This window comes from Streptomyces sp. NPDC042201 (assembly GCF_055582185.1).
This window is the reverse complement of sequence record NZ_JBVJDS010000009.1, coordinates 280,930-336,046: the sequence shown is the minus strand read 5'-3', so window position 1 is coordinate 336,046 and position 55,117 is coordinate 280,930. Positions and strand designations below refer to the sequence as shown.

General features: G+C 71.0%; 52 protein-coding genes, 7 tRNA genes and 1 pseudogene. 23 read left to right on the top strand and 37 right to left on the bottom strand.

The window, feature by feature from the left end; all coding sequences use genetic code 11:
- Positions 1-141: 141 nt before the first annotated feature.
- On the top strand, positions 142-1,797 hold the full coding sequence (locus tag ACZ6MZ_RS23590; RefSeq protein ID WP_469354066.1) for a hypothetical protein: 1,656 nt from the start codon (positions 142-144) through the stop codon (positions 1,795-1,797).
- Between the two features lie 215 nt (positions 1,798-2,012).
- Here the strand turns inward: ACZ6MZ_RS23590 and ACZ6MZ_RS23585 are convergent, their stop codons facing one another.
- Complete coding sequence (locus ACZ6MZ_RS23585) at positions 2,013-2,576, bottom strand: HIT family protein (protein ID WP_384193729.1); 564 nt, start codon at positions 2,574-2,576, stop codon at positions 2,013-2,015.
- A 65-nt stretch (positions 2,577-2,641) separates the two neighbouring features.
- Between ACZ6MZ_RS23585 and ACZ6MZ_RS23580 the strand changes: the two genes are divergently transcribed.
- The gene (locus ACZ6MZ_RS23580; RefSeq protein WP_469354064.1) at positions 2,642-3,307 is read left to right on the top strand and encodes a potassium channel family protein; all 666 of its coding nucleotides are present in this window, start codon (positions 2,642-2,644) and stop codon (positions 3,305-3,307) included.
- A 52-nt stretch (positions 3,308-3,359) separates the two neighbouring features.
- Here the strand turns inward: ACZ6MZ_RS23580 and thrS are convergent, their stop codons facing one another.
- The 3 genes from thrS to ACZ6MZ_RS23565 form a co-directional block, all read right to left on the bottom strand.
- Entirely contained in the window at positions 3,360-5,336 is a 1,977-nt protein-coding gene (thrS, locus tag ACZ6MZ_RS23575; protein ID WP_384330165.1) for a threonine--tRNA ligase, read from the bottom strand.
- Between the two features lie 112 nt (positions 5,337-5,448).
- A complete protein-coding gene (locus tag ACZ6MZ_RS23570) occupies positions 5,449-6,702 on the bottom strand; it encodes a hypothetical protein (RefSeq protein WP_469354062.1) in 1,254 nt (417 codons plus the stop codon).
- Positions 6,702-7,268, bottom strand: coding sequence for a DUF4365 domain-containing protein (locus ACZ6MZ_RS23565; RefSeq protein WP_384193741.1), 567 nt, complete (start codon positions 7,266-7,268; stop codon positions 6,702-6,704). Before ACZ6MZ_RS23565 ends, ACZ6MZ_RS23570 begins: the two co-directional genes overlap by 1 nt.
- Positions 7,269-7,457: 189 nt before the next feature.
- On the opposite strand from ACZ6MZ_RS23565, the gene ACZ6MZ_RS23560 reads away from it, so the two are divergent.
- Positions 7,458-8,183: an exonuclease domain-containing protein gene (locus ACZ6MZ_RS23560; protein WP_469354061.1), complete on the top strand. Its 726-nt coding sequence runs from the start codon at positions 7,458-7,460 to the stop codon at positions 8,181-8,183.
- Positions 8,184-8,282: 99 nt separating this feature from the next.
- Here ACZ6MZ_RS23560 and ACZ6MZ_RS23555 read toward each other — a convergent pair.
- A tRNA-Val gene (locus tag ACZ6MZ_RS23555) sits at positions 8,283-8,354 on the bottom strand.
- 124 nt (positions 8,355-8,478) lie between these two features.
- Between ACZ6MZ_RS23555 and ACZ6MZ_RS23550 the strand changes: the two genes are divergently transcribed.
- Positions 8,479-10,974: an SCO7613 C-terminal domain-containing membrane protein gene (locus tag ACZ6MZ_RS23550; protein ID WP_469354059.1), complete on the top strand. Its 2,496-nt coding sequence runs from the start codon at positions 8,479-8,481 to the stop codon at positions 10,972-10,974.
- A gap of 70 nt (positions 10,975-11,044) precedes the next feature.
- Here the strand turns inward: ACZ6MZ_RS23550 and ACZ6MZ_RS23545 are convergent.
- Positions 11,045-11,116: transfer RNA gene (locus ACZ6MZ_RS23545), tRNA-Val, on the bottom strand.
- Positions 11,117-11,170: 54 nt separating this feature from the next.
- Positions 11,171-11,641, bottom strand: coding sequence for a TIGR02611 family protein (locus ACZ6MZ_RS23540; RefSeq protein ID WP_389783608.1), 471 nt, complete (start codon positions 11,639-11,641; stop codon positions 11,171-11,173).
- 190 nt (positions 11,642-11,831) lie between these two features.
- Here ACZ6MZ_RS23540 and ACZ6MZ_RS23535 point away from each other — a divergent pair, with 190 nt between their 5' ends.
- Both ACZ6MZ_RS23535 and ACZ6MZ_RS23530 read left to right on the top strand, forming a co-directional pair.
- Positions 11,832-12,245, top strand: a complete 414-nt coding sequence (locus ACZ6MZ_RS23535) for an SsgA family sporulation/cell division regulator (RefSeq protein WP_003959770.1) — start codon at positions 11,832-11,834, stop codon at positions 12,243-12,245.
- 204 nt (positions 12,246-12,449) lie between these two features.
- On the top strand, positions 12,450-13,019 hold the full coding sequence (locus tag ACZ6MZ_RS23530) for a CGNR zinc finger domain-containing protein (RefSeq protein ID WP_469354057.1): 570 nt from the start codon (positions 12,450-12,452) through the stop codon (positions 13,017-13,019).
- A 3-nt stretch (positions 13,020-13,022) separates the two neighbouring features.
- Here the strand turns inward: ACZ6MZ_RS23530 and ACZ6MZ_RS23525 are convergent, their stop codons facing one another.
- Together ACZ6MZ_RS23525 and ACZ6MZ_RS23520 are read right to left on the bottom strand one after the other, a co-directional pair.
- Complete coding sequence (locus tag ACZ6MZ_RS23525; protein WP_384185581.1) at positions 13,023-13,175, bottom strand: hypothetical protein; 153 nt, start codon at positions 13,173-13,175, stop codon at positions 13,023-13,025.
- Between the two features lie 220 nt (positions 13,176-13,395).
- Positions 13,396-13,842, bottom strand: coding sequence for a hypothetical protein (locus tag ACZ6MZ_RS23520; RefSeq protein ID WP_469354055.1), 447 nt, complete (start codon positions 13,840-13,842; stop codon positions 13,396-13,398).
- 170 nt (positions 13,843-14,012) lie between these two features.
- Between ACZ6MZ_RS23520 and ACZ6MZ_RS23515 the strand changes: the two genes are divergently transcribed.
- Positions 14,013-14,528, top strand: coding sequence for a DsbA family protein (locus tag ACZ6MZ_RS23515; RefSeq protein WP_469354053.1), 516 nt, complete (start codon positions 14,013-14,015; stop codon positions 14,526-14,528).
- Positions 14,529-14,535: 7 nt separating this feature from the next.
- On the opposite strand, the gene ACZ6MZ_RS23510 is transcribed toward ACZ6MZ_RS23515, so the two are convergent.
- The 3 genes from ACZ6MZ_RS23510 to ACZ6MZ_RS23500 all read right to left on the bottom strand — a co-directional run bounded on the left by ACZ6MZ_RS23510 (position 14,536) and on the right by ACZ6MZ_RS23500 (position 17,386).
- A complete protein-coding gene (locus ACZ6MZ_RS23510; RefSeq protein ID WP_469354052.1) occupies positions 14,536-15,375 on the bottom strand; it encodes a GNAT family N-acetyltransferase in 840 nt (279 codons plus the stop codon).
- 134 nt (positions 15,376-15,509) lie between these two features.
- Positions 15,510-16,331, bottom strand: coding sequence for an aminotransferase class IV (locus ACZ6MZ_RS23505; RefSeq protein ID WP_469354050.1), 822 nt, complete (start codon positions 16,329-16,331; stop codon positions 15,510-15,512).
- Positions 16,328-17,386 carry a chorismate-binding protein gene (locus ACZ6MZ_RS23500; protein WP_469354049.1) on the bottom strand — a complete coding sequence of 353 codons (1,059 nt, stop codon included), beginning with the start codon at positions 17,384-17,386 and terminating at the stop codon, positions 16,328-16,330. The genes ACZ6MZ_RS23505 and ACZ6MZ_RS23500 overlap by 4 nt, the downstream gene beginning before the upstream one ends.
- Before the next feature lie 157 nt (positions 17,387-17,543).
- Between ACZ6MZ_RS23500 and ACZ6MZ_RS23495 the strand changes: the two genes are divergently transcribed.
- The 5 genes from ACZ6MZ_RS23495 (at position 17,544) to ACZ6MZ_RS23475 (ending at position 17,998) form a co-directional block, all read left to right on the top strand.
- A tRNA-Gly gene (locus tag ACZ6MZ_RS23495) sits at positions 17,544-17,616 on the top strand.
- 37 nt (positions 17,617-17,653) lie between these two features.
- Positions 17,654-17,727, top strand: a tRNA-Cys gene (locus ACZ6MZ_RS23490).
- A gap of 1 nt (position 17,728) precedes the next feature.
- Positions 17,729-17,800 (top strand) — tRNA-Val (locus ACZ6MZ_RS23485).
- 20 nt (positions 17,801-17,820) lie between these two features.
- Positions 17,821-17,892: transfer RNA gene (locus tag ACZ6MZ_RS23480), tRNA-Val, on the top strand.
- 34 nt (positions 17,893-17,926) lie between these two features.
- Positions 17,927-17,998: transfer RNA gene (locus ACZ6MZ_RS23475), tRNA-Val, on the top strand.
- 77 nt (positions 17,999-18,075) lie between these two features.
- Here ACZ6MZ_RS23475 and ACZ6MZ_RS23470 read toward each other — a convergent pair.
- The 4 genes from ACZ6MZ_RS23470 to ACZ6MZ_RS23455 form a co-directional block, all read right to left on the bottom strand.
- Positions 18,076-18,372: a TFIIB-type zinc ribbon-containing protein gene (locus tag ACZ6MZ_RS23470; protein WP_386878768.1), complete on the bottom strand. Its 297-nt coding sequence runs from the start codon at positions 18,370-18,372 to the stop codon at positions 18,076-18,078.
- Positions 18,373-18,440: 68 nt separating this feature from the next.
- Positions 18,441-19,409 (bottom strand): phosphotransferase, encoded by a 969-nt coding sequence (locus ACZ6MZ_RS23465; protein ID WP_469354046.1) that lies wholly within the window; start codon positions 19,407-19,409, stop codon positions 18,441-18,443.
- Between the two features lie 253 nt (positions 19,410-19,662).
- Entirely contained in the window at positions 19,663-19,869 is a 207-nt protein-coding gene (locus ACZ6MZ_RS23460) for a hypothetical protein (protein ID WP_389783590.1), read from the bottom strand.
- A gap of 187 nt (positions 19,870-20,056) precedes the next feature.
- The gene (locus ACZ6MZ_RS23455; RefSeq protein WP_384185558.1) at positions 20,057-20,314 is read right to left on the bottom strand and encodes a hypothetical protein; all 258 of its coding nucleotides are present in this window, start codon (positions 20,312-20,314) and stop codon (positions 20,057-20,059) included.
- Between the two features lie 204 nt (positions 20,315-20,518).
- Here ACZ6MZ_RS23455 and ACZ6MZ_RS23450 point away from each other — a divergent pair, with 204 nt between their 5' ends.
- The gene (locus tag ACZ6MZ_RS23450; RefSeq protein ID WP_469354093.1) at positions 20,519-21,748 is read left to right on the top strand and encodes a serine/threonine-protein kinase; all 1,230 of its coding nucleotides are present in this window, start codon (positions 20,519-20,521) and stop codon (positions 21,746-21,748) included.
- A 37-nt stretch (positions 21,749-21,785) separates the two neighbouring features.
- Here ACZ6MZ_RS23450 and ACZ6MZ_RS23445 read toward each other — a convergent pair whose 3' ends face one another.
- The 8 genes from ACZ6MZ_RS23445 to ACZ6MZ_RS23410 all read right to left on the bottom strand — a co-directional run bounded on the left by ACZ6MZ_RS23445 (position 21,786) and on the right by ACZ6MZ_RS23410 (position 32,817).
- Entirely contained in the window at positions 21,786-22,604 is an 819-nt protein-coding gene (locus ACZ6MZ_RS23445; protein WP_469354044.1) for a TrmH family RNA methyltransferase, read from the bottom strand.
- A gap of 54 nt (positions 22,605-22,658) precedes the next feature.
- Entirely contained in the window at positions 22,659-23,882 is a 1,224-nt protein-coding gene (gene cobA, locus ACZ6MZ_RS23440) for a uroporphyrinogen-III C-methyltransferase (protein ID WP_469354043.1), read from the bottom strand.
- 314 nt (positions 23,883-24,196) lie between these two features.
- Positions 24,197-27,643, bottom strand: coding sequence for a nicotinate-nucleotide--dimethylbenzimidazole phosphoribosyltransferase (gene cobT / locus ACZ6MZ_RS23435; RefSeq protein WP_469354041.1), 3,447 nt, complete (start codon positions 27,641-27,643; stop codon positions 24,197-24,199).
- A 334-nt stretch (positions 27,644-27,977) separates the two neighbouring features.
- Positions 27,978-29,198 carry a precorrin-6y C5,15-methyltransferase (decarboxylating) subunit CbiE gene (cbiE, locus tag ACZ6MZ_RS23430; RefSeq protein ID WP_389783583.1) on the bottom strand — a complete coding sequence of 407 codons (1,221 nt, stop codon included), beginning with the start codon at positions 29,196-29,198 and terminating at the stop codon, positions 27,978-27,980.
- A gap of 96 nt (positions 29,199-29,294) precedes the next feature.
- Complete coding sequence (locus tag ACZ6MZ_RS23425) at positions 29,295-29,933, bottom strand: GNAT family N-acetyltransferase (protein WP_389783581.1); 639 nt, start codon at positions 29,931-29,933, stop codon at positions 29,295-29,297.
- 172 nt (positions 29,934-30,105) lie between these two features.
- On the bottom strand, positions 30,106-30,963 hold the full coding sequence (locus ACZ6MZ_RS23420; RefSeq protein ID WP_469354039.1) for a MetQ/NlpA family ABC transporter substrate-binding protein: 858 nt from the start codon (positions 30,961-30,963) through the stop codon (positions 30,106-30,108).
- Positions 30,964-31,054: 91 nt separating this feature from the next.
- Positions 31,055-31,726: a methionine ABC transporter permease gene (locus ACZ6MZ_RS23415; RefSeq protein ID WP_389783577.1), complete on the bottom strand. Its 672-nt coding sequence runs from the start codon at positions 31,724-31,726 to the stop codon at positions 31,055-31,057.
- The gene (locus ACZ6MZ_RS23410; RefSeq protein WP_469354036.1) at positions 31,723-32,817 is read right to left on the bottom strand and encodes a methionine ABC transporter ATP-binding protein; all 1,095 of its coding nucleotides are present in this window, start codon (positions 32,815-32,817) and stop codon (positions 31,723-31,725) included. Before ACZ6MZ_RS23410 ends, ACZ6MZ_RS23415 begins: the two co-directional genes overlap by 4 nt.
- Positions 32,818-33,364: 547 nt before the next feature.
- Here ACZ6MZ_RS23410 and ACZ6MZ_RS23405 point away from each other — a divergent pair.
- Positions 33,365-33,724 carry a hypothetical protein gene (locus tag ACZ6MZ_RS23405; RefSeq protein WP_389783572.1) on the top strand — a complete coding sequence of 120 codons (360 nt, stop codon included), beginning with the start codon at positions 33,365-33,367 and terminating at the stop codon, positions 33,722-33,724.
- A 2-nt stretch (positions 33,725-33,726) separates the two neighbouring features.
- Positions 33,727-34,206, top strand: coding sequence for a hypothetical protein (locus ACZ6MZ_RS23400; protein WP_469354033.1), 480 nt, complete (start codon positions 33,727-33,729; stop codon positions 34,204-34,206).
- Between the two features lie 69 nt (positions 34,207-34,275).
- On the opposite strand, the gene ACZ6MZ_RS23395 is transcribed toward ACZ6MZ_RS23400, so the two are convergent.
- From ACZ6MZ_RS23395 to ACZ6MZ_RS23385, 3 genes are all read right to left on the bottom strand, one after another.
- Positions 34,276-34,779, bottom strand: a complete 504-nt coding sequence (locus ACZ6MZ_RS23395; RefSeq protein ID WP_469354031.1) for a GNAT family N-acetyltransferase — start codon at positions 34,777-34,779, stop codon at positions 34,276-34,278.
- 36 nt (positions 34,780-34,815) lie between these two features.
- The gene (locus ACZ6MZ_RS23390) at positions 34,816-35,481 is read right to left on the bottom strand and encodes a sigma-70 family RNA polymerase sigma factor (RefSeq protein WP_469354029.1); all 666 of its coding nucleotides are present in this window, start codon (positions 35,479-35,481) and stop codon (positions 34,816-34,818) included.
- A gap of 74 nt (positions 35,482-35,555) precedes the next feature.
- Positions 35,556-36,710, bottom strand: coding sequence for a glycerophosphodiester phosphodiesterase (locus tag ACZ6MZ_RS23385; protein ID WP_469354027.1), 1,155 nt, complete (start codon positions 36,708-36,710; stop codon positions 35,556-35,558).
- Positions 36,711-36,890: 180 nt separating this feature from the next.
- Here ACZ6MZ_RS23385 and ACZ6MZ_RS23380 point away from each other — a divergent pair, with 180 nt between their 5' ends.
- Positions 36,891-37,607 carry a lysophospholipid acyltransferase family protein gene (locus ACZ6MZ_RS23380; RefSeq protein ID WP_389783625.1) on the top strand — a complete coding sequence of 239 codons (717 nt, stop codon included), beginning with the start codon at positions 36,891-36,893 and terminating at the stop codon, positions 37,605-37,607.
- 106 nt (positions 37,608-37,713) lie between these two features.
- Here the strand turns inward: ACZ6MZ_RS23380 and ACZ6MZ_RS23375 are convergent, their stop codons facing one another.
- Positions 37,714-39,255 carry an MFS transporter gene (locus ACZ6MZ_RS23375; protein WP_384185519.1) on the bottom strand — a complete coding sequence of 514 codons (1,542 nt, stop codon included), beginning with the start codon at positions 39,253-39,255 and terminating at the stop codon, positions 37,714-37,716.
- Positions 39,252-39,800, bottom strand: coding sequence for a TetR/AcrR family transcriptional regulator (locus ACZ6MZ_RS23370; protein ID WP_384185517.1), 549 nt, complete (start codon positions 39,798-39,800; stop codon positions 39,252-39,254). Before ACZ6MZ_RS23370 ends, ACZ6MZ_RS23375 begins: the two co-directional genes overlap by 4 nt.
- Before the next feature lie 128 nt (positions 39,801-39,928).
- Here ACZ6MZ_RS23370 and ACZ6MZ_RS23365 point away from each other — a divergent pair, with 128 nt between their 5' ends.
- Complete coding sequence (locus ACZ6MZ_RS23365; protein WP_389783558.1) at positions 39,929-40,438, top strand: HAD domain-containing protein; 510 nt, start codon at positions 39,929-39,931, stop codon at positions 40,436-40,438.
- 19 nt (positions 40,439-40,457) lie between these two features.
- Here the strand turns inward: ACZ6MZ_RS23365 and argH are convergent, their stop codons facing one another.
- From argH to ACZ6MZ_RS23350, 3 genes are all read right to left on the bottom strand, one after another.
- Entirely contained in the window at positions 40,458-41,885 is a 1,428-nt protein-coding gene (argH, locus tag ACZ6MZ_RS23360; RefSeq protein WP_469354024.1) for an argininosuccinate lyase, read from the bottom strand.
- 172 nt (positions 41,886-42,057) lie between these two features.
- Positions 42,058-43,251, bottom strand: coding sequence for an argininosuccinate synthase (locus ACZ6MZ_RS23355; protein ID WP_469354023.1), 1,194 nt, complete (start codon positions 43,249-43,251; stop codon positions 42,058-42,060).
- 62 nt (positions 43,252-43,313) lie between these two features.
- Positions 43,314-43,751: a DUF488 domain-containing protein gene (locus tag ACZ6MZ_RS23350; RefSeq protein ID WP_469354021.1), complete on the bottom strand. Its 438-nt coding sequence runs from the start codon at positions 43,749-43,751 to the stop codon at positions 43,314-43,316.
- Positions 43,752-43,834: 83 nt separating this feature from the next.
- Here ACZ6MZ_RS23350 and ACZ6MZ_RS23345 point away from each other — a divergent pair, with 83 nt between their 5' ends.
- The gene (locus ACZ6MZ_RS23345) at positions 43,835-44,437 is read left to right on the top strand and encodes a pyridoxamine 5'-phosphate oxidase family protein (protein WP_469354020.1); all 603 of its coding nucleotides are present in this window, start codon (positions 43,835-43,837) and stop codon (positions 44,435-44,437) included.
- 14 nt (positions 44,438-44,451) lie between these two features.
- Here ACZ6MZ_RS23345 and ACZ6MZ_RS23340 read toward each other — a convergent pair whose 3' ends face one another.
- The 5 genes from ACZ6MZ_RS23340 to argC are packed head-to-tail and all read right to left on the bottom strand — an operon-like array spanning position 44,452 to position 49,333.
- Entirely contained in the window at positions 44,452-44,988 is a 537-nt protein-coding gene (locus ACZ6MZ_RS23340) for an arginine repressor (protein ID WP_384185500.1), read from the bottom strand.
- A gap of 7 nt (positions 44,989-44,995) precedes the next feature.
- Entirely contained in the window at positions 44,996-46,195 is a 1,200-nt protein-coding gene (locus tag ACZ6MZ_RS23335) for an acetylornithine transaminase (protein ID WP_469354017.1), read from the bottom strand.
- A complete protein-coding gene (gene argB / locus ACZ6MZ_RS23330; protein WP_469354016.1) occupies positions 46,192-47,142 on the bottom strand; it encodes an acetylglutamate kinase in 951 nt (316 codons plus the stop codon). Before argB ends, ACZ6MZ_RS23335 begins: the two co-directional genes overlap by 4 nt.
- Positions 47,139-48,308, bottom strand: a complete 1,170-nt coding sequence (argJ, locus tag ACZ6MZ_RS23325) for a bifunctional glutamate N-acetyltransferase/amino-acid acetyltransferase ArgJ (RefSeq protein ID WP_469354014.1) — start codon at positions 48,306-48,308, stop codon at positions 47,139-47,141. The genes argB and argJ overlap by 4 nt, the downstream gene beginning before the upstream one ends.
- On the bottom strand, positions 48,305-49,333 hold the full coding sequence (argC, locus tag ACZ6MZ_RS23320) for an N-acetyl-gamma-glutamyl-phosphate reductase (RefSeq protein WP_389783546.1): 1,029 nt from the start codon (positions 49,331-49,333) through the stop codon (positions 48,305-48,307). The genes argJ and argC overlap by 4 nt, the downstream gene beginning before the upstream one ends.
- A gap of 208 nt (positions 49,334-49,541) precedes the next feature.
- On the opposite strand from argC, the pseudogene ACZ6MZ_RS23315 reads away from it, so the two are divergent.
- From ACZ6MZ_RS23315 to ACZ6MZ_RS23295, 5 genes and pseudogenes are all read left to right on the top strand, one after another.
- Positions 49,542-50,771 (top strand): annotated as a pseudogene (locus ACZ6MZ_RS23315) (TnsA-like heteromeric transposase endonuclease subunit); the annotation flags it as partial.
- Between the two features lie 16 nt (positions 50,772-50,787).
- Positions 50,788-51,384 (top strand): Tn3 family transposase, encoded by a 597-nt coding sequence (locus ACZ6MZ_RS23310; protein ID WP_469354091.1) that lies wholly within the window; start codon positions 50,788-50,790, stop codon positions 51,382-51,384.
- A 90-nt stretch (positions 51,385-51,474) separates the two neighbouring features.
- On the top strand, positions 51,475-51,891 hold the full coding sequence (locus tag ACZ6MZ_RS23305; RefSeq protein WP_469354012.1) for a hypothetical protein: 417 nt from the start codon (positions 51,475-51,477) through the stop codon (positions 51,889-51,891).
- The gene (locus tag ACZ6MZ_RS23300; RefSeq protein WP_469354010.1) at positions 51,888-54,419 is read left to right on the top strand and encodes an ATP-binding protein; all 2,532 of its coding nucleotides are present in this window, start codon (positions 51,888-51,890) and stop codon (positions 54,417-54,419) included. The genes ACZ6MZ_RS23305 and ACZ6MZ_RS23300 overlap by 4 nt, the downstream gene beginning before the upstream one ends.
- 123 nt (positions 54,420-54,542) lie before the next feature.
- A complete protein-coding gene (locus ACZ6MZ_RS23295) occupies positions 54,543-54,884 on the top strand; it encodes a recombinase family protein (RefSeq protein ID WP_389783539.1) in 342 nt (113 codons plus the stop codon).
- The last annotated feature ends 233 nt before the right edge of the window (positions 54,885-55,117 follow it).

Here is a 55,117-nt window from a genome sequence, read left to right as displayed (position 1 = left end):
CCGCGAGTGGCGAAACAGCGCCAGGTCCCATGACGCGGACGGCGCACCCCGGTTACTCTGTGGTGCCCAGCCCAGCGAGTGTGCGGGGCCCGCGGAACGGGAACAGACCGCGGCAGCGGAACTTGCGGCGAGGGGGCGGCAGTGGCGAACGACGGATTCGACTTCAGCCCGGGGGCACAGATCCCGCTCCAGGGTTCGGCCGGGCAGACCGCGGCGACGCAGGCCCTCGCCTCGGCGGCGTACCGGGACAGCCCGGTCGAGGAAATCCTCAAGGCCGACAACGACTGGCACAAGTCCCAAGTGAAGAAGGGCAGATTCTCGCTCTTCGAGCCGAATCTGGGCGAGGCATTCTCCCGCGCCGTGCAGCTCCGGACACTCGGCGGCGGGCGTGGCGCGCTCATCCAGTCCTTCGGCATGGAACCGCGGTCCGTGGTGGAGCACTGCCTCGCCGCGAATCACATCCGCAAGGAGCGGGACGTCAAGCTCACCGCGGTGACCGTGCTGTCCGGGCTGGTCTTCCTGCCCGGACTGCTGGTCTGGCTGGGCGTGTTCCAGCTGCGCCGCACCCTGGCGGGAGCGAAGGACCGGCGTACCGGCGCCATGGGCACCGCCCTGCTGCTCGCCGTGGCCGTCCTCGCCGTGATCTTCCTGATCCGGCTGCCGTTCAACGGCGTGCTGGGCTGGTATCTGCGCGGCATGATCATCGCTCCGGTCATCGGCTGGTGGCTGGCCAAGCGGATCTGCGAGTCGACCGCGAAGGATCTGCGCGACCGCTGGGGAGGAATCCTGTCCGGCGGCGGCACCGGCGCCAAGATCCCCGAGGCGGTGCCCGGGAACCCCGGCGACGGCCCCCGGGAGGAGCTGCGCCACAACCTGGAGAAGCTCACCGCCGAGCAGCGGTCCAACGTCGTCTTCTACGCGGGGCCCAAGGGGATATTGGGCATGGGCACCCGCTGGGGCAGCTGGCAGCTCGCCGAGGAGCTGGTCCCCAAGGACTCGGCCAAGGAGATCCACCAGTTCCGCAGCTATGACGTCATACGCGCGATCCACGACCAGCTGAAGATGTTGGAGCGCGGCCCGCTCAACTCCGGTGGTTTCCCGACCCCTTCGGTCAAGCACTGGATCGTGTCGCCGGTCGGTGAGGGCGCAGGCTCGGTGTCCAGGCCGGACGGCCAGGACGTGGAGGCCTTCCAGGTCAAGAGTCACGAGATACAGCGGATCTGCAATCACCAGCAGTTCGGCAGCGGCAACCGCCACTATCTCGGGGTGCAGTTCACGCTCTGGGACGGCCAGTTGGTCATCACCATGATGATCACGGTCACCGTCCTCCATGAGACGCTGCGCATCGAGGTCTCCGGCTACGCGCTGGGTCCGGTGCACTCCCTCTTCTCCTCGAAGCCCTCGCCCAAGACCGTCACGGTCGCCAAGACGGTCCGGTTCTGGGAGACGACCAAGCGGAATCTGCCCCTGGTCGAGCCGCGCGAGGCGGTCCGCCTCGCGGTGCGCGCTCCCTTCACCTGGTATCCGCCGATCCTCGACTACCTCGGCGGCAGTCTGGGCCTCCCGGAGCCCTTCGGTCTGCGGCACGCCTGGGCCGATCAGCCCTGGCGCCACCGCTTCATGGCCGACGACGCGATGCGGGCGGCCACCCCGGTCCTGCGGGTGGCGCACAACGCCGCGATGCGGGTCCTGGCCGAGCACGGCGTGGACACCGAGCGTTTCGGCAGCCGCTCGTCCTCCCTCATCGGCGCGGTGCAGGACCCGTCGCCGAAGAAGGTCGACGCGTACGACGCGTAACAGCCATGAGCCCCCGGGCGCCGGCACAGCGCCCGGGGGCTCGTAAAGCGTCTTACGACCTGGTGCACGATAGCCAGCGGGCTCCCGACGCCCTGCGACTCCGCCTCCGGCGTTGTCGTCAGTCGACGACGCTCCGCGTCGCCTCCCTCCTCCGCCTTGGATGCGAAGCCGCATGACGCCGCTCGCTGATCCACTGGCTATCGTGCACCAGGTCGTTACGGCTGTATGGGCCAGGCGTCCGCGAGCATTGTGCGGGTGTCGGCGAGCAGCTGCGGGAGCACCTTCGTATGGCCGACGACCGGCATGAAGTTGGTGTCGCCGCCCCAGCGCGGCACCACATGCTGGTGCAGATGGGCGGCGATCCCGGCGCCTGCGGCCGCGCCCTGGTTCATCCCGATGTTGAAGCCGTGCGCACCGGAGGCCGTACGGAGCGCGGTCATCGCGCGCTTGGTGAACAGGCCCAGCTCGGCGGTCTCGGCCTCGTCCAGTTCCGTGTAGTCGGCGACATGCCGGAAGGGCACCACCATCAGATGGCCGCCGTTGTACGGGTAGAGGTTCAGCACCGCGTACACCCGCTCGCCGCGGGCGATGACCAGCCCATCCTCGTCGGACTTGGCCGGGATGGAGCAGAAGGGACAGCCGTCGTCGGCGCCCGGTCCGGTGGGCTTGTTCTCACCCTGGATGTAGGCCATCCGATGGGGCGTCCACAGGCGCTGGAACGCGTCCTGGGTACCCACTCCGATCTGCTGCTCCGGCTCACTCGTCATGCTGTGCAGCATATGACTTCGGCCCCGCGAAGCGTGTCGCCGGGCTCGGCCGGGCAGCCCCCGGCGATGCTGGGACGATGCATGTCCGAAATGGGCCCGGCCGGCAGCGCGGCTGGGAGCGGCGCACGGAGTTGCCGCTGCTCCTGGCCTCGCCGCTCTTTCTGGCCTGCTACGCGGTACGCGTCCTGAACCGAAGCGCCGACCCGCTCTGGCGCGACCTCACCCTGGCCCTCGCCCTGCTGATCTGGGCGGTCTTCGTGGTGGACTACGCGGTGCGGCTGCTGCTCAGCGGCGAGGGGGTGCGGTTCATGCGGACGCACTGGCTGGACACGGTGGTCCTGGTACTGCCTCTGCTGCGTCCGCTGCGGATCGTGAACACGTATTCGACGGTCCAGCGGCGGCGGGACCGCCCCCGGCTCAGTCTGTACGGCCGGGTGATGGCGTACGCCGCGCTGACCGCGGGCCTGCTCAGCTTCGCCGCCGCGCTCGCCGTCTACCAGCAGGAACACGGGGCGCCTGGGGCCACGATCGTGACCTTCGGCGACGCCGTGTGGTGGGCCTGCTCGGCGATCACCACCGTCGGCTACGGCGATGTGACACCGGTGACGCCGCTCGGCCGGCTGTTCGCGGTGTGCCTGATGGCCTGCGGGGTGGCCCTGCTGGGCGCGGTGACCGGTTCGTTCTCCTCCTGGCTGATCCAGGTCTTCGCCCGGGAGGACAAGGAGAAGCCCCCGGGGAGCTGACGCTTCCCGGGGGCGGTCCCCGCTTGCGCGGGGAGCAGTCGTCATACAGGCGTCACACCTGTACGCGACGCTCCACCACATCGACGAGCTTGGCCAGCGCCTCATCGCGCGGAACGCCGTTCTCCTGCGAACCGTCGCGGTAGCGGAACGACACCGTGCCCGCGTTCATGTCGTCGTCACCGACGATGATCATGAAGGGAACCTTGCTGCGCTGGGCATTGCGGATCTTCTTCTGCATCCGGTCGGACGACGAGTCCACCTCGACCCGCAGCCCCTTCTTCTTCGCCTCGGCGGCGAACTCCTGGAGGTACGGGATGTGTGCGTCGCCGATCGGGATGCCGGTCGCCTGCACCGGCGCCAGCCAGGCCGGGAACGCGCCCGCGTAGTGCTCCAGGAGCACCGCGAAGAACCGCTCGATGCTGCCGAACAGCGCACGGTGGATCATGACCGGCTGCTGCTTGGAGCCGTCCGGCGAGGTGTACTCGAGATCGAACCTGGCCGGCAGGTTGAAGTCCAGCTGGATGGTGGACATCTGCCACGTACGCCCGATGGCGTCCCGCGCCTGGACGGAGATCTTCGGGCCGTAGAACGCGGCGCCGCCCGGGTCGGGGGTCAGCGGCAGGCCCTGCTTCTCGGCCACCTTGCGCAACGTCTCCGTCGCTTCTTCCCAGGCCTCGTCCGACCCCACGAACTTCTCGGGGTCCTTGGTGGAGAGCTCCAGATAGAAGTCGGTCAGACCGTAGTCGCGCAGCAGGTTCAGCACGAAGGTCAGCGTCGAGTCGAGCTCGTCCGCCATCTGCTCGCGGGTGCAGTAGATGTGCGCGTCGTCCTGGGTGAAGCCGCGGGCCCGGGTCAGGCCGTGCACGACGCCCGACTTCTCGTACCGGTACACGGTCCCGAACTCGAAGAGCCGCAGGGGAAGTTCACGGTAGGACCGGCCCCGCGCGTCGAAGATCAGGTTGTGCATCGGGCAGTTCATGGGCTTGAGGTAGTAGTCCACGCCCTCGTCGAGCTGCATGGGCGGGTACATACCGTCCGCGTACCAGTCCAGGTGGCCGGACTTCTCGAAGAGCTTCCCCTTGGTGGCGTGGGGCGTGTAGACGAACTCGTACCCCTCCTCCTCGTGCCGGCGGCGCGAGTAGTCCTCCATGGCGCGGCGGATGACGCCGCCCTTGGGGTGGAAGACCGCGAGTCCCGAGCCGACCTCGTCGGGGAAGGAGAAGAGGTCCAGCTCGCTGCCGAGCTTGCGGTGGTCGCGCTTCTCGGCCTCGGCCAGGAACTCCAGGTGCGCCTTCAGCTCTTCCTTCGACGGCCACGCGGTGCCGTAGATGCGCTGGAGCATCGGGTTCTTCTCGCTGCCCCGCCAGTACGCGGCGGCATTGCGCATCAGCTTGAACGCCGGGATGTTCCGGGTGGTGGGCAGATGCGGGCCGCGGCACAGGTCGCGCCAGCACAGCTCGCCGGTCTTGGGGTCCAGGTTGTCGTAGATGGTCAGCTCGCCGCCGCCCACCTCGACATTCGCGCCGTCGTCGGTCGAGGCGGCGCCCTTGATGCCGATGAGCTCCAGCTTGTACGGCTCGGCGGCCAGCTCCTCGCGGGCGGCCTCGTCGGTGACCACACGGCGGGAGAAGCGCTGCCCCCGCTTCTGGATCTCCTGCATCTTCTTCTCGATGGCCTTGAGGTCATCGGGGGTGAACGGCTTCTCGACGTCGAAGTCGTAGTAGAAGCCGTCCTTGACCGGCGGGCCGATGCCGAGCTTGGCCTCGGGGTGCAGCTCCTGCACGGCCTGCGCCATGACATGCGCGGTGGAGTGGCGCAGGATGTTGAGGCCGTCCTCGGAGGAGATCTCGACGGGCTCGACGACCTCGCCCTCGCCCAGCTCGTAGCTGAGGTCCTTCAGCTCGCCGCCCACGCGCGCGGCGACGATGGTGCGCTCACCGGGGAAGAGCTCGGCAGCCGTAGTGCCCGTCGTCACCACGCGCTCTTCCCGCTCGGAATCGCGTTGGATGATCACACGGACGTCTGACACCGGTCTCTCCTGACTCACGGGGCGCGACAGCGGACGCTGCGCGCCTGAATCGTACCGAGCCCGGGGGGTCGCCCGCGAAACGCTTTACCCGGGCTGCGGTCGTCGGCCGCCGTCAGTCGCCCCCGCCGCACGCCTCTTCGAAGAAGTCCAGGTTCTCCTGGAGCGACTTCATCAGCCGGTCCCGCTCGGCCTCGTCGACCTGGACGGGCGCCACGCCGCTCGCGTCGGTGAGCCTGCGGAACCCGCCGCGGCTCTCCAGCCGGCCCGCCACCCGGATCGGCAGGCCGAGCAGATGCGCGTGTCCTGCGATGCGGTACGACTCCTCGTCGAGCGCCACCCGGATATGCGGGATCTCCGCCCCGGCCAGGACCCGCAGCCGTACGGAACCGTCGCCGCGCGGCCCCGCCCGGCGCATCCTGATCACCGCCCCGGTGATCCGTACCGGCACGGACGGCTCCTCCCGCAGATAGCGCCTGCCCGCCTCGCGCAGGGCGGGCAGATCGCCGGGCGAGAACTCCACCGGCTCAGGACGCGCCGCGCACCCTTCGGGGACACCCGCGCCCGGCGCCCAGGCCAGGGCGATCCGGGCGCCTTCGGTGCCGCGTACGAGCGCCACGACCGCTTCCGTGAGCTCCCGGCTCACGCCCGCCGCCACGGCGGCGTCGAACGCCTCCATGCCACCGGTGGCCCGCCGGTAGTCGGTGGCCTCGCGGGCGGCGTACAGCGCGTGATGGAGCCGTACCGCGACGGCCCGGCCCGAGGTCACCGGCAGGAAGGCGGTCAGCTCGCGTCCGCCGGGCGCGGGTCCTGTCAGCACCCCGTCCAGCGAGGCCAGGGCCTGTCTGCGGTGACGCGCTCCGTAGTACCCGGCCCGGCCACGCTGCGCGAGCGCACCGGCGAGCAGCAGCTGCCTGGCCGCCGTGCGGAGCTGTTCCTGTACGGTCCAGGCCGCCGCGCCCGAGGGCCCCGGCGGTACGTCGCGCCACCAGCGGATCTCGTCGCTGGGCACGGCGAGCCCGATCAGCACCTCCCGCGCGGTCGGGGCCCCGCTGCGGGCGAGCGCGGTCAGGGCCTCGGCGAGCAGGTCCTCGCAGTCCGGGAAGGCGCGGCTCTCCGGGACGAGCAGGCTCGTCCCGCCGCCGGCCGGTCCCGGCGGTGTCCAGCGGGCGTAGCGCCCGGGGACTCCGCCGCGCCGCCGCCAGCCGTGCCGGGCGAGCAGCGCGCCGAGGACGGCGGGGTCGGTGCGGGCGGGATCGGGGTCCATGGCCGGTCCGCCGGTCCAGGGTGTGGGAAGGTCGATCGCCGGGTGGGGGCGGGCGCCTGACGGTGTGACGTCGTGGACGGGCTCGTCGGACGGCGGGTGCATCACGGTCTTCCTCCCGAGCCGACCCGGGTCATGATCTCGCAGAGCGCCCGGTCGTCGAAGATCCGCGCGGTGGGGATCCGCACGGTGGTCCTGTGCCGGCCGGTCACCGGATGCCCGGCCAGATTGATCCAGTAGCAGCAGTGTCTGAGGTCGAGCCGGTCGTGTCCGGCGCGCAGCCATTCGTCCTGGGTACGGGGCACCAGCATCACGACCAGGATCTTGTGCACCGAGACCGGGGTGCGGGCGAGTTTCACCAGATGCGCGTTGTCGAGGGTGAAGGAGAAGGCGGGGCCCGGCGGGTGCGGGGCGAGCTGATAGGTGGATTTGAGCTGCACCTTGATGGTGACTTCGTCGTCGACGACATGTCCTGGCGCGCTGTGACTGAGGTGCCAGTCGATGCCGTTGTCGGGAAAGGGCTGGCTGAGGGAGCAGCCCGCGGCGGCCGCTACGGCGTGGAGATAGCCCACCTGGAGTGTCTCCATGCAGGCGGTGGTGGCGAGCGCTCCGCGCAGCGGTGCTATCCGCTCCGGCAACAGCCCGCCCGGTTCGGGCTGCGCGAGCGCCATGGCTCTGGGTGCCTTCCGGGCCGTACCGATTCAGTTGCGACGACGGACCGTCAACTTCCTTACCCGTCTCCTGTGTTGTCACCGTGCCGCGCCCGTCGTAAACGGCGCGTACCGCACGACCTGTCCGGGTATCACCGATTCGGGCAGTGGATGAGCGCCATCTGCCGCGTACGCGCGAGGAGTTCGGCAATGACGTGTTGGTACGAGGGGCCGCTGGCCGCATTCGACACCGAGACGACGGGGGTGGACGTCGAGGAGGACCGGATAGTCTCGGCCGCCCTGGTCGTCCAGGACCTGCCCGGTGGGCGGCCGCGGGTGACCCGGTGGCTGATAGATCCCGGGGTGCCGGTGCCCGCCGCCGCCACCGAGGTGCACGGTCTCACCGACGACTTCCTGCACCGCAACGGCCGCTGGCCGGCGCCGGCGGTGGAGGAGATGGCCAGAGCGCTGGCCGAGCAGTCCGCGGCGGGCCGGCCGCTCGTGGTGATGAACGCGCCGTTCGATCTGACGATCCTGGACCGTGAACTGCGCCGCCACCGGGCGTCGTCCCTCGCCGTTTCCCTGGAGGGCTTCCCGCTGTGCGTGCTGGACCCCCGGGTCCTCGACAAGCACCTGGACCGCTACCGCAAGGGCCGCCGCACACTGACCGATCTGTGTGCCCACTACGAGGTCGAGCTGGACGGGGCGCACGACGCGGCCGTCGACGCGGTGGCGGCGCTGGAGGTGGTGCGCGCGGTCGGCCGCCGCTTCGCGGCACGGATGGAGCGGCTCACCGCCGCGGAGCTGCATACGCTCCAGTCCGTCTGGCACGCCGCCCAGGCGCGAGGACTGCAGGCCTGGTTCGCGCGCAACGGCGCGGAGGAGTCGGTGAGTACGGCATGGCCCCTGCGCCCCGGCCTCCCCGCCGCCGCCTGACCACCCACGCGTCCCACCGGGCCGGAAGCTCACGGAGCGGGGAAGAACCGCCCGGAACGCAGGAAGCCGGCCCGTCGCTGACGGACCGGCCTCTCCCGGTGGGCGATACTGGGTTCGAACCAGTGACCTCTTCGGTGTGAACGAAGCGCTCTCCCACTGAGCTAATCGCCCGGGAACGGACTGAACCATACAGGTTTCCGCGGGCTTCCTTCAAACCGAATGCGGTGTACTCACTCCCGGATCTGAGTACGGGAGCCGATGGCGGGACGGGTGGCGCCGACCACACTCACCTTTCATGGAGAACGTTCCGCACCCCGCCCAGGAACTGGCGGTCCTCGACCAGGAGCTGGCCGGACTCGACGCGCGCAGGGGCAGGTTGCTGGCGCGCAGGGCCTATCTGGTGAGCCTGCTGAGCCGGCCCGTCCCACCACCGGCACGACCGGTTCCGCCCTTCGCCCAGCCCGTCGCCCGGCCTTTCGCGCCCGTCGCGGAGACCTCGCCGCCCGGTGCGCAGAATGTCCTGCTCACGCTCGGCGGGATCCTGCTGACCATCGCCGCGGTCGCTTTCACGCTGGTCAGCTGGGGCCAGCTGGGCATCGGCGGCCGCTCGGCGGTGCTGACCACCGTGACCCTGCTGGCGCTGACCGCCCCCGCGCTTCTTCTGCGCCGGGGCCTCGCCTCGACCGCGGAGACGGTCGCCGCGTTCGGGCTGGTGCTGATGGTGCTCGATGCCTACGCGGTGTACCAGGTGGCGCTGCCGGGGACGGACAGCCTGGCTTATACGGCGGCTGCCGCAGCCGTGCTCGCCGCGCTCTGGGCCGGGTACGGCTCGGTGCTCGGCCGACTGCGTATTCCGCTGCCCGCGGCGGTGGTGACGGCCCAACTCCCGCTGCCGCTCTGGGCGCTGTCCGCCGGGGCGTCGGCCCTGACGACGGCGTGGGCGCTGCTGCTGACCGCCGCGCTGGACACGGCGCTCGTGCTGTGGACCAAGCCGCGCGCCGTACGGACCGTCGGGATGGCCGCCGCGTGGGCGACCGCGGGCGGGGCGCTGCTGACGGGAGGCCGGCTGTCCGTGGCGGCCGAGACGCCGCTCGCCGCCGCCGGGCCCGCCGTCCTGCTGTTCGCGGCGGCGGCGCTCGGTCTGTTCGCGGCGTGGCGGGCGACCGACACGGCCGACGCGGCCACCGTCTGCGCGGCGGTGGCCGGACTGGCGGCGGTCGCGGCGGCCGGCGGGGTGGTGCGCGCGGGCATGCCGGACGGCTGGGCCGTCGCCGGGTATCTGCTCTGCGGTGTCGCGCTGCTGACGGTGGTACGGGCACCGTGGCCTGGCCCGGCCGTGCGGGGTCTGACCCGTGCGGCGGGGGCGGCGGTGGCCCTGTCGGTCCTCTGGGCGCTGCCGGCAGTGCTCGTCGTCCTGCTGGGCGCCGTGACACGGGTCGCCGGGATCTGGACGGGTGCGCCGGGCGGCGCACGCGGGGCGCTCGGTCAGGATCTGCCATGGGCGGAGCAGACGGCGGCGCCGCTGGTGCTGCTGATGGCGGCCGGGGCCGCGGTGATGGCGTACCGCGAGCTGTCCGGTGCGCCGGAGGCCCGTACGCCCGCCGCCGGCGCGCGGTCCTGGCGCGTCGCCGCGCTCTGCGCCGCCGTCGCCCTCGGCTGGGCCGCTGTCCTGGTGCTGCCGCCCGTGCTGGATCTGGGCTATCCGGCCGCGGTGGCGCTGCCGCTGCTCCTGACGGCGGGCGTCCTGGCGCTCGCCGTGCGGCCGCGCGGTCCCGCGGGCACGGCGGTGGCGGTCACCGCACTGGTCTGCGCCCTCACGGGCTCGGCCGGTGTCTCCCTGCTGTCCCTCGCCACGCGGACCGCGACGGTCACGGTGCTCGCGGCGCTGTCGGCCCTGTTCGCCGCTGCGGCCGTCGTCGCGGAGACGGTACGGGCCAGGAGCGCGGCGGCGCCCGGCCACGCCGCCCCGGAGCCGGTGCGGACGATTCTCGCCTGTACCGCCGTCGGGTACGCGACCGCTCTGGCGGCGGCCGCGGGCGCGGCGGCCGGGCTGTCCGCCGGGGGTACGGCCCTGGCCGTCCTCACCGTCCCCGCGGCCGTGGCGCTGCTCGGCGCCCGGCTGCGCGATCACCCGGTGGCCCCGCCGGTCGAGATCACCGCCGCCGGCGCGGGTCTGCTCGCGGTGGTCCTGGCCGCCTCGGGCGGGGCGTCCGTGCTGGCGCTGGTGCTCGCGCTGTGCGGGGTGATCGCGGCGGGTACCGCGGTCCGCGCCGAGCGGCGTCCGGTGGCCGGATACGCCGCGACGGCGCTCTTCGTCCTGGCCACCTGGGTCCGGCTCGCCGCTTCCGATGTGTCGGCCCCGGAGGCGTACACGCTGCCGGTGACGGTCCCGGCGCTCGCCGTGGGGCTGCTGCGGCGCCGGCGCGACCCCGAGGCCTCGTCGTGGACGGCGTACGGCCCTGGTCTCGCCGCGACGCTGCTGCCGAGCCTGCTGGCGGCGTGGGGCGACGCGCACTGGCCGCGGCCGCTGCTGCTGGGGCTGGCCGCCCTCGCCGTCACCCTCGCCGGTGCCCGGCTGAGGCTCCAGGCACCGCTGGTGCTGGGCGGCGCGGTCCTCGCCCTGGACGCGCTGCACGAGCTGGCGCCGTATGTGGTGCAGGTCGCGGGCGCGCTGCCGCGCTGGCTGCCGCCGGCCCTCGCCGGACTGCTGCTCCTCGCGGTGGGCGCGACGTACGAACAGCGTCTGCGGGACGCCCGCAGGCTCCGCAGGACCCTCGGCCGGATGCGCTGAGCGCGGGAGACGGGCCGGGAACGGCCGAGGCCCCGAAGACCTGTGCGGTCTTCGGGGCCTCGGTTCCGGGTGGGCGATACTGGGTTCGAACCAGTGACCTCTTCGGTGTGAACGAAGCGCTCTCCCACTGAGCTAATCGCCCGGGCGCACCGCACACATTACCCCAAGTCAGCGGCGTCCCCCGCCGCGTACCGGGTCACTGATCGATCTTCCAGGGCATGACGATCCCGAACTTCCAGACGTAGATCCCGACCAGCACGGCGATGATCACCAGGCCGATGGTGGTGAGGACGATGTTGCGTCGCCGGACCTTGGGATCGAGGGCCGCGTGGGCCGCTTCCGTGACCTTGCGCCTGGTCCAGCGCAGCACCAGCTGGGCCCAGACGAACTCGGTCGCCCAGATCGCCATACCCCCGAAGATCACCAGCCAGCCGGGCCCCGGCAGCGGGAGCATGATGATGCCCGCGACCACCACGGCGAGGCCCACGACGAAGACGCCGACCTGCCAGCTCAGATGGAGCGTCCGCGACGCCTTGATGAATTTCGGCGCGCGCGAGCCGAGCTCCCGCTCCGGCGCCGCCGGCACGTCTCCCGTCACGTCTCGCGTCGCCGGCTCCATGGCCACCGGGACGACGACGTGACCCCGCTCGTCACTCTCCGCATGCATGAGGCCCAACCTACCGGAATCACCCGCGTCACTGGAATGGCCGTATGACCCGAAGTCACACACCGCCGTACGAGCTACCTTAAGCCGCACAAAACAGACAGAGGGGTTTACAACGGCACCGTAGGTGGCATGTCGATTTCGCCGACGTGCGAATCCCCGAGCGCACACTGAGCGAAAGGCCCTGGCGCTTATGAACACCACGGTCAGCTGCGAGCTGCACCTGCGCCTCGTTGTATCGAGCGAGTCCTCACTGCCTGTACCCGCGGGCCTCCGGTATGACACGGCCGATCCTTATGCCGTGCACGCCACCTTCCACACCGGAGCCGAAGAGACGGTCGAGTGGGTCTTCGCCCGCGACCTTCTCGCCGAGGGGCTGCATCGGCCCACCGGCACCGGCGACGTCCGTGTCTGGCCGTCCCGCAGTCACGGTCAGGGCGTCGTCTGCATCGCTCTGAGCTCCCCGGAGGGCGAGGCCCTGCTCGAGGCCCCGGCGCGGGCCCTGGAGTCGTTCCTCAAGCGGACCGACGCCGCGGTGCCACCCGGCACCGAGCATCGTCACTTCGATCTCGACACCGAACTCTCACACATCCTGGCCGAGAGCTGAGCCAGGCCGAGGGCTGCTCGGCGCCGTCCGACTCGGGGAGACGGCGCCGTGCGGACAACCGCATACGGAGGACACCGGCGCCGTCGCCGCGGAAACCACCGCGGAGACGGCGCCGTTGCGTTCCCCGCCACAGCCGCCGGAGGCAGCCGCTAAAGTCGGCGGGATTAGGCGGGCACCGGCCCGCAGCAGGCCAGGGAGCGGATCGTGCTGATTCCCCACGACACCCGGATCGCCCTCAACACCGTGGTCGATCTGGTGAACACCGAGCCGGAGGACGACGCGGGCAACGGCGCCGCCGACGGGCTCGCGGACGTCGCGGCGCTGTACGACTTCGTACGGGGCCACAACGTCAGCGGAGTGGGTGACCTCGGCAGCCGGGATCTGCGGGCCGTCCTGGACGTACGGACGCGCTTCACGGAGGTGTTCGCGGCGCCGGACGCGAAGGCCGCCGCCGATCTGATCAATCAGCTGGTGGCCGCCGCGGGGACGACGCCTCAGCTGACCGACCATGACGGCTACGACTGGCACGTCCACTACTTCGCGCCCGGCGCCTCGGTCGCCGATCATCTCGCCGCCGACTGCGGCATGGCGCTGGCCTTCATGGTCGTGGCGGGCGAGCAGGAGCGGCTGCGGCGCTGCGAGGCCCCGGACTGCGGGCGCGCGTTCGTCGACCTGTCGCGCAACCGCTCCCGCCGTTACTGCGACAGCCGCACCTGCGGCAACCGGCTCCATGTGGCCGCGTACCGGGCACGCCGCAAGGAAGCGGCCCGCTGACCCTCACGGCAAAAACAAGTCATGCACCGCTGCCAGCAGAAACAGGACGCCGACCACCGCCAGGAAGATCATCAACGGCGGCTGGGAGAGCGCGTAAAGACAGCCGCGCCGCTCATCGGTGGGTGCGGGGGGTTCATCCCGGGAGGTATCGAGCATCTCGGGGCGATCATGACGTACGCCGCACCCGGCTGATGACCAACACGCATGATCGGCGAGGGAGTTCATCATATTCCGTGGAAACCGGTCCGGAATCCCGTCGCGACCCCGCTCACCTGCGATACCCGCCGGATCCCGTACGGGCGACTCCCGTACGCACGCTCCCGTACGCGCCCGCCCGCGTACGCGCGCCCCGGGCCGGACGCCGTGCCGCCTCGGGTCAGATGCCGTGCTTCTTGAGAATGGCCTCGATGTCGCTGAAGTCGTCACCGGGCCGCGCCGCCGTGGGCGTGGCCTGGGGCCGGGCCGCGGGCTTGCTGCCGGGGCCGAGCGAGGGGACGGACGCGGCGGGCTCGACCGCCTCGCTGCGCGCCGCCCTGGCCGCCGCCCTGCGTTCCTTGCGGGTGCCGCCCCGGCGCCGCTCCACCGCGCGGGTCGTCATGAAGAGCAGCCACGCCAGCGCGAGCACCCCGAAGCCCACCCAGGCCACCGGGCTGAAGGCCGTACTGGCGGCCCACTTCACCACGCCCGTCATCACCAGTGCGACCGGGACCAGCGCGTAGGCGAGGATCCGGGCCGCGGCGAGGAAGCGCTTGCGGTACGCCGTGATCGCGGCGACGCCCAGGCCCGCTGCTGACACCGCGGAACAAATGGTCTCGGCAATCATCAGGTCCTCCAGGCAGAGCGCATCATCGGTCGGGCACGTCCGTCCCTCCATCGTGCACCTGGCGGTGGGGTCGGGGCCACGGTCAGGGCCGACCTCAGGGAGATCTCCGGGCCGCCGTCCTCCCCAGGTCCCGGTCGGTCCGGACCACCGCGTACTGGAAGACTGGCCCCATGAGCGACTCCACCACCGCCCGACCGGTCGTCCTCGACGTCTGGTGCGAGCTCCAGTGCCCCGACTGCCACAGCGCCCTGGAGGATCTGCGCGCGCTGCGCGCCCGCTACGGGAGCCGGCTGGAGCCGCGGCTGCGGCACTTCCCCCTCGACAAGCACAAGCACGCGTACGCCGCCGCGCAGGCCGCCGAGGAAGCCGTCGAGCAGGGGCAGGGCTGGGCGTACGTGGAAGCGGTGCTGGCCCGTACCGAAGAGCTCGCGGCGAAGGGCGAGCCCCTTCTGCTGGAGGTCGCCCGCGACCTGGGCCTGGACGACGAGGAGTTCGACACCGCCCTGATCGACGGACGGCACCTCTTGATCGTCGACGCCGACCAGGCCGAGGGGAAGGCGATCGGGGTGACCGGGACGCCCACGTATGTCATCGACGGCGAGCGTCTCGACGGCGGCCAGAGCCAGGAAGGGCTGCGCGAGCGCATCGAGACGATCGCCGACCGGCTGCTGGCGGACGACGCCTAAGCGTTCTTCAGAGCAGCTGCTTGTAGAAGTTGCGGTCGGTCGTCACATACTCGAGCGATTCGTACAGCCGGACCGCCGGGGTGTTGTCCGCGAAGACATGCAGTCCCAGCAGCGTCGTCCCGGACTCCCGGGCGACGCGCTCGGCGAGCCGCATCAGCGCCCGGCCGTAGCCCTTGCCGCGCTGGTCCTCGGTGACAGCGATGTCGTACACGTACGCCCCCTCCTCACCGGGGCGCACCTCGCGCCGCCCGACCCAGAGATGCCCGACAACGTTTCCCTCATGGACCAGGACATTCAATGAGACGCCCGGGGTGGCGAGGCCCTCGGGCAGGGTCTCGCGGTGGGTGGTCACCGACTTGGCGCGGGCCTCGCGCGGCGGAGCGCCCCGGTCGATCCAGCTCTGGGCGTAGCCGTCGACCGCCCGCGCCAGCCAGTCCTGGTACTCGGCCTCGCTCATGGGCCGGCCCTCGACGCCCGCCGGGAGCGCAGGCGGCTCGTCCAGCAGCTCCTTGAGCATGTTGCGGCTGCGCTCGGTGTAGCCGAGGGAGGCCAGCATGCCCAGCGCGGGGGCGGCTTCCGGCGGTACGGAGGCCAGCACCTGGCCGCACCCCCAGCCGCGCAGCACCTCTTCCGCGGCGAGCACGGCGACCGTGCCCCGGCCGCGCCGCCGGTCGGGCTCATCTATCCGCAGCGAGCGCACGACCCCGGCCGCGTGGCCGAAGCCGGGGCTCGTACTGATCTCGATCGTTCCGACGGAACGGCTGTTCACGCACACCTCGTAGGAGCGTGACTTCCCGCCGTCGGCGGCCTGCTGGAGCGGCCCGGTAGGCCGCAGGGTGGTGGTCATCAGGGGAGTTGTACCCGCCGGGCGGCGCCGCGTCATCCTGTTTACGGTATGGACCCGTCGCCTTTACGGCACTGGCCGGTTTATGGCACTGGCCGGTTCAGGTGCCGGCCGGTTTACGGTGCCGGCCGGCCGCGCTACGGATCCATGTCGGCGCCGGACCGCTCCTCGAAGACGCGCATCGCCTTACTGGTCACCGGCCCGGGAGCGCCTGGCAGTTCACGTCCGTCGACGCGGTGGACGGCCTGCACATCGCGCAGCGACGAGGTCACGAAGATCTCGTCGGCACGCTCCAGGTCGTCCAGCGGCAGGTCCGTCTCGCGGGCGCCGCTCCACTCAGCGGCCAGCGCGCGGGTGATGCCGGCGAGGCAGCCGGAGGCAAGGGGCGGGGTGTGCAGCTCACCGTCGAGGACGACGAAGACATTGGAACCCGTGCCCTCGCAGAGCTGTCCGACCGTGTTGGCGAAGAGCGCCTCGGAGGCGCCCCGCTCGTGGGCGCGGGCCAGGGCGACGACGTTCTCCGCGTACGAGGTGGTCTTGAGCCCGGTCAGCGCGCCGCGTTCGTTCCGCGTCCAGGGGACGGTGATGACGGCGGTGGTGTCGGGGCGGCGCTTCGTCTCGCCGACGGCGACGATCAGGCTGGGGCCCTCGTCGCCACGGTCGGAGCCGAGGGGGGAGAGTCCGCCGGTGTACGTGATCCGCAGCCGCCCCAGTTCCATCGGGTTGGCGTCGAGGACGGCCGTACAGGCACGGCGCACCTCGTCGAGGTCGGGCTCCGGCAGGCCGAGGCCACGGGCCGAGCGGCTCAGCCGGTCGAGATGGCGGGTGAGGGCGAAGGGCTGTCCCTGGACGGTCTTGGCCGTCTCGAAGATGCCGTCGCCCACGGTCAGCCCGTGGTCGAACACGGACACCCGGGCGCCCTCGGCCGTTCGCAGCCCGCCGTTGACCCAGATCTTCATGACACGGTCCTTCCGCTCGCCTCGTACGCACCCGACGCTATCGCGAGCAGCCGGGAGGCTTTGAGCTCGGTCTCCTCCCACTCCCGCTCCGGGTCGGAGCCCCAGGTGATCCCGGCGCCCGAGCCGAACCGGAGCACCGGGCGCGGCGTGGCGGTCCTGTCGATCCAGAAGGTGCGTATCCCGACGGCCAGCGCGGCGGTACCGCGGTCGGCGTCGACCCAGCCGATGCCTCCGCAGTAAGGGCCGCGCGGGGCCGTCTCCAGCTCCTCGATGATCTTCAGTGCGCTGGACTTGGGGGCGCCGCTGACCGAGCCGGGCGGGAAGGTGGCGGGCAGCAGCTCGGGCCAGCCCGCCTTCTCGGTGAGCTCGCCCCGTACCGTCGAGACGAGATGGACCAGTCCGGGGTGGGGTTCGATCGCGCAGAGCGCCGGAACGGTCACGGTCCCGGTGGCGCAGACGCGGCCCAGGTCGTTACGGACGAGGTCCACGATCATCACGTTCTCGGCGTGGTCCTTCTCCAGGAGGTCGGCGGCGGTGCGGCCGGTGCCCTTGATCGGTCCGGACTCCACGATGCGGCCAGCGCGGCTCAGAAACAGCTCGGGCGAGGCGGTGGCGATCTCCACGCCGTGCGCGGGCAGCCGGATGGTCCCGGCGTAAGGGGCCGGATTGTCGCGCGCGAGCAGGGATGTCAGCGCGTCGACGTCGGCCGCGGCCGGATCGGGCAGCGGCGCGGACAGTACGCGGCAGAGGTTGACCTGATAGACGTCGCCGGCCGCGATGTGCTCGCGGATGCGGCGTACCCCGGCGGTGTACGCGGCACGGTCGAGCGACGACGTCCAGTCACCGGCGGAGGGGCCACGCCACCCGCCCGGTACCGGCATGGGTACCGCTTCGGCCCGCACATCGCCGAAGCGGGCGCAGGTGAGGCGGCCTTCGAAGTCCGCGGCGACGGCCCAGAAGCCGGCGGAGTCGAGCGCCTCGGGATCATGGGTGACATCTCGTAGATCGGAGGCGACAAGGGCGCCGAAGCGGGCCAAAGGAGCGAGGTCGTGCACGGTTGCGAGTCTAGAACAGGCTCTGTTGGCCCGCTCCGGCCTGAACGCACGGCGAACGCACCGCAGCACGCTGCGGAAACGCGTTTTTGTGCTGGCTCCGGAATCCGCTAGAGTTCAACACGTCGCCGGGCCGTGCAGACGGGCCGGGAAACGGCACGCGGACGTAGCTCAGTTGGTAGAGCGCAACCTTGCCAAGGTTGAGGTCGCCAGTTCGAACCTGGTCGTCCGCTCGACTGTGGGGGATTTTTCCCGAACCCCCACACTCCTGGTGGAGTGGCCGAGAGGCGAGGCAACGGCCTGCAAAGCCGTCTACACGGGTTCAAATCCCGTCTCCACCTCCAAGGACGATTAGCTCAGCGGGAGAGCGCTTCCCTGACACGGAAGAGGTCACTGGTTCAATCCCAGTATCGTCCACTGGATCCGTAAGGATTCCCGCGCGATTAGCTCAGCGGGAGAGCGCTTCCCTGACACGGAAGAGGTCACTGGTTCAATCCCAGTATCGCGCACGCAGTACGCACAACAGCACACGCAGGGTCACCCGCGCGATTAGCTCAGCGGGAGAGCGCTTCCCTGACACGGAAGAGGTCACTGGTTCAATCCCAGTATCGCGCACCGCCAGAAGCCCCCGGTCGTCTCCACGACCGGGGGCTTCGTCGTCGGCGCGGCCGCCGGAAGGCCCTCTGCGGCTGTCAGGAAGAGAAGAGCATCCGTCCGAAGCTCTGGCGGTGCTGCTTGCCGTGGTGGCCACCATGATGGCCACCGTGCTGACCGCCGTGCTGCGGGGCGCCCCAGGCGGGGGCGGCCGGGTATGCCTGCGGGGCCGGCGGCACGGGCGGGGCCTGCTGCCCCCACTGCGACTCCAGGCGGGTCAGGGACTCCAGCTCGCCGTAGTCGAGGAAGATCCCCCGGCAGCCGCTGCACTGTTCTATCTGGACGCCATTGCGGTTGTACGTATGCATCGCTGCATGGCACTTGGGACACTGCATGATCGGCTCAGCTCCTCGCCGTTCGTCTGGCATCACCGGAATGCGTACCCGGTGACAGTCCGTTCACCCTACGACGACGTCCCCGACGGCAACTCGGTTGCGCCGACCGTCATTCGGGCGCAGGCGTCGATCATCAGCCGCTCGGCCTCGTCGAGATCACGGCCCTCGGCGGCGGATTTGGCGACGGCGAGCGCGGCGGTCTGCACGGTGAGGGCGCGGGCGGCGACGTCCAGTTGGGGCCAGGGATCGCCGTCGGCGGGCACGGCGGGGCCGTGCGCGGAGCGGTAGGCGCCCAGGAAACGCTGCCAGGCCTCCGGCGGCAGCAGTCCCGCGGCGAACCAGGCGGCGGGGCGGGCCAAGTCCCAGGCGGGCTCGCCGGTTCCGAGGTCGTCCACGTCGATGAGCAGCCAGGGGCCGTCGGACGCGGGGTGCTGCACGAGCTGGCCGAGGTGCAGGTCGCCGTGACACAGGGCGCGCGGCCCCGGTGAGCGCGCCTCGTCGCGGGCCCAGGCGGGCAGCAGCTCCCAGGCGCGCCGCACGGGAACGGCGGCGGAATGGTGTCCGACGGCGCGCATCCGGGCGACGGCGCGGGCGGCCTTGGCCGGGCCTCGCATGAGCGGCAGGGTGCCGATGGCGGTGAGGGCGGTGAGAGGTACGGCGTGCAGCCGGGCGACGAGCGCCCCGGCTTCCTCCCAGGGGGCGGCGTCCGGGTCGGCGGGATCGACGGGGACGCCGTAGGGCCAGGCGGTGACGGGCCGCCCCTGCAGATCCTCACCGGCCGTCGGAAGCGGCGGCAGCAGGATCCCGGCGAGACAGGGATGAGCGGCGACGGCCAGCCTGGCACGGTGCCCGGCGGCGTCCGTACCGTCGGCATGCGCCTTGGCAACGGCCCCGCCGTGCCGTACGACAACCCCGTCGACCCGGTCCGCCAACACGGCCTCCGCCTCCCCACAGGCGGAACAGCGCCGCGAGCCCGAGGAGGGATGAGCGGCCTCCCGCGCGACGAGGCCGAGCGCGCGTATGACGGATACGGCCATGCTGACCCCCCGGGATGCGACGTGTCCCCCGGAGCCTACGGGCCACCCGCGGACGCACGCGGGGGAATCTCCCCCGCCTCACCCCCCGTGTGGACTAAGTCGACGGGCGGCGGAAACGATCGTGGGCAGCGCGATGGCCGGTCAGCTCCCCAGCTGACCGGCCAAACGCTGCCGTCCGCCGCACCCCCGTCCCCACGGGGTTGTTGGTCGGATGTCCCCGACCCGGGCCGCTCTCCCGGGTCTGGGGCGCCGCTCAGCGCCCCAGCATCACTCCCACGGACGACGCTTGTGTGACCACCGCTTCCCAGCCGCCGAAGACGACCACGAGCAGTGTCGCCAGAGGAAGGACCATGGCCGTCGCCACCAACGGGTGACGCGTGCCGGACCGGCGTGCGCCGAACGCGGCGAACGCCCTGCGTCCCTGCGTGCGGATCATTGCCCGCGATGCCGTGTCCGCCATGGTCCCTCTCCTGTTCTGCCGACAGCGGCGAGTGTCTTACCTCGGGGGACGAGTGCCGCACTCGCCGCTTGACTTCAACATTAGGGACGCGACAGGACCCGGGCGTCATGCCCGCGTACCGATTGCCGGGCCTCCCGGAGGATGAGCCGCGTACCGGTGGTGTACTCCCCTGGGTGGAGAGGCGGGCCTACGCCTTGGGGTCTTCCCGGAGGGGACGCTCCGAGGAGTCCTCCCGGGGCACCGGCTGCTCGACCAGCGCGAGCACCCGGGTGGCCATGAAACGAGCCGTCCGCACCACTGATCCATTGCGGGTGACTTCGCTCACTTCCACCACGCCCCGGCGCACCGCCGTCTCCACCCGGCGGCCTGCCCGGCTTGCCACTACTTCGTACGTCCGAGTCGTGTCTCCCGCGTCCACGACTATCTCCACACGGTCACCCTTCACGATCCAATCCCCCTTCTGCGACGGACCATTGAGATCTCGCACGGGCCTGAGGACGTGGAATCCGCCATCCCCCGGCCACTCTTCAAGTTTCCCACCCGGCACTGACAATCGGACGGCCCGCGAGGGCGCGGCCTATGAGCACACCGGGGCGCGGGTACGTAAGCTGTGCCACGTCACACGGACGACCGGGCAGCGGGGATGGACATGGCGATGATGCGGCTCCGGCGCGAGGACCCGCGTGTCGTCGGTTCGTTCAGGCTCCACCGGCGGCTGGGCGCAGGCGGCATGGGTGTCGTCTATCTGGGTTCCGACCGGCGCGGCCAGCGGGTCGCGCTGAAGGTGATCCGGCCCGATCTGGCCGAGGACCAGGAGTTCCGGTCGCGGTTCGCCCGCGAGGTCTCCGCGGCGCGGCGGATCCGGGGCGGCTGTACGGCCCGGCTGGTGGCCGCGGATCTCGACGCGGACCGGCCGTGGTTCGCCACCCAGTACGTGCCGGGGCCTTCGCTGCACGACAAGGTCGCCGAGGACGGTCCCCTCTCCGCGGCCGAGGTGGCCTCGGTGGGCGCGGCGCTGTCCGAGGGCCTGGTGGCCGTGCACGAGGCCGGGGTCGTCCATCGCGATCTCAAGCCTTCGAACATTCTTCTGTCCCCCAAGGGCCCGCGCATCATCGACTTCGGCATCGCCTGGGCGACCGGCGCGAGCACGCTGACGCATGTCGGTACGGCCGTCGGGTCTCCCGGATTCCTCGCCCCCGAGCAGGTGCGGGGCGCGGCGGTGACCCCGGCCACGGACGTGTTCTCGCTGGGGGCGACGCTCGCCTACGCCGCGACCGCCGATTCCCCCTTCGGGCACGGCAGTTCCGAGGTCATGCTCTACCGGGTGGTGCATGAGGAGGCACAGCTGTACGGGATGCCCGACGCCCTCGCGCCGCTGGTGCGGGCGTGTCTCGCCAAGGATCCGGAGGAGCGTCCCAGCACGCTCCAACTGTCGATGCGGCTCAAGGAGATCGCGGCCAGGGAGGCCCAGGGTCTCTCGGAGGGCCGGCCGCCCGTGCAGCGGGAGCGCGGCGCGGAGGTGCCGACGGGGCGGCTGACCGAGCGGTACACGGAGCGCGTCGTCGAGCGCGGCGCCCAGAGCCGTACGCCGGGCGCGTCCGGCACCCACCCGTCCCGTCCTTCCGCCCCCCGGGGCGCCGGCTCGTCATCGCGCACCGGCTCGTCGCCCCGTACCGGCGGCTCGCGCCCCCCGCGCCCCCGCGGCGCCTCGCGTACGGGCAGCGGTGCGGGCACTACGGGCCGTCAGGGCACCGGCCCGCGCACGACATCGGCCGGACGACGGCCCGCCAACCCCCGTCTGCTGCGGCAGCGGCTGATCGTCTTCGTCGTCGTGACGCTGATCGTCGCCCTGGGGATCGCAGCGGCCCAGCAGCTCTGAGCCGAAGCCGTACGCCGCCGGGTCGTACGCCGTCGGGTCAGCTCTCGGGCCGGCCCGTGGTGACCGCGTAGAACGCGACCGCCGCGGCGGCGCCGACATTCAGTGAGTCCACGCCGTGCGCCATGGGGATACGGACCCACTCGTCGGCGGCGTCGAGCGCCCGCCGTGACAGTCCGTCACCCTCCGCGCCGAGCATCAGCGCGACGCGTTCCAGCCGGTGCGGGGCGGCCTCGTCCATGGCGGACGCCTTCTCGTCGGGCGTGAGCGCGAGCAGCCTGAAGCCCGCTTCCCGTACGGCGTCCAGCGCCGTGGGCCAGCCGTCGAGCCGGGCGTACGGAACGGAGAACACCGCGCCCATGGAGACCTTCACCGAGCGGCGGTAGAGCGGGTCGGCGCAGTCCGGGGAGAGCAGGACGGCGTCCATCCCGAGGGCCGCCGCGCTGCGGAAGATCGCGCCGATGTTGGTGTGGTCGTTGACCGCCTCCATGACGGCGACGCGGCGGGCCGTACGGAGCACCTCAGCGGCCGTCGGCAGCGGTTTGCGCTGCATGGAGGCGAGGGCGCCGCGGTGCACGTGGTAGCCGGTGACCCGCTCGGCCAGCTCGGGGCTCACCGCGTACACCGGGGCCGGGACCTCGTCGATGATGTCCCGCATGGTGTCGACCCACTTGGCCGAGAGCAGCATCGACCGCATCGCGTAGCCGGCCTGTCCGGCCCGCCGGATGACCTTCTCGCCCTCGGCGATGAACAGGCCTTCCGCGGGCTCGCGCCTGCGCCGCAGCTCGACGTCGGTCAGGCCGGTGTAGTCATGCAGGCGCGGGTCGTCGGGGTCGTCGACGGTGATGAGTTCAGCCACAGGGTGATACTGCCTTGTCCGGGATGGCGCGCCCACGCGGGGGCGGAAGAATGGTTACTGCCCGTCACCGAGAGCGACGACATCGCCGATGACGATGACGGCCGGGGGCCGTACCCCCTCGGTACGCGCGGTCTCCCCCACGGTCGCGAGTGTGGCGTCGACCCGCCGCTGGGCGGCGGTGGTGCCCTCCTGGACGAGGGCGACGGGCGTCTCGGGGGCCTTGCCGTGCTCTATCAGCGCCTGGGCGATGGCGCCGATCTTGTCGACGGCCATCAGCAGGACGAGCGTGCCGCGCAGGCGCGCGAGCGCGGCCCAGTCGACGAGTGAGCGGTCGTCGTCGGGGGTGACATGGCCGCTGACCACGGTGAACTCATGCGCGACGCCTCGGTGGGTGACGGGGATTCCGGCGGCGCCCGGCACACTGATGGAGCTGGAGATACCGGGCACGACCGTGCAGGGGATGCCGGCCGCGGCCAGGGCGTGCGCCTCCTCCATACCGCGTCCGAAGACGAAGGGGTCACCGCCCTTGAGGCGGACCACGGCCTTGCCCGCCTTGGCGTGCTCGATCAGCGCGTCGTTGATCGCCTCCTGGGCCATGGCGCGGCCGTACGGGATCTTCGCGGCGTCGATCACCTCGACGTGCGGCGGCAGCTCGGCGAGCAGGTCGCGCGGGCCGAGGCGGTCCGCGATGACGACATCCGCCTCGGCGAGGAGTCGCCGGCCGCGCACGGTGATCAGGTCCGGGTCGCCGGGGCCGCCGCCGACCAGGGCGACACCGGGGGTACGGGTGCGATGGTGGGGCGCGGCGAGGGTGCCGTCGCGCAGGCCCTCGACGATGGCGTCCCGCACGGCGGCGGAGCGGCGCGGGTCACGCCCGGTGAGCACGGCGACGGTGACGCCCTCACTGCGGCCGGTGGCGGGGGTCCAGGCGGTGGCGGCCTCCGCGTCGTCGCTGCGTACGCACCAGATCCGGTTCCGCTCGGCCTCGGCGGAGGCGGTGTGGTTGGCGGCGGGGTCGCTGGACGCGATGAGGGCGTACCAGGCGTCGGTGAGGTCGCCCTCGGCGTACCGCCGGCGCTCCCAGCGGATCTCGCCGGCCTCCGCCATGGCCTCGACGGAGGGCTTCGCGGACGGCGAGACGAGCACGATGTCGGCACCGGCCGCGATGAGCGCGGGAAGCCTGCGCTGCGCGACCTGACCGCCGCCGACGACGACAACACGCCGCCCGGACAGGCGGAGTCCGACGGGGTAGGCGGGGTGCTCGGCGTGCTCGGCCATGTCGCTACGGGCTCCTCGGGGGCGGCGATCGGTGCGGGGCCGCTGCGAGGGCGAAGCGGCTGGTGGGGGCGGGGGGACGGCCCCGGCGCCCAGCTTACGTTGCGCGGTGGGGGCGGGGTCCGGGCGTGGGTGGGCGTGGGTGGGTGAGCGGGATTCGGGCGTGAGGGCGAGGCTCGGGCATGGGTGGGCGGGTGCGAACGCCGGCGCGGTACGGGCGCCGGCGCCGGCACGCGGCCGGGGGCTCCGCCGGCACGTGCCGGGACGGCAGGATGTACGGCGGGGGCGTGCGGGCCGGTGGGCCCGCCGCGTGCGGCCTACTTCTCCGTTACTCCCGCCGAGTCGAACGTCGCCACATCGTGCATCGCCCTGGCCGCGCTCTGGATCACCGGGAGGGCCAGCAGCGCGCCCGTGCCCTCGCCCAGTCGCAGGTCCAGGTCGACCAGGGGGCGCAGGCCCAGTTTGTTCAGGGCTGCCACATGGCCCGGCTCCGCGCTGCGGTGGCCCGCGATGCAGGCCGCCAGCGCCTCCGGCGCGATGGCCCGCGCGACCAGCGCCGCCGCGCCCGCGCTCACGCCGTCCAGAATCACCGGCGTACGCATCGACGCGCCGCCCAGCAGGAATCCGACCAGCGCCGCGTGCTCCAGGCCGCCCACCGCCGCCAGGACGCCCACCGGGTCGGCCGGGTCGGGCCGGTGCAGTTCCAGGCCGCGCCGGACGACATCGACCTTGCGCGCGTGCATCTCGTCGTTGATGCCGGTGCCGCGTCCGGTGACCTCCGCCGGGTCCTGGCCCGTGTAGACGCAGATCAGGGCGGCCGACACCGTCGTGTTGGCGATGCCCATCTCGCCGGTGAGCAGCGCCTTGTTACCGGCGGACACCAGGTCGCGGGCCGTCTCGATACCGACCTCGATCGCCGAAAGGACCTCCTCGCGGCTCAGCGCGGGGCCCGTCGTGAAGTCGGCCGTACCGGCGCGGACCTTACGGGGCAGCAGCCCCGGCGAGGCCGGGAGTTCACCCGCGACGCCCACGTCCACGACACAGACCTCCGCCCCCACCTGGGTCGCGAACGCGTTGCACACCGCGCCGCCGCTCAGGAAGTTGGCGACCATCTGGCCCGTGACCTCCTGCGGCCACGGGGTCACGCCCTGGGCATGCACGCCGTGGTCACCCGCGAAGATCGCGACAGCGGCCGGCTCCGGAATCGGCGGCGGGCAGAGCCGGGACAACCCGCTCAGCTGCGCCGAGATGATCTCCAGCATGCCGAGCGCGCCGGCCGGCTTCGTCATCCGCTTCTGCCGGTCCCACGCCTCCCCCAGCGCCTTGGCGTCCAGCGGGCGGATCCCGGCGATGGTCTCCTGGAGCAGATCGTGCGGCTCCTCGCCGGGCAGGGCGCGGCGGCCGTACGTCTCCTCGTGGACGACCCACGACAGCGGCCGGCGCTTGGACCAGCCCGCCTGCATCAGCTCGGGCTCCTCGGGGAACTCGTCGACGTATCCGACACACAGATACGCCACGACTTCGAGGTGCTCGGGAAGGCCCAGCGCGCGGACCATCTCGCGCTCGTCGAAGAAGCTGACCCAGCCGACGCCGAGGCCCTCGGCGCGGGAGGCGAGCCAGAGGTTCTCCACGGCGAGGGCGGAGGAGTACGGGGCCATCTGCGGCTGGGTGTGCCGGCCGAGGGTGTGCCGGCCACCGCGCGTCGGGTCGGCGGTGACGACGATGTTCACCGGGGTGTCGAGGATGGCCTCGATCTTCAGTTCCTTGAACTGCTTGGCCCGGCCCTTGGGCAGCGACTTGGCGTACGCGTCACGCTGACGCTGCGCCAGCTCGTGCATGGACCGCCGGGTCTCGGCGGAGCGGATGACGACGAAGTCCCAGGGCTGGGAGTGGCCCACGCTGGGCGCGGTGTGAGCGGCCTCCAGGACGCGCAGCAGCACCTCGTGCGGGATGGGGTCGGAACGGAAGCCGTTACGGATGTCACGGCGCTCGCGCATCACCCGGAGCACGGCCTCGCGGTCGGCGTCGTCGTACCCGGACGCGGCGGGGGAACCCTCTTCGACGGCCTGGACGGTTTGGACGGCCGGTACGGGCTGGACTTCCGGGGCTTCCGGGGCTTCCGGGGCTTCCGGAAGGCCGGGCTCGGGCTCGGGCTCGGCGAGAAGTTCCGGTGCGGGTGCGGGCTCCGGTGCGGCCTCGTACACGGGCTCGGGTGCAGATACGGGCTCGGACTCGAATACGGGTACGGGTACGGGCTCCGGTTCGGGCGCGGGCTCTTCCGCTGCCTGGGCGATCGGCTCCGGGGCCACGACCGGGTCCGCGACCTGTTCGGCCGGCTCGTCGGCCGCGGGCAACTTCACGGCGGGGGTGGGTACTTCCTCGGCGACCTGCGCGGCGGCGACCGGCTCGGGGGTAAGCGGCTCGGCGGCGACCGGTTCAGCGGCGACCGGCTCGGGGATAACCGGAACCTGGACCTCCGCTTCTGGTGCGATCTCTTCGGCCGCTTCGGCCTCGGGCTCCGGCGGCGCCTCGGCGACGACGGGCTCGGCCGGCGGAGCAGGCTCGACCGGCTCCGGGGCGACCGGTACGAACTCAGCCGCGGCGGCCGGGTCCTGTGCGGCGTCCTGTACGGGGACCGGCTCGGGCTCCTGCGCGGCTTCAGGGGTGGGCTCGGGCAGCTCCGCGACCTCCTGGACCGGTACCGGCTCCGGGACGACCGTTTCTGCCGCCACCTCCGCCGCCACCGGCGCGGGCCCGGCCTCGGACTGCGGCGGCTCGGCCACCCAAGGGGCCCCGGCCTGCGGCGGAGCCTCGCTGAGCTGGGGTCCTGGCAGTACGTCCGGGTCCTCACGGGGGACGTCGAGGTACTCAGGTCCCGTGGTGGGCGGCCCCTGGGTCTTCGCCCGTACGCGGACGGCGTGCGCCGACGTGCCCGCCGGTCCGCGGTCGGCGAGCGAACGGACCACACCGCCGGTCGGGTCGGGCACCGAAGGGCCCAGGTGCAGCGGGCGGCGCACGGGGGGCGGGGTGGGGTTCGAGACGGTCGACGGGAAGCGCACGCCCCTGAGGTCCACCGAACCGGAATCCCGGCCACCGGCTTCATGCGCGCCGGGCTGGTGCAGGTTCTGTCCCCGCCCGATGGATCCCTGCGCGGCGGCCTCGTGCGCGGGCTGAGCGACGGCCTCTTCGGGCTCCGTGGGAGCGGTCGCCTGAGCCGGCGCCTCGGCCACCGCCACCGGTGCCTGCCCCATCTGCGCCTGATACTCGGGCTGATCCTGGTACTGGGCCTGGGCCTGGTACTCGGGCTGGGCCTGGAACTGCTGCTCGGCGGGGAAGTCCTGCTGTGTCCGGTACGCGTCCTGCGCCTGCGCCTGCGTCGGTGACCCCGGCTCCGCCTGTTCTATGGGCGGCACCTGCTGCTGGATCTGCGTCTGCTCGGGGACGGGGTACCCCTCAGGGACCGCGTACCCCTCGGGAGCCACGTACCCCTCGGCGACGGCATAGCCTTCGGGAGCCACATACCCCTCGGGGGCCGCATACCCCTCGACCGCGTACCCCTCGGGGACGGGATAGTCGGCGGGCACCACCTGGGGATCGTTCCACCCCCCCTGCGCGCTCGGCATCAGCAGCAGGTCTTCGTCCTCGGTGGCGGGAGCGGAGGGGTCGAGGTAGGTGTACGCGCCATGAGCGGGGATGCCCGGCTGCTCCACCATGCCTGCGTTCTCCGGCAGTCCCTCGCCCGGGACCTGGCCGGTGTCAGTCATGCGTACCCCTCGCCCATTGGTTGTGCTCCTTCAGCCCTTCACCGGGGCGCCCGATCTTCGGCGCTCCCGGCCCCCGTCCACTACAACGAGCGTGGGCGCCGCGCGGCACGAACGGCGCGCGGTCATCCAGCATTCTCGCGGCCATTCACAGCCGTGACAGGAGTTCCGCCACGGTCCGCTGTGGGCTGCGCCACGTCGCGCGTCCCCCGGTTGCCGCCGTACCACATGAGGGTCCAAAACGGGCCCCTTTTCCGGACATTGACCAACGAAGTGACGAACGCCCGGCAGCGGTACAACGATCGGCCAGCCTACCTCGCGCCGTCCGGCAACAGGGTCAGGGGGCGCTGTCGGGGCGCTGCCCGGAGAGCAGGAAGACGACGGATCGCTCGCGCTCGGACCAGGCGCCGGTGTCCAGGTCGACGGACTGGAGCAGGGCGCACTCCACCTCATATCCGCCTTCTCGCAAGGCCGTTCCGACCGCCTCGGCCTCGTCGCGCGTGGCCGCGTGCGTGACGATCCGCTCGGGCCTGCGGTCGGCGCAGGCGATGACCACGTCGATGCCGCCGCCGCCGATCCGTACGACATCGGGCTCGGGCAGCCGCTCCAGCACGTGCGGCGCTCGCCCCTGGACGACCTGGAGCTGAACGCCCGCGCGCCGGGCGGCCGCTGTCGTGCTGGCACAGGCTCCGGGCTCGTCGTCGACGGCGATCACGGCCGCGCCGAAGCGGGCCGCCTCGGCGGCGAGCGCGCCGCTGCCCGAGCCGATGTCCCAGATCAGATCGCCGGTCCTGGCGCCAAGACGGGACAGTTGGGCGGCGCGCAGCCAGGTCGACTCGCCCTCGTCGAGGTCGATGCCGTACTCCTCGGTGGGCAGCGCCCAGCCCCGTACGGCCGGCGGATATCCGGGGTCACGGCCGGCGATCCAGCCGCCGGCCGGCGAGGCCGCGGTGCCGGTCCCACCGACGACGATCACGACATTGGGGTCGCGCCAGACATGGTCGGCGGCCTTCTCGGAGGTGAGGACGGTGACCTGTTCCCGCTCGGTGCCGAGTTCCTCGCAGATGACGAAGGTGCGGTGGACCCCTTCGAGGAGCAGCGCGAGTTCGGCGGGTCCTGCGCCCGGGGAGGTGAGGACGGCGACCTTGGTGTGCGCCCGGCAGACGTTGACGGCGCGGCGCAGCGTACGGCGGTGGGCGACGACGATCTGGGCGTCGTCCCAGGCCATCCCGGCGCGGGCGAAGGCGCTGGCCACGGCGGAGACCGCGGGGACGACTTCGACCTCCAGGCCGTGTTCGGGCGCGCGCAGGGTGCGTACGACTCCGAAGAAGCCGGGGTCGCCGTCGGCGAGGACCACCGCGCTGCCGCGGTGCCCGGCGATACGGCGGGCCGCCAGTTCGATACTGCCGAGCCGGATGCGCTCGGCGTCGGCCGGCACCTCGGGCAGTGCCAGATGGTGGGCGGCCCCGGCCACCAGCGTGGCAGCGGAGAGGGCGGCCGCGGCCGCGGCGGTGAGGGGCGAACCGTCCCAGCCGATCACCGTGACGCGGTCGGCCATCGTCTCAGTCTCCCGAAGTCGTCACAGCTGGCAGGGTGAGCACGGTGAGAGTACCTGGCCCGGGACGAGGGCGGCCGGGCGGTGGGGGTCCGGCCGTCAGTTCCAGTCGGTGAAGGACGCGTAGCCGCCCGCGTCGGCCATCTGTTCGGCGACGCCTTCGAGGTCCTCGGGCAGCAGGCTCCAGACGATCAGATCGGTGCGGATGTCGGTCCAGCCGCCGTCCTCGGTCTGCGTACGCGCTATCCAGGCGTTGCGCAGGACGCCTTCGCTGATGCAGCCGATCTTCTGCGCGACCTGCTGGGAGGCGGGGTTGTCGGCGGCCGTGCGCACCTCGATGCGCTCGAACTTCTGGTCGCGGAAGAGCCACTGGGCGGCGGCGAGCACCGATTCGGTGGCGTATCCCTCACCGCGGGCCCAGGGGGCGGTGACATAGGCCGCCTCGGTGGCGAGGATGTGCCAGTTGGTGCTGTGGAAATGAACGAGGCCGACGAGGCGCTGGGTGAGGAACTCGTTGACGGCGAAGACGATGCCGCGCCCCTCGGTGCGTTCGGCGGGGGCGATCCTGCTGACCCATTCCTCGGCGTCCGCCGCCGTGTACGGGTGCGGCACGGAGGTCCACGCGGTGACCATTTCGTCGTTCATCATCTCGATGTGCGCCGGAATGTCCGACGGCTCGAAGGGGCGGAGCACCAATCGCTCCGTGCTGATGGAGACGTCCGGAAAGGTGGTAGTCATGCGCAGCTCCATGCCTCAGTCCGTCGTAAATGCACAGCATGCAGCATCCGGTCGGGGACGCGCATGGCCGGGTCCGTACGGCTGCGTGGGCCCCGCGCACGACCGGCGTGTGCGGGGCCCTCGCTGACAAGAACGTTACTGCTGCGCCTACTTGCGGGGTTGCCCGACGGGGTTAGCCGGCCGCGCCGAACGCGGGCACGATCGAGCCGTCGTAGGTGTCCTCGATGTACTCCTTGACCTCGGGCGAGTTGAGGAGCTTCGCGAGCTTCAGCACGCGCGGGTCGCTCTCGTTGCCCTGCTTGACGGCAAGGAAGTTGGCGTACGGGTTGCCGTCGGCCTTCTCCAGGGCCAGGGCGTCCTGGGCGGGCTTGAGGTCGGCCTCGATGGCGTAGTTGCCGTTGATGACGGCGGCGTCGACGTCGTTCAGGGCGCGCGGCAGCGTGGCGGCCTCCAGCTCCTTGAACGTGAGGCCCTTCGCGTCCTTGATGTCGGAGAGGTTGGCGTCGGTGCCGGCGCCGTCCTTCAGCGTGATCAGACCGTTGTCCGCGAGCAGCTTGAGCGCGCGGCCCTCGTTGGTGGTGTCGTTCGGGATCGCGATGCTCTGGCCGGACCTGATGTCCTTGAGGTCCTTGGCCTTCGAGGAGTACAGGCCGAGGGGTTCCAGCTCGACGTTGACGACGGGCACGATGTGGGTGCCCTTCTTCTTGTTGAAGTCGTCCAGGTACGGCTTGTGCTGGAAGAAGTTGGCGCCGACCTCACCGCTCTCGGTGGCGGTGTTCGGCAGGACGTAGTCCGTGAATTCCTTGACCTCCAGATTGAGGCCGGCCTTCTCCGCCAGGTTCTTCTTCACGAAGTTCAGGATGTCGGCGTGCGGCGTCGGGGACGCGGCGACGACCAGCGGCTTTGACGTGTCGGCGGCGCCGGACGCGGAGGTGGCGCCCGGGTCGGAGGCGGTGCCGCAGGCGCTGAGGCCGAGGGCGAGGGCAGCGGTGGCGGCGGCAGCCGCGGTGAGCTTGACGGTGGTGCGCACGAAGAGTGCCTCTTTCCGGTGGTGCGGTGGTGAGAGCCCGGACAAGGAGTGCGGGCCGTAGGGGGAAACTCGGGGGTTCAGGAAGTGGGGTTCAGGAAGTGGTACGGCCGCGACGCGCCAGCAGCCGTACGGCGCCGTCACCGAGCAGCTGGATCACCGTGACGATGGCGATCAGGACCACGACCGTGGCGATCATGAAGCCGTTCTCGAAGCGCTGGAAGCCATAGGTGACGGCCTTGGATCCCAGGCCCTCGCCGCCCACCGCGCCCGCCATGGCCGAGTAGCCGATGAGCACGATGACGGTGGTGGTGACGGCGGAGACCAGTGAGGGCAGCGCCTGCGGCAGCAGCACCTTGCGGACGATGGTGGGGATCGAGCCGCCCATCGCCTGGACGGCCTCGACCAGCCCGTGGTCGACCTCGCGGATCGCCGTCTCGACGAGACGCGCGAAGAACGGGATGGCGCCGATCGCCAGCGGCACGATCATCGCGGTGGGTCCGATGAAGGTGCCGATGACCAGGGTGGTGAACGGGATCAGCGCGATCAGCAGGATCATGAACGGCAGCGAGCGGCCGATGTTCACGACCACGCCGACGGCCTTGTTCACCGGGGCGTTCTGCAGCAGTCCGCCCTTGTCGGTGAGGACGAGCAGGATGCCGAGCGGCAGTCCGCCGGCCAGGGTGACGAGCGCGGACCACAGCACCATGTAGAGGGTGTCGATGGTCCCCTGGGACAGCAGCGGCTGCATTTCCGACCAGGTCACGTGGCACTTTCCTTCACCAGTTCGGAATGGGGTTCGTCAACGGTCTCGACCTGGAGTCCCTGCTCGCGCAGGAAGCCGACCGGCACGACGTTGTCCTCGTAGCGGCCGGGCAGTTCGATCCGCATCCGGCCGATCTGGCGTCCGCCGACGGTGTCCATCGCGGCGCCCAGGATCGATATGTCGATGTTGTACGTCCGGGAGAGCTGCGAGATCACCGGCTGGGTGGCGGCCTCGCCGTGGAAGGTGACATCGACGACCGTACGGTCAGGTCCCGTCGGGGCCCCGCCCACCGGGAACAGCTCCTGGGCCAGCCGCGAGCCGGGGGTGGCGAGCAGTTCGCCGACCGTGCCGGACTCGACGATCCTGCCCTTCTCCATCAGCGCGGCCGAGTCGCAGATCGTCTTCACGACCTCCATCTCGTGCGTGATGAGCAGGACCGTCAGACCGAGCTGCTGGTTGAGGTCGCGCAGCAGCTGGAGGATCGAGCGGGTGGTCTCGGGGTCGAGGGCGCTGGTCGCCTCGTCGGAGAGCAGCACCTTGGGGTCGCCGGCCAGCGCGCGGGCGATACCGACGCGCTGCTTCTGGCCGCCGGAGAGCTGGGCGGGGTAGACCTTGGCCTTGTCGGCGAGACCGACGAGGTCCAGCAGTTCCAGCGCGCGGCGTGCGCGCTCCCGGCCGGAGACGCCGAGGATCTCCAGCGGCAGTTCGACGTTGTCCTTGACCGTGCGCGAGGACAGCAGATTGAAGTGCTGGAAGACCATGCCGATCGAACTGCGCGCCCGGCGCAGCTCCTTGCCGGCCCGCCGGCCGCGGCCGGCGAGTGCGGTGAGGTCCTGGCCGTCGACGCGCACGCTGCCGGCGGTGGGGCGTTCGAGGAGGTTGACGCAGCGGATGAGCGAGGACTTTCCGGCGCCGCTCTGTCCGACGACTCCGAAGACCTCGCCCTCGCGGACATGCAGGTCGACGCCGTCGAGAGCGGTGACTTCGCGGCCTCGCGACCGGGCGGGCCGGTAGATCTTCGTCAGGCCCGTAGTAGTGATCACAGGGGTATCCGTCACTGTCGAGTGCGCGGCGAAATGTCCGCCGGGCACGGGGCATTCGTCATTCCGTCGCGGCACGGCCGAGTCGGTGGGTGACCGGGGGGCGGCGTGCGCGAGGGGCGGGCGGGCACAGTCCGGCTCTACGGCCCTGAGGGCAGGGCTGTCATGGCGTACGGACTCGGCGCGGCCGCGTGGACTTTGTCAGGTCTCGCTTCGGGGCGCGAGACTCAGGCAGGGGCCCTCAGTTGGCGCACATTCGACACAGACAACGAGCACCGGGCGTCGTGATCGCCTCGGTCGCGGGGGCGCGGTTGCTCGTCGTGGTCATGCGGTAAGTAAAACAGACGTCCTTATTGACGAAGGAGGCGCGTCCGCATAGCGGACAGACCTGTCGCGCCGTTCCGGCCTCCGCTCTCCGGGCTGTGACCTGCGCCGACACGGCGGGAAGAGGGATGACGGCCGCCTGCGCGATCAGCTCCGTACGCCCGCGCCGTGTGGTCAACGCCACGGCTCGCGTGCCCGGCCGCCGCTACCGCGCCCTTCGGCTGACGCGGGGGCGCGCGTGTCGGGCCTTTTGCGCCGTAATACTCTCGGGCCCATGCTTGTCGCCCTGACGGTCACGGTCTCCGTGGCCGCGCTCGCCCTCGCCGCCTGGTGCGGTTTCGCCGCCTACCGCGACCAGCCCACCAAGGACTGGCACTTCATCGGCATGGCCGTGGTGTCGGTGCTGGCGCTGGCCCAGCTGGTGGTGGGGATCGTGCAGCTGGCGCGCGGTGAGAAGGCCGACGAGGGCTCGGTGATCTTCATCTCGTATCTGCTCGGCGCCCTGCTCGCGGTGCCCGCGGCCGGTTTTCTGTCGCTGAGCGAGCGGACCCGCTGGGGCTCGGTGACGGTCTCCGCGGGGGCGGTCGTCCTGGCCGTGCTGGAAGTACGGCTCCACGACATCTGGGGAGGCTGACGATGGACGGGTCCAGCGGCGCCGCGAAGACGCACAAGAAGACGGACACCGAGACGGGGAACGAGACGGGGAACGGGGCAGCCGAGGGGGCGTCCGGGGCCAGGCTGGTCCAGGGGCCCGGTCTGCTGCTGGTCTGGCTGTACGGCGTGATGTCGGTCGGCGCCGTGTCCCGGTCGGTCTACCAGATCGCCACCGAATTCGACCGGGCGCCGCTGGCCTACACGCTCTCCGCGGTCGCCGCCGTGGTGTACGCGTTCATCACGTACACCCTCGTACGCGGCGGGGAGGCGGCGCGGAAGGCGGCGCTGGTGTGCTGCGCCGCCGAGCTCGCGGGCGTACTGACCGTCGGGACCTGGACACTGGCCGAGGCCGCCGCCTTCCCGGACGCCACGGTCTGGTCGGACTACGGCATGGGGTATCTCTTCATCCCCGTACTGCTGCCGGTCACCGGCATCCTGTGGCTGCGCCGCTCACGGCGGTGAGGAGCGGAATCCCCCTCGCGCCGGGGAGGATTCCACCGCTCACCGAACGGGCGGCGCGGTCCGGCCGGATCAGGCGCTGGCCACATATGCCCCGGCCGACGCCTGCTTCTCCAGGGTGACGACTCGCAGCCGGGGACCGGTCTGCTCCGTCGACACGGGCGCGTAGCCGCGACTGCGGTAGAGCCGCAGATTGCCCTCGCTGCGATGGCCGGTGAAGAGCTGGAAGCGCTGGGCGGCCGGCTCTCCCGCGAAATGCACCTCGATGGCGTCGAGCAGGCGGCCGCCGAGACCGTGGCGCCGCATCCGCGGGTGGACGATGAGTTTGGCGATCCGGGCGGTGCCGGTCGCGTCGATGCTGCCCCGTACCGAGGCCACCACTTCGTAGCCGAGGCGCGCCACCAGGCCGTGGCCATGCTCGAGTTCGGCCCGCAGGTCGTCGAGGGTCTGGGTGAGGGGCTCGATGGTGTAGTCGCCGTAGAGCTCGGCCTCGTTCTGGTAACACAGGTACTGCAGCTTCAGGATGTGCTCCGCGTCCTGTGCACTCGCCGCTGAGATGGTCACGCTCATGCCCATGTGTGCATGCCTCCCGCTCACCTGCTCGCCAATGGTCTACCGCTCCTTTCCCCCGAGTTCCGGAGCGGCAACCTCCGCCGCGAGCATTCTGCGCAGGCATCCCAGACATCTGGCACGCAACGGTCCCAAACTGCCCTGTGACATACCCAACTCCCCCGCGATCTCGCGATAGGTGGGGTCCTTCGGCGACAGCATCGCGGTGAGCACCCGGGGGCAGCGGCCGGGCGTGCGGCGGACCGCCGCGCGGAGCGTGCGCCGCCGTTCGGCGCGCAGCGCGGCTCGTTCGGGGTCGGCGCCGGGGCCGGACTCCGGGCCGGCGGCGGGCTCGTCGCGGTACGGGTGTTCACGGGCGGCGGTGCGCCGGGCGCGGCGCGCTTGGGCCCGGACGACGCCCCGCACCCAGCGCGCGGCGTCGTCCGGCGGTCCCTCGCCGTCCATGCGCTCCAACAGCTTTACCCATACGGCCTGTTCGAGGTCGCCCGGCTCCGCCCCGGCCGCCGGCGCCTCCGCGGCCGCCTCCGCGCGCACGAGCGGGAGCAGCGCCTGTACGAGATCCTCCGGGCCGGGGTGCGCGCGCCGCGGCGGCGGGGCGGACGGACGCGGTGCCGGGGCGGACGCGCACAGTGCCGGGGCAAGCGTTCGCGGCGCCGGGGCGGACGCGCGCGGTGCGCGGCGGGACGGGGTGGCTTCGGCGAGGGTCATGTCCGGCGGGACGTTCCGGCGGCGACGGCCGGTTGCTCCCCGGCCGGGCAGTCACCCGACCGGGGCACCCGTGGTCAGCGGCTGACGAAGTCGGCTCGCGCCAGCAGACCCGTGTCCGGGTTGTCGGTGAAGATCCCGTCGATGCCCTGCTCGAAGTAGACCTTGAACGCGCCGAACGCGTCGCCGTACGCGTTCGGGTCCGTACCGCGCCGGAAGTCCGCGGGCAGGAAGCTGTTCTCGTCGCGCAGCGTGAACGGGTGGAGGATCAGGCCCTTCGCGTGCGCGTCCCGTACCAGCGTCGTGGGCGTGCCCAGCTTGCCCGAGGTGTCCTTCGGGATGATCAGGTCGAGCGTCGGCCCGATGCCCTGCGCGAAGGACGCGATCCACTTCAGGCCCTCGGGCTTGACCAGATCGGCGACCGTGCGCGGGTCGCCCGCCACCCTGAAGTCCCACGGCCGGGTGCCCGCCGCGTCGAGCAGGACGACGCGCGGCGAGGAGACCAGCTTCGCCATCCGCTGCATGCTGCTCGGCTCGAAGGACTGGAGGAAGATCGCGGAGTCCTTGCGGTCACGCCCGTACCGGCGCAGCAGCTTCGCCAGCCGCTCCTCCAGGCCGAGGCCGAGGCCGCGGAAGTAGGTGGGGTGCTTGGTCTCGGTGTACAGCCAGACCGGGCGGCCCCGGCGGCGGCCTTCGTCGTCGGCCCAGCGCAGGACCTCCTCGAAGGTGGGGATCTCCCAGCGGCCGTCGTACAGGGTGTTGCGCTGGCGGGTGCCCGGGATGCGCTCCTTGGCGCGGAGCGTCTTCAGCTCGGCGAGCGTGAAGTCCTCGGTGAACCAGCCGGTGAGGCTGACCCCGTCGACGGTCTTGGTGGTCTTGCGGCCGGCGAACTCCGGGTGGTCCGCGACATCCGTCGTCGCGGTGATGTCGTTCTCGTGACGGCACACCAGATGTCCGTCCTTGGTGGGCACCAGGTCCTGCTCGATCACATGCGCGCCGAGGTCGAGGGCGAGCTGGTACGAGCCGAGGGTGTGCTCGGGGCGGTAGCCGCTGGCCCCGCGGTGGCCGACGATCGTGGGCACGGGCAGGCGGGTTTGCGACGGTCCGTGGCCACCGCCCCGCTCCTGCTCCGCGGCCTGCGCCGTGGCGGGCAGTGCCATGGCCGCCGAGCCGAGCACCGCCGCTCCCAGTACGGTCCGCCGTCCGGGCGTGTTCCGCGCACCCTGTGTCATGAACGCTCCTTGATGTGATGTCCCGCACCTGTCAAGCGAGGCCCGAGCGTAGGCGGCTATGCCTGCCAGGCGGGAGACCCTGGGAGAACGTGACGGAAACACACGTCAACACCGTGTATCCAGCGGGTGAACCCGATGTGCGATCCCCTTGGGCCGCGAGTATCGTCCTCACCTGCAAGGATTTCGCCGGCCATCCACGACCGTCCCACGACACCGGAGGACCCGTTGTCCCGCTTCGCGCTCATCAAGGCAGTGCTCGGACCACTCGTGCGCCTGATGTTCCGCACCCGAGTGGAAGGCGCCGAGCATATTCCGGGGAGCGGACCGGTCATCCTCGCCGGCAACCATCTGACCTTCATCGACTCGATGATCCTGCCCCTGGTCTGTGACCGTCAGGTCTTCTTCATCGGCAAGGACGAGTACGTCACGGGCAAGGGCCTCAAGGGCCGGCTGATGGCCTGGTTCTTCACCGGCGTCGGGATGATCCCGGTGGACCGCGACGGCGGGCGCGGCGGGGTCGCGGCGCTGATGACGGGCCGTCGGGTGCTGGAGGAGGGCAATGTCTTCGGCATCTACCCGGAGGGCACCCGCTCCCCCGACGGCCGCCTGTACCGGGGGCGCACCGGTATCGCGCGGCTGACGATGATGACGGGGGCGCCGGTGGTGCCCTTCGCGATGATCGGTACGGACAAGCTCCAGCCGAACGGCACCGGCATGCCGCGCAGCGGCAAGGTGACGGTGCGCTTCGGCAAGCCGATGGAGTTCTCGCGGTACGAGGGTATGGACCGCGACCGCTATGTGCTGCGGGCGGTGACGGACTCGGTGATGGCCGAGGTCATGCGGCTGTCCGGCCAGGAGTACGTGGACATGTACGCCACGAAGGCGAAGGCCGCGTAGCACCTGACGGCGGGGGGCCGGGCCCGGAACCGGCCGCCCGGCCCCCCGCCGTACCGCTACGCCCTTCCGCCGTACCGCAGCGCCCCTCCCACCGGGCCGCTGTTCCTCAGTGCTCCACGGTGTCTTCCAGCTTCTGGCCGCGCAGCAGGAACCACGCCGCCACCGCCGTCGCCAGCAGGACCGCCGCGCCCACGCCCGACGCAAGGCGCAGGCCGTCCACAAAGGCGTCCTGGGCCGCGGTGACCAGGGCCGTACCGGCGTGTCCTGAGAGGCCGGACGCCACGTCGACCGCGCCGCCCAGGGACTCGTGGGCGGCCGAGGCCGCTCCCACGGGGACGCCGGGCGGGGTGGGGAAGTCCCGGTAGACGCCGGTGACGATCGAGCCCAGTACGGCGATGCCGAGCGCCGCGCCCAGTTCGTAGGCCGTCTCCGAGACCGCGGAGGCCGAGCCCGCCTGTTCCTTGGGGACGTTGGAGAGGATCACGTCCGCGGTGACGGTGAAGGAGAAGCCCGCGCCGACCCCGACGACCAGCAGCACCGCACCCAGCAGCGGATAGCCGGTGGACTGGCTGAGCCCGGTCAGCACCGCGAGGGCCAGCCCGATCGCCGCGAGACCGCCTGCCACCACCGACCGTACGGTGAAGCGGCGGGCGGTGGCCCCGGCGATCAGGCCCGCCGTCACCGCGCCCACGGCCGCCGGAAGTTCGGCCAGGCCCGCTTCCAGCGGGCGCATTCCCTGGACCAGTTGCAGGAACTGCGACAGGAAGAAGACCAGTCCCGACAGGCCGAGGATGGTCAGCAGGTCGGCCAGCACGGCGCCGGAGAAGCCCCGGCTGTGGAACAGCCGCATGTCCAGCAGCGGGGCGGGCAGCGTGAGCTGTCTGCGGACGAACCGGTACAGTGCGACCGCGCCGACCACTCCCACCACGGCGGCGTCCCAGCGCGGCCCGTGCGCCGCCATTTCCTTGACGGCGTATACGACCCCGACGATGCCGATGAGCGACAGCAGCACGCTCGGCACGTCCCAGGGGCCGGGCGCGGGGTTCTTCGACTCGGGCAGCGTCCTGACACCCACGATCACCAGCACCGCCATTACGGGCAGATTGATCAGGAAGACCGAGCCCCACCAGAAGTGCTCCAGCAGGAAGCCGCCGACGACCGGGCCGACCGCCGCGCCTGCGGAGGCCATCGCGCCCCAGATGCCGATGGCGAGGCTGCGCTCCTTGGGGTCGTGGAAGATATTGCGGATCAGGGCGAGGGTGGCCGGCATCAGGGTCGCGCCCGCGACACCCAGCAGCGCCCGGGCCAGGATCATCATGTCCGGGGTGGTGGCGTAGGCGTTGAGTACGGAGATCCCGCCGAAGGCGACCGCGCCCGTCAGCAGGAGCTTCTTACGGCCGATCCGGTCACCGAGGCTGCCCATGGAGACCAGCAGGCCGGCGATGACGAAGGAGTAGATGTCGCCGATCCAGAGGAGCTGGGTGCCGGACGGCTTGAGGTCCTCGCTGAGGAAGGGGGTGGCGAGGCCCAGCACGGTCGCGTCGACGGCCACCAGCAGCACGGCCAGAACGAGCACGGCCAGCGCGATCCACCGCCCGGGGCGGGGGTTGAGCTCGCTCTTCGCCACGGTCCTGTAGGTGCTGGTCATGTCCTCACGCTCCGTCGTGCTCCGCCGAGCAGCAACTCGACGATCATGTATTGGAAGTCCTTGGTGGCGACCCGGCCGTCCTGGACGGCCCAGGCGCAGGAGCCGATGAGCCCGTAGAGGGCCTCGGTCAGCCAGGCGGCGCTGAGGTCGATCCGGAACTCGCCCCGTTCCTGTCCGCGCCGGAAGAGCGCGGAGAAGCGGGCGTCGATCCGGTTCCAGCCCTCGTTGACCTCGCCCTCGAAGAGCTCGTTCTCGGTGACGAGGAAGGCGAGGAGCCCGGCGGCGGGCTCGATCTCCGCGACCACCCGGCGCAGCGCCTCGCCCGCGGGGCCCTCGTCGAGCCGGGCGGCGTCGAGCGCCGTCTCCAGCTCCTGGATGCCCAGCTCCTCCAGCGCCCTGATCAGCGCGCCGCGCCCGGCGAAGTGCCGGTGGAGCGTCGCCCGCCCGATGCCCGCGGCCCTGGCGACCTCGTCCATGGTGGCGGTCGCCTTGCGGGTGAGGAGGGCGGCGGCGGTGCGCAGCACCTGATCACGATTAACAGCCATGAGACAACCATAACCCAAGTGAGACACAGATGTCTCATTCTGCTGACGGCCGGCCGCCTGGGCCCGTCGCCTCGGCCTGTCGCACCACGGATACGTACGCGCCCACCGCGCTGGAAAGGAACACCCATATGAAGCCACTGCTGCTGATCGACGTCGACGGTCCGCTCAATCCGTACCTCGCCCTGTCGGAACCAGGTACGCCGGACGGTTACGTCAGGTACCGCATGCGGCCCTCGGCCTGGACGGAGGTGCAGTCCCTGCCCGTGCTGCTCAATCCCGGGCACGGCGAGGAACTGCTCGCGCTCACCGACCGGTACGAGCTGGTCTGGGCCACCACCTGGAAGGGTGACGCGAATGAGTGGATCGGCCCGCGCCTCGGGCTGCCGGAGCTGCCGTACATCGACTGGCCCCAGATGCACGGAAAGGCCCCTCGCGGGACCTTCTGGAAGACGCGGTACATCCTGGAGTACGCGGCCGGGCGGCCGTTCGCCTGGATCGACGACGACATAGCGTCGTACGACCACGAATGGGTGGAGCAGCGACACCTCGCCGCCGCCCTGTTGCTGCGCATCGATCCGGGGACCGGACTGACCCGGCCGGACTTCGACGCGCTCGCGGACTGGGCGGCGGCGCTGTAGACCACGGTCGCCGCGGCGGCTACTTCCTGGCGGTGGCCCAGGCGCGCTGGATCACCAGGTCGGCCTTGACCTCGGAGAGCTGGACGGCCACCGCCGAGGGAGCCGTACCGCCCCGGCCGTTACGGGAGGCCAGCGAGCCCGGCACATTGAGCACCGACCGCACCTCCGGGGTGAGGTGCGCGGAGATCTTCGCGAACTGCTCGTCGGTCAGCTCGTCCAGCTCGATGCCCAGCGTCTCGCACTCCTTGACGCACTCCCCCGCGACCTCGTGCGCCACCCGGAACGGCACACCCTGCCTGACCAGCCATTCCGCGATGTCCGTGGCGAGCGAGAAGCCGGCCGGGGCCAGCTCCTCCATCCGCTCCCGGTGGACGGTCAGCGTCGCCATCATGCCGGTGAAGGCCGGCAGCAGGACCTCCAGCTGGTCGCAGGAGTCGAAGACCGGCTCCTTGTCCTCCTGGAGGTCGCGGTTGTACGCGAGCGGCAGGGCCTTCAGCGTGGCCAGCAGCCCGGTCAGATTGCCGATGAGCCGGCCCGACTTGCCGCGCGCCAGCTCCGCGATGTCCGGGTTCTTCTTCTGCGGCATGATCGAGGAGCCGGTGGAGAAGGCGTCGTGCAGGGTGACGAAGGAGAACTCCTTCGTGTTCCAGAGGATGACCTCCTCGGCGATCCGCGACAGGTTGACGCCGATCATCGCGGTGATGAACGCGAATTCGGCGACGAAGTCGCGCGAGGCCGTGCCGTCGATCGAGTTCCCCGCCGAGCCCCGCTCGAAGCCGAGGTCCGCGGCGACGGCCTCGGGGTCGAGCCCGAGGGAGGAGCCGGCCAGCGCGCCGGAGCCGTACGGGGAGACCGCCGTGCGCTTGTCCCACTGCCGCAGCCGCTCCGCGTCCCGGGACAGCGACTGCACATGGGCCAGCACATGGTGGGCGAAGAGGACGGGCTGCGCGTGCTGGAGATGCGTACGGCCCGGCATCGCGACGTCCGCGTGCGCCTCGGCGAGACCGACCAGCGCGTCCTGGAGCCCGGCGATGAGCCCGCCGATGATCCGGGCGTGGTCGCGGAGGTACATCCGGAAGAGCGTGGCGACCTGGTCGTTGCGGGAGCGGCCCGCGCGCAGCTTGCCGCCGAGGTCGGCGCCGAGACGCTCCAGGAGACCGCGCTCCAGAGCGGTGTGGACGTCCTCGTCGGCGATGGTGCCGGTGAACGAGCCGTCGGCCACATCGGCTTCGAGCTGGTCGAGACCGGCCAGCATGCGGGTCAGTTCGTCGGCGGTGAGCAGCCCGGCCTTGTGGAGCGCGCGGGCGTGGGCCCGGGAACCGGCGATGTCGTACGGCGCGAGCCGCCAGTCGAAGTGGACGGACGCGGACAGGGCCGCCAGCGCGTCGGAAGGACCGTCGGCGAAACGGCCGCCCCAGAGCCGGACATCACCGTTGTTGCTGCTCACTACTGCTCCTCAGAGGGGTCGGGAAGTGCGACCGCCTCCCCGGCGCGGAGGAACGGGGAGGCGGCAGTCGTACGGGGGATCAGGCGAGTCCTGACGCGAGGCCGGGACAGGTCCTGAGGCCGGGCCAGGCCGGGCCAGGTCCTGAGGCCGGGCCGGGTCAGGCCAGATCGGGTCAGGCCAGATCGCGCCGTGCGGCGATCTTCGACGACAGGCCGAAGATCTCGATGAAGCCCTGCGCCTTGGACTGGTCGAAGGTGTCGCCCGAGTCGTAGGTGGCGAGGTTGAAGTCGTACAGCGACTCGTCCGACTTACGGCCGGTGACCACGGCCCGGCCGCCGCTCAGGGTCATCCGGATGTCGCCGGTGACATGCTGGTTGGCCTCGTTGATGAAGCCGTCCAGGGCGCGCTTGAGCGGGGAGAACCACAGGCCGTCGTAGACCATCTCGCCCCAGCGCTGCTCGACCTGCCGCTTGTAGCGGGCCAGCTCGCGCTCGACGGTGACGTTCTCCAGCTCCTGGTGCGCGGTGATCAGCGCGATGGCGCCCGGGGCCTCGTACACCTCACGGGACTTGATGCCCACGAGCCGGTCCTCGACCATGTCGATCCGGCCGATGCCCTGGGCGCCGGCGCGCTGGTTGAGCTGCTGGATGGCCTGGAGGACGGTCACGGGCCTGCCGTCGATGGCGACCGGGACGCCTTCCTTGAAGGAGATGACGACCTCGTCGGCCTCGCGGGCGACGGCGGGGTTCTGCGTGTACTCGTAGATGTCCTCGATCGGCGCGTTCCAGATGTCCTCCAGGAAGCCCGTCTCGACGGCGCGTCCGAAGACGTTCTGGTCGATGGAGTACGGGGACTTCTTGGTGGTCGCGATCGGGAGGTTCTTCTCCTCGCAGAAGGCAATCGCCTTGTCACGGGTCATCGCGTAGTCGCGGACCGGGGCGATGCACTTCAGGTCGGGGCCGAGCGCGGAGATACCGGCCTCGAACCGCACCTGGTCGTTGCCCTTGCCGGTGCAGCCGTGGGCGACGATGCCCGCGTTGTGCTTGTTCGCGGCGGCGACCAGGTGCTTGACGATCGTCGGCCGGGACAGGGCGGAGACCAGCGGGTAGCGGTCCATGTAGAGGGCGTTGGCCTTGATCGCCGGGAGGCAGTACTCCTCGGCGAACTCGTCCTTCGCGTCCGCGACCTCGGCCTCGACGGCGCCGCAGGCGAGCGCGCGCTTGCGGATGACGTCCAGGTCCTCGCCACCCTGGCCGACGTCCACGGCGACGGCGATGACCTCGGCGCCCGTCTCCTCGGCGATCCAGCCGATGGCGACGGAGGTGTCCAGGCCTCCCGAGTAGGCGAGTACGACGCGCTCGGTCACGGGTATCTCCTTACGGTGCATTCACTGACGGGTATAACTATGCAGTGCACCGTATGGTTTTGTCAACGCGCCCTCTTGCGCACCTCCGCCGCCAACAGCGGAGCGTGGCTGTAGCGCAGCTCCTTGGTGGCCGTGAGCAGGGTGAGGGTGTCCTCTCCCGCCAGTTCACCCAGCCGGGCGAGGTCGTGCTCGGGGCCGGGTCCGGCGAGTTCGGCGGCGTACCGCCGGGAGAACTCCTCGAACCGCTCCGGATCGTGTCCGTACCACTTCCGCAGCTCGTCCGAGGGCGCGGCGCCCTTCAGCCACTCGTCTAGCGCGGCCGCGCTCTTCGCCAGGCCGCGCGGCCAGAGCCGGTCCACCAGCACCCGGGCCCCGTCTGCCGGCTCCGGCGCTTCGTACACCCGGCGGACCCGCACCTCGTGCGCCAGCGGCGCCTTCTGGGTCGGCTGGGGCTTCTGTGTCTGCTGCGCCTTCTGGGTCTGCTGCGGCTTCTTCGTCATCGCTCCATGGTGCGACCGGCGGGACCGTCCCACCTGCCGAAAACCGCCTTCCCGTCCACTCGCCGGCGCGGATAATTCATGGCATGGGAAAGCTCTACGAACGGATCGACGGCCGGATTCGCACCTTCATCGAGGAACAGCCCGTCTTCTTCACCGCCACCGCGCCACTCGCGGACGACGGCCATCTCAATCTCTCGCCCAAGGGGCGGGCGGGAACCCTCGTCGTGCTCGACGAGATGAACCTGGCCTATCTCGACTTCGGCGGCAGCGGCGCCGAGACCATCGCGCATCTGCGCGAGAACGGCCGCATCACCCTGATGTGGTGCGCGTTCACCGGACCGCCCAAGGTGCTGCGGGTGCACGGCCGGGGCGAGCCGGTCTTCCGTGACGACCCGCGCTGGGCGGAGTACATCACTCACTTCAAGGAAACGGATGGGCCCTCCGCCCGCGCCATCATCCTGATCCGCGCCCAGCGCGTCAGTGACGCCTGCGGGTTCGCCGTCCCCTTCCTGGACTACCGCGAGGAGCGCACGCAGCACGCCGAACACTTCGGCCGGAAGTCGGACGAGGAGTTCGCCGCGTACTGCGAGAAGAAGGATCACGTCGGGGTGAGCCTGGACGGCCTGCCGGCGCTGCCCCTCCCGCTTCCGCCGCGCACCGACCTGGCCCCCGCCGCGGGGGTCTAGGCTCCGCCGGACGGTCAGCGGTCGTTCTGGGCCAGCTTCAGCAGATGGTCCGCGAGCGCCTGGCCGCCCGCCGGGTCGCGGCTGATCAGCATCAGGGTGTCGTCGCCCGCGATGGTCCCGAGGACATCGTTCAGTTCGGCCTGGTCGATGGCCGAGGCGAGGAACTGGGCCGCGCCCGGGGGTGTGCGCAGGACGACGAGATTGGCCGAGGCTTCGGCGGAGATGAGCAGTTCGCCGGAGAGCCTGCGCATCCGCTCCTCCTTCGCCGACTCCCCCAGCGGGGCGTGCGGCGTGCGGTAGCCGCCCTCGCTGGGGACCGCGTAGATCAGCTCGCCGCCGGTGTTGCGGATCTTCACCGCGCCCAGTTCGTCCAGGTCCCGGGAGAGCGTCGCCTGGGTGACGCTCAGCCCGTCGTCCGCGAGCAGTTTCGCCAGCTGGCTCTGGGATCGCACCGGCTGCCGGTTGAGGATATCGACGATCCGGCGGTGGCGGGCGGTTCTGGTCTGCGGCACGGACGGCCCGCCGTGCTCGGTTTCCTGGGCCTCGGTCATCGTCGTCTCATTCCCCGGATCGTCCGTCCCCGTGTGCGCTGCCGAGGATGCCGGGCAGCGCCCTCAGCAGCGTGTCCACCTCGTCGTCGCCGATGATCAGCGGGGGCATGAGCCGTACGACGTCGGGGGCGGGCACGTTCACCAGGAATCCGGCACCCTGAGCCGCCTGTTGCACCTGAGGCGCGAGCGGCTCGGTGAGCACGATACCCAGGAGCAGGCCCGAGCCACGGACGTGGGAGACCAATGGGTGGCCGAGGGCCTCGATGCCGTCCCGCAGCTTCTCGCCGAGACGCTTCACCTGGTCGAGGAGTCCCTCGGCCGCGAGCGTGTCGAGTACGGCTAGTCCGGCGGCGCAGGCGACCGGGTTGCCGCCGAACGTCGTGCCGTGCTGGCCCGGCAGGAGCAGATCGGCGGCCTCGCCGAAAGCGATGGCCGCGCCCAGCGGCAGCCCGCCGCCGAGCCCCTTGGCGAGGGTGACGACATCGGGCTCGACGCCCTGGTGGGCCTGGTGCTCGAACCAGTGGCCGGTCCTGCCGACGCCCGTCTGGACCTCGTCGAGGACGAGCAGGGTGCCGGTGGCGCGGGTGATCTCCCTGGCCGCCTCCAGATAGCCCTTGGGCGGGACGACCACGCCGTTCTCACCCTGGATCGGCTCGATGATCACGAAGGCCGTCTCTTCGGTGACCGCGGCCCGCAGCGCTTCGGCGTCCCCGTACGGGACATGGGTGACCTCCCCCGGCAGCGGGAGGAAGGGCTGCCGCTTCGGGGGCTGGCCGGTGAGGGCGAGCGCGCCCATGGTGCGGCCATGGAAGCCGCCGTCGGTGGCGACCATGTGCGTACGGCCGGTCAGCCGGCCGATCTTGAACGCGGCCTCGTTGGCCTCCGCGCCCGAGTTGCAGAAGAACACCCGGCCGGGGCGGCCGAAGAGCTGGATCAGCCGTTCGGCGAGAGCGATGGGAGGCTCGGCGACGAAGAGGTTGGAGACATGGCCGAGGGAGGCGATCTGCCGGGAGACTGCCTCGACGACGGCGGGATGGGCGTGGCCGAGCGCGTTCACCGCGATTCCGCCGACGAAGTCGGTGTACGGATTGCCGTCCGCGTCCCAGACGGTGGCGCCGGCGCCGCGGACGAGGGAGAGCTGCGGCGTGCCGTAGTTGTCCGTCATCACGCCCTGCCAGCGCTGTACGAGCTCCTGGTTGCCGGTCACTGTGCTCCCCCTTCGGATGGGTGCGGTGCGTGCGGTGCCTGCGGTGCTTCCGGTACGCCGGGGGCGTCGGGCACGACCATCGTGCCGATGCCCTCGTCGGTGAAGATCTCCAGCAGGATCGAGTGCGGAACCCGGCCGTCGATCACGCGGGCGGTGATGACCCCGTTGCGTACGGCGAACAGGCAGCCCTCCATCTTCGGCACCATGCCGCTGGACAGCTCGGGCAGCAGCTTCTCCAGCTCGGTGGCGGTGAGCCGGCTGATCACGTCGTCGCTGTTGGGCCAGTCCTCGTACAGTCCCTCGACGTCGGTGAGAACCATCAGCGTCTCGGCGCCCAGCGCCGCGGCGAGGGCGGCGGCCGCCGTGTCGGCGTTGACGTTGTAGACATGCCCGTCGTCGGTGCTGCGCGCGATGGAGGAGATGACCGGGATCCGGCCGTCCCCCAGCAGCGCTTCGATGGCGCCCGTGTCGATCGCGGTGATCTCGCCGACCCGGCCGATGTCGACCAGCTCTCCGTCGATCAGCGGCCGGTGCTGGGTCGCGGAGATGGTGTGCGCGTCCTCGCCGGTCATGCCGACGGCGAGCGGGCCGTGCTGGTTGAGCAGCCCGACCAGCTCGCGCTGGACCTGTCCGGCCAGCACCATCCGTACGACGTCCATCGCCTCGGGCGTGGTGACGCGCAGCCCGGCCTTGAACTCGCTGACCAGGCCGTGCCGGTCGAGCTGGGCGCTGATCTGCGGGCCGCCGCCGTGCACGACGACCGGCTTGAGGCCGGCCTGCCGCAGGAAGACGACATCCTGGGCGAAGGCGGCCTTGAGGTCCTCGTCCACCATGGCGTTGCCGCCGAACTTGATGACGACGGTCTTGCCGTTGTGCCGGGTGAGCCAGGGCAGCGCCTCGATGAGGATCTGCGCCTTGGGCAGCGCGGTGTGCTTCCGGGCGCTCACGAGCTGTACGCGCTGTTCTCGTGGACGTACTCGGCGGTGAGGTCGTTGGCCCAGATGACGGCGGTGTCCGTACCGGCGGCCAGATCGGCGGTGATACGCACCTCGCGGTAGCGCATGTCGACGAGGTCGCGGTCCTCGCCGACGGAGCCGTTCTTGCAGACCCAGACGTCGTTGATGGCGACATTGAGCTGGTCGGGCTCGAAGGCGGCGCGCGTCGTACCGATCGCGGAGAGCACCCGGCCCCAGTTGGGGTCCTCGCCGTGGATGGCGCACTTGAGGAGGTTGTTCCGGGCGATGGAGCGGCCCACCTCGACGGCGTCGTCCTCGGTCGCGGCGTTGATCACTTCGATACGGATGTCCTTGGAGGCGCCCTCGGCGTCCCCGATCAGCTGGCGTGCGAGGTCGGCGCAGACCGTACGGACCGCCTCGGCGAACGCGTCGTACGCGGGCGTCACGCCGGACGCGCCGGAGGCGAGCAGCAGCACGGTGTCGTTGGTGGACATGCAGCCGTCGGAGTCGACCCGGTCGAAGGTGGTACGGGTGGCGGCGCGCAGCGCGGTGTCCAGCGCCGGCGCTTCGATGTCGGCGTCGGTGGTGAGGACGACGAGCATGGTGGCGAGGCCGGGTGCGAGCATGCCCGCGCCCTTGGCCATGCCGCCGACGGTCCAGCTCTCGCCGGCGCTGTTCTCGCCGCCCGCGACGGCGGTCTTGTGGACGGTGTCGGTGGTCTTGATGGCGAGGGCGGCCTTCTCGCCGCCGTGCGCGGAGAGTTCGGCCGCGGCCTTCTCGATTCCCGGCAGCAGCTTGTCCATCGGGAGCAGCAGACCGATCAGCCCGGTGGAGGCGACCGCGATCTCGCCCGCGCTGTGTCCTTCGAGGACCTCGGCGGTCTTCTCGGCGGTGGCGTGGGTGTCCTGGAAGCCCCGCGGGCCGGTACAGGCGTTGGCGCCGCCTGAGTTGAGGACGACGGCCGTGACCTCACCGCCCTTGAGGACCTGCTCGGACCAGAGGACGGGCGCGGCCTTGACACGGTTGGAGGTGAAGACGCCCGCGGCGGCGCGGCGCGGCCCGTTGTTGACCACGAGGGCCAGGTCCGGGTTGCCGTTCTCCTTGATCCCGGCGGCGATGCCCGCCGCCGTGAATCCCTTGGCTGCCGTGACACTCACGGTGCGACTCCGATCGTGGAAAGTCCGGTGTCCTCGGGGAGTCCGAGGGCGATGTTCATACTCTGCACCGCGCCGCCTGCGGTGCCCTTGGTGAGGTTGTCGATGGCGCTGATCGCGATGACGCGCCCGGCGGCCTCGTCGTACGCGACCTGGATCTGCGCGGCGTTCGAGCCGTAGACGGACGCGGTCGCGGGCCACCGGCCCTCGGGGAGGAGATGGACGAACGGCTCGTCGGCGAAGGCCTTCTCGTACGCGGCCCGTACGTCCTGGGCCGTGGTGCCGGGCTTCGCCTTGGCCGAGCAGGTGGCGAGGATGCCGCGCGGCATCGGGGCGAGGGTCGGGGTGAAGGAGACGGTGACCCGTTCCCCGGCCGCCTCGCTGAGGTTCTGGATCATCTCGGGGGTGTGCCGGTGGCCGCCGCCGACGCCGTACGGCGTCATGGAGCCCATGACTTCGGAGCCGAGCAGATGCGGCTTGGCCGCCTTGCCCGCGCCGGAGGTCCCGGACGCCGCGGTGATCACCGCCTCGGGCTCGGCCAGGCCCGCCGCGTACGCCGGGAAGAGCGCGAGCGAGACGGCCGTGGGATAGCAGCCGGGCACCGCGACACGCTTGGACCCCTCCAGCGCGGCGCGGGCACCCGGCAGCTCGGGGAGGCCGTACGGCCAGGTCCCGGCGTGTGCGGAGCCGTAGAACCGCTCCCAGTCGGCCGCGTCCTTCAGCCGGAAGTCGGCGCCCATGTCGATGACGAGCACCTCGTCCCCGAGCTGCTCGGCCACGGCCGCGGACTGCCCGTGCGGCAGCGCGAGAAACACGACGTCATGCCCGGCGAGCACCTCGGCCGTGGTCTCCCCCAGAACCCGCTCGGCCAACGGCAGCAAATGCGGCTGCAACCCACCGAGCCGCTGCCCCGCGTTCGAGTTCCCGGTCAGGGCGCCGATGTCGATGCGGGGGTGGGCAAGGAGCAGCCGGAGCACTTCCCCGCCCGCATATCCACTCGCCCCCGCCACTGCCGCACGTACAGCCATCGAAAACCCTCCTCGTTAATGGCATGACTATACGTTCCCACGCAGCTTTATGCAATGAGCTCACGAGTGCATGATCGCGACGGTTGTGACCGAGAATTTTAGTTGGCGGACAGAGAAAGCTAGTTGGCGGATCTTCCCGTAACGCTGTGTTGCGATCAGTTCCGAAGATCGGCCCCCGTCGCCGACCGGGTGGTGCTGTTGTGGGTACGTGGGCGAGGCAGCGAGCGTGAGGATCCCGTCGGATTCAAGTCATCTGGACCAGCTTGTCACGGCGTACGACGGGGATGCCGGGCAGCGGAATCGACTGCGACTCGTGGACGACTGGTCGCGTCGGTGGAGTTCAACGTGGCAGGTGGGCACGGGTGAGGTCTGCTGGCCGATCCGGGACATCGCTCACGTGCCGGTGATGTCGTCCCGGCCGATGCGGGGGTTCACGTGGCGGGCGAAGCAGCGGCACCGCCCCGGACTTGAAGTGATGGCGTCAACGGGCCGGAAGCACGGTTTCGAGTCGTTGGAGGAGATGCGGCTGCTGGTCGCGCTGGACTTCTTGAGGGCATCCGAGGTGCTGTCGCAGCCGTTCCGGCTGGACTTTGAGCATGCGGGCGGGCAGTCCTGGCATATCCCGGACTTTCTGGCTGTGCTCGGCGGCGGGATGTGGCTGCTGGACGTCCGTCCGATGAAGCTGATCAAGGACGAGGACGCACTGAAGTTCGCGGCGGCCAGGGAAGTGGCGGCGGCCTGCGGCTGGCGGTACTCGGTGGTCGCCGGCTGGCCCCCGCATGTCTGGAGCGTCCTTGACCATCTGTCCTCGCGCCGTCGCCCGGCGAGGGATCCGCTGGGTATGCGGGACCAACTGCTCACCGCGATCGGCGGTCGGGAAGGGCGGGTGATGACCTTCTCCGAGCTGGCGGACGCGACCAGCGTGCCTTCCGTCGGCCGGGCGAACATCGTCCGGCTGCTCTGGCAACGCGAGCTCGGCGTTGACCTGGGCAGTCCCTTGCGCGACAGCTCGCTGATCTGGGGGGGGTGTGATGGCGGCGAGGGGGTTCTTACGAATCGCGCCGGGCAGGCGGGTCGCGCTCAACGGCGTCGAGTGAACGATCGAAGATGTTCAGAGCCAGCTCGGGCCGACTCGTCCTCGTGGATGCTGATCAACTGCACCGCCTCCGAGGTCGCCGCGATGATCGAGGGCGCGATGCGGCACGGCACCACCATGGACGTCGAGGCGAACTACACGGATTCGCATGGCCAGTCGGAAATCGGGTTTGGCATCACGAGGCTGCTGAACTTCGACCTGCTGCCCAGGATCAAGCGGATCAACAAGGTGAAGCTGTACCGGCCGGTCGCCGGCGAGCCGGACGCCTACCCGCAGCTCGCCCCGGCGCCGACCCGACCGATCCGCTGGGAACTGATCGCCCAGCAGTACGACCAGATGATCAAGTACGCCACCCGCGATCCGCACCCGGACCGCGTCCACCGAAGCGATCCTGCGGCGCTTCACCCGCAACGCCTCCCACCCCACCTACGCGGCCATGCTGGAGGTCGGCCGCGCGCAGAAGACCATCTTCGTGGCCCGCTACCTGCGGCTCCGGGATCTCCAGCGGGAGATCGAGGAGGGCCTGAACGTGATGGAGTCCTCCAACGGCGCCAACTCCGTGATCGCCTACGGCAAGGATGGGGAGATCGCCTCGAACCGGCGCGACGAGCAGGAGATGTTCGTGCTGTGCCTGCGCATCCTGCAATCGGCCCTGGTCTACGTGAACACCCTCATGCTTCAGGACGTCCTCGGTGAACCGGAGTGGGCCGACCTCCTCACGCCCGCCGACCGGCGCGGCCTGACCCCGCTCTTCTGGTCCCATGTCCGGCCTTATGGGGAGGTGAACCTTGGCATGGACACCCGCCTCCATCTCGCCGCAGCAGCCGCCGTGCCCGGCCCGCGCCTGCCGCCCGACTCGGAGGTGTCCAGCGGCGGACAAGGCAGAACCGGCACGGGAGCGGACCTTCAGGTGAGGGCCTCGCGGACGGCAGCCGCCCAGCAGACGCTTCCCTAGAAAGGCTCGATATGGCCGGAGCAACGACTCCTTACGCCCTCCGGGCTCGTAGGGTTATTGTCCGGTGTTTTTTCTGCAAGAGGGGATGGCATGGACCCGATCGTGTTGGCGGCCGGGACGGCGCTGGTGAGTGCGATGGCAGCGGACTCCTGGCAGCAGGTCAGAACAGCTACGACAGCCCTGTGGCACCGGCTCCATCCCGAGCAGGCGGACGAGATCGCAGTCGAGCTGGAAACGCTGCACGCCAGCGTTCTCAATGCCCGTGAACAGCAAGACCACGACACCGAGGAGGCGCTCACCGGCGTGTGGCGTCTGCGGCTCCAGCAGCTGCTCGTGGATGAACCTTCGGGGGTCGACGAACTGCGGCGCCTGCTGGAAGAGCACCTCGCGCCGGCGCTGTCCCCGGACGAACAGCGCGGCGTCCAGTCGATCGTCATGAAGGCGGAGGCCCGGGACCATGCGCGGGTGTACATGGCCGGCCGCGACCAGCACATCACCGGCCCATGACCACCCCCGCGAACGAAGACGCAGGCGAGGGCTTCGCTGCGCCGGTGCGTATCGAGGCGCACGCCGCAGACAACGCGCGGGTCTATTTGGCCGGACGGGACCTGCACGTCACCCAGGAGGCGGCTGCGGCGCCCGCGCCGGTCACCGCGCTGCGGACCCTGCCGCGGGACGTGGCCGCCTTCACCGGCCGCCAGGCCGAAGTGAAACAGCTCCTGGCCGCAGCCCAGCCGACCCGCGTGGTGGCCATCCACACCGTGGACGGCATGCCCGGAGTGGGCAAGACCGCACTCGTCGTACACGCCGCCCGCCAGCTCACGACCCGCTTTCCCGACGGCCAGCTGTTCGTGCGGCTTCACGCCCACACCCCCGGCCAGAACCCGGCCGACCCCGCCGACGCCCTCGCCGCCCTGCTCATCAGCATCGGCATCGACCCGCGCCACATCCCCGACAGCATGGAAGCCCGTGCCGGCTTGTGGCGCGACCGACTTACCGGCCGGCGGATGCTCCTGATCCTGGACGACGCCGCCGACCACGCACAGGTCGAGCCGCTCCTGCCGGGAGCCGAGGGCTGCCTGGTGATGGTCACCAGCCGCCGCCGCTTACCGGCCCTGGACGGTGCCACCCCCCTGCCCCTGGGCATCCTCCAGCCCGAAGACGCCGCGCTGCTTTTCACCCGCCTGGCCCGCCGCACCCCCACACCCGCCGAAGCCGGCGCGGTCGCCGACATCGTACGGCTGTGCGGTTACCTACCGCTGGCCATTGCCCTGCTCGCCGGCCGCTTCGCCCACCACCCCCACTGGAACCTCGCGGAATACGCGCAGGAGTTCGCCGCCACCCAGGACCGGCTCGGCGAACTCGCTGCCGGCGACCGCGCGGTGGCCGCTGCATTCGAGATGTCCTACCGTGCGCTGCCACCGCAGCGGCAGGGTCTCTTCCGCCGCCTGGGCCTGCACCCCGGTCCCGAGACCGACGCCTACGCCACCGCCGCCCTGGCCGGCATCCCCCTCGTCCAGGCCCGCAGCGAGCTGGAAGCCCTCTACACCGACCACCTCATCGACTCCCCTGCCACCGGCCGCTACCGCCTGCACGACCTCCTGCGCGCCTACGCCCGCACCCTCGCCGAACGTGACACGGTCGAGGACCGCGATGCCGCCACCGGGCGGTTGCTGGACTACTACCAGCACACCGCCGAAGCAGCCGACCGACACCTCGCCGAGGCTCCCCGCCACGCCACCCCAGTTGTCAGCCCTTCTCCCGCTGCCGCACCCGGCCTGGCCAGCCACGAGCAGGCCATGACCTGGATGAGGACCGAACGCGCCAATCTCATCGCCTGCACCCACCACGCCACCGCCACCGCACGGCACTCCCACGCCATCTACCTCACCGCCATCCTGGCCGCCTTCCTGCGCCAGCAAGGCCCCTGGGATGAGGCCATCTCCCTTCACCAGACCGCCGCCGCCAGCGCCCGCCTCACCGGTGATCGCCTCAGCCAGGCCGGCACCCTGGCGGAGCTGGGCTGGGTACGCTACCTAACCGGGGATTTTCCAGCAGCGGCCGACCTGCTCCAGCAGGCGCTGGAGCTCTACCGTGCCCTCGGCAACCTCCTCGGCAAAGCCAACGCCCTGCGGGAGCTGGGCTGGGTGCGGTACCTAACCGGGGACATCCGAGCGGCGGCCGACCTGGCCCAGCAGGCGCTGGAGCTCTACCGTGCCCTCGGCAACCCTCTCGGCGAGGCATACGCCCTGCGGGAACTGGGCTGGGTGCGGTACGCGACCGGGGACTACTCAGCGGCGGCCGACCTGGCCCAGCAGGCGCTGAATCTTAGCCGTGCCCTCGGCAACCCTCTCAGCGAGGCATACGCCCTAACGGAGCTGGGCCGGGTGCAGTACGTGACTGGGGACTTTCCAGCGGCGGCCGACCTGGCCCGGCAGGCGCTGGAGCTCTACCGTGCCCTCGGCAACCGTCTCAGCGAGGCATACAGCCTGTGGGATTTGGGCCGGGTGCAGTACGTGACTGGGGACTTTCCAGCGGCGGCCGACCTAACCCGGCAGGCGCTGGACCTCTTTCGCACCCTCAGCAACCGTCACGGCGAGGCCAACGCCTTGCAGCAATTGGGCCAGGTACAGGCCGTGACCGAGGATCACCCGGCTGCGGCCGACCTGCTGCAAAAGTCTCTGACCCTGTTTCAGGAGGTGGGCGATATTCAGGGAGAAGCCGAGGTACTAAATAGCACCGGTGCCCTCCTGGCTGCGTCGGCACGTCCGGGGGAGGCTCTTTCCGCATACCAGCGGGCTCTGCACCTCGCACGCCAGGTCCACAGCCCTCTGGACGAAGCCCACGCCCTCGAAGGCACCGCCCGCTGCCACGCACGCACCCGCGACCTCCCCGCCGCCTTGGCCGACCTGCGCCAAGCGGTGGGCATCTACCAGCGCATCGGTGCCGCCGAGGCATCCGCCGCCGCCGAGTACCTGACGCAACTCCAAGCCGAGCACCCTAAAGAAGCTGCTGTTCAGGATTCGACCGATTGATGAGCAAGATCGGTAAGCGGCGCCGCACGGCCGGATCGGCGCCGGATCATGCCCATAAAACGGGGTCAGAAAGTCGATGTGCTCAAGAACTTGAGGAGCACCGTTTTCTGTACGATCTGGCGGGTGCAGCCACCCCAGGACAACAACACCGCCGATCTCCTCGCACCCGTTCCGGCCGTACGGACCGGCAGCCTCGTTGGATACGCACGCATGTCCACCAAGGGGCAGTTGCTCGACCGGCAGATCCACGCACTCACCGAAGTAGGGTGCATCCGGATCTTCTCCGACAAGAAGTCCGGCAAGAACCTGCGCGAGGGCGACACGCTCGTCGTCCCGTCGCTGGACCGGCTCGGCAGTTCTATCCAGGACCTCATCGCGATCGTGTCCGGCGTGCGCAAGCATGGCGTCGGCTTCACCTCGCTGCACGAGGCGCATCCGCGAACTCATCGTGCAGGGCACCAATGAGGGCTTGGACGCCGCTCGTGCCCGCGGCGCCCGACTCGGCCGCCCGCCGGTGATGACGGAGGAGCAGGCACGTCACGCCCGCGACCTGCTCGCCCGCCCGGAGAACACCGTCACCTCGATCGCGAAGCTCCTCGGCGTCTCCAGGAACACATCAAGTCCGAGGACTGATCACCGCCGTTTGCGGCTGGTGACACACACAGTGAACGTCCCACCACCATGATTCGCCAACTAGC

Coding starts and splice junctions, on each gene's coding strand:
- ACZ6MZ_RS23585 (WP_384193729.1), bottom strand. CDS start 2,576: ATGCTGCACAGCATGACGAGTGAGCCGGAGCAGCAGATCGGAGTGGGT.
- ACZ6MZ_RS23580 (WP_469354064.1), top strand. CDS start 2,642: ATGCATGTCCGAAATGGGCCCGGCCGGCAGCGCGGCTGGGAGCGGCGC.
- ACZ6MZ_RS23570 (WP_469354062.1), bottom strand. CDS start 6,702: ATGCACCCGCCGTCCGACGAGCCCGTCCACGACGTCACACCGTCAGGC.
- ACZ6MZ_RS23565 (WP_384193741.1), bottom strand. CDS start 7,268: ATGGCGCTCGCGCAGCCCGAACCGGGCGGGCTGTTGCCGGAGCGGATA.
- ACZ6MZ_RS23560 (WP_469354061.1), top strand. CDS start 7,458: ATGACGTGTTGGTACGAGGGGCCGCTGGCCGCATTCGACACCGAGACG.
- ACZ6MZ_RS23550 (WP_469354059.1), top strand. CDS start 8,479: ATGGAGAACGTTCCGCACCCCGCCCAGGAACTGGCGGTCCTCGACCAG.
- ACZ6MZ_RS23540 (WP_389783608.1), bottom strand. CDS start 11,641: ATGCATGCGGAGAGTGACGAGCGGGGTCACGTCGTCGTCCCGGTGGCC.
- ACZ6MZ_RS23535 (WP_003959770.1), top strand. CDS start 11,832: ATGAACACCACGGTCAGCTGCGAGCTGCACCTGCGCCTCGTTGTATCG.
- ACZ6MZ_RS23525 (WP_384185581.1), bottom strand. CDS start 13,175: ATGCTCGATACCTCCCGGGATGAACCCCCCGCACCCACCGATGAGCGG.
- ACZ6MZ_RS23520 (WP_469354055.1), bottom strand. CDS start 13,842: ATGATTGCCGAGACCATTTGTTCCGCGGTGTCAGCAGCGGGCCTGGGC.
- ACZ6MZ_RS23515 (WP_469354053.1), top strand. CDS start 14,013: ATGAGCGACTCCACCACCGCCCGACCGGTCGTCCTCGACGTCTGGTGC.
- ACZ6MZ_RS23510 (WP_469354052.1), bottom strand. CDS start 15,375: ATGACCACCACCCTGCGGCCTACCGGGCCGCTCCAGCAGGCCGCCGAC.
- ACZ6MZ_RS23505 (WP_469354050.1), bottom strand. CDS start 16,331: ATGAAGATCTGGGTCAACGGCGGGCTGCGAACGGCCGAGGGCGCCCGG.
- ACZ6MZ_RS23470 (WP_386878768.1), bottom strand. CDS start 18,372: ATGCAGTGTCCCAAGTGCCATGCAGCGATGCATACGTACAACCGCAAT.
- ACZ6MZ_RS23465 (WP_469354046.1), bottom strand. CDS start 19,409: ATGGCCGTATCCGTCATACGCGCGCTCGGCCTCGTCGCGCGGGAGGCC.
- ACZ6MZ_RS23460 (WP_389783590.1), bottom strand. CDS start 19,869: ATGGCGGACACGGCATCGCGGGCAATGATCCGCACGCAGGGACGCAGG.
- ACZ6MZ_RS23450 (WP_469354093.1), top strand. CDS start 20,519: ATGGCGATGATGCGGCTCCGGCGCGAGGACCCGCGTGTCGTCGGTTCG.
- cobA (WP_469354043.1), bottom strand. CDS start 23,882: ATGGCCGAGCACGCCGAGCACCCCGCCTACCCCGTCGGACTCCGCCTG.
- cobT (WP_469354041.1), bottom strand. CDS start 27,643: ATGACTGACACCGGCCAGGTCCCGGGCGAGGGACTGCCGGAGAACGCA.
- cbiE (WP_389783583.1), bottom strand. CDS start 29,198: ATGGCCGACCGCGTCACGGTGATCGGCTGGGACGGTTCGCCCCTCACC.
- ACZ6MZ_RS23425 (WP_389783581.1), bottom strand. CDS start 29,933: ATGACTACCACCTTTCCGGACGTCTCCATCAGCACGGAGCGATTGGTG.
- ACZ6MZ_RS23405 (WP_389783572.1), top strand. CDS start 33,365: ATGCTTGTCGCCCTGACGGTCACGGTCTCCGTGGCCGCGCTCGCCCTC.
- ACZ6MZ_RS23400 (WP_469354033.1), top strand. CDS start 33,727: ATGGACGGGTCCAGCGGCGCCGCGAAGACGCACAAGAAGACGGACACC.
- ACZ6MZ_RS23395 (WP_469354031.1), bottom strand. CDS start 34,779: ATGGGCATGAGCGTGACCATCTCAGCGGCGAGTGCACAGGACGCGGAG.
- ACZ6MZ_RS23390 (WP_469354029.1), bottom strand. CDS start 35,481: ATGACCCTCGCCGAAGCCACCCCGTCCCGCCGCGCACCGCGCGCGTCC.
- ACZ6MZ_RS23385 (WP_469354027.1), bottom strand. CDS start 36,710: ATGACACAGGGTGCGCGGAACACGCCCGGACGGCGGACCGTACTGGGA.
- ACZ6MZ_RS23375 (WP_384185519.1), bottom strand. CDS start 39,255: ATGACCAGCACCTACAGGACCGTGGCGAAGAGCGAGCTCAACCCCCGC.
- ACZ6MZ_RS23370 (WP_384185517.1), bottom strand. CDS start 39,800: ATGGCTGTTAATCGTGATCAGGTGCTGCGCACCGCCGCCGCCCTCCTC.
- ACZ6MZ_RS23365 (WP_389783558.1), top strand. CDS start 39,929: ATGAAGCCACTGCTGCTGATCGACGTCGACGGTCCGCTCAATCCGTAC.
- ACZ6MZ_RS23350 (WP_469354021.1), bottom strand. CDS start 43,751: ATGACGAAGAAGCCGCAGCAGACCCAGAAGGCGCAGCAGACACAGAAG.
- ACZ6MZ_RS23345 (WP_469354020.1), top strand. CDS start 43,835: ATGGGAAAGCTCTACGAACGGATCGACGGCCGGATTCGCACCTTCATC.
- ACZ6MZ_RS23340 (WP_384185500.1), bottom strand. CDS start 44,988: ATGACCGAGGCCCAGGAAACCGAGCACGGCGGGCCGTCCGTGCCGCAG.
- argC (WP_389783546.1), bottom strand. CDS start 49,333: ATGGCTGTACGTGCGGCAGTGGCGGGGGCGAGTGGATATGCGGGCGGG.
- ACZ6MZ_RS23305 (WP_469354012.1), top strand. CDS start 51,475: ATGGACCCGATCGTGTTGGCGGCCGGGACGGCGCTGGTGAGTGCGATG.
- ACZ6MZ_RS23300 (WP_469354010.1), top strand. CDS start 51,888: ATGACCACCCCCGCGAACGAAGACGCAGGCGAGGGCTTCGCTGCGCCG.